General features: G+C 73.0%; 49 protein-coding genes (2 of these 49 running past the window's edge). 16 read left to right on the forward strand and 33 right to left on the reverse strand.

Translation table 11 applies throughout. The annotated features are described in order from the left end of the window. Positions 1–1,158, forward strand: partial view of a zinc-dependent metalloprotease gene (locus ACWEEU_RS17005; RefSeq protein ID WP_385743400.1) — the 3' portion only. The gene continues 285 nt to the left of window position 1, outside the view; only the last 1,158 of its 1,443 coding nucleotides appear in the window; the start codon falls outside the window, past its left edge; its stop codon occupies positions 1,156–1,158. Beyond that, entirely contained in the window at positions 1,155–1,676 is a 522-nt protein-coding gene (locus tag ACWEEU_RS17010) for an NUDIX hydrolase (protein WP_451733082.1), read from the forward strand. Before ACWEEU_RS17005 ends, ACWEEU_RS17010 begins: the two co-directional genes overlap by 4 nt. An 80-nt stretch (positions 1,677–1,756) precedes the next feature. Here the strand turns inward: ACWEEU_RS17010 and ACWEEU_RS17015 are convergent, their stop codons facing one another. The 4 genes from ACWEEU_RS17015 to ACWEEU_RS17030 all read right to left on the reverse strand — a co-directional run bounded on the left by ACWEEU_RS17015 (position 1,757) and on the right by ACWEEU_RS17030 (position 5,609). Continuing rightward, on the reverse strand, positions 1,757–2,512 hold the full coding sequence (locus tag ACWEEU_RS17015) for an AIM24 family protein (RefSeq protein ID WP_385743404.1): 756 nt from the start codon (positions 2,510–2,512) through the stop codon (positions 1,757–1,759). 17 nt (positions 2,513–2,529) lie between these two features. Next, the gene (locus ACWEEU_RS17020; RefSeq protein ID WP_385743406.1) at positions 2,530–3,210 is read right to left on the reverse strand and encodes an AIM24 family protein; all 681 of its coding nucleotides are present in this window, start codon (positions 3,208–3,210) and stop codon (positions 2,530–2,532) included. 11 nt (positions 3,211–3,221) lie between these two features. Continuing rightward, positions 3,222–4,865, reverse strand: a complete 1,644-nt coding sequence (locus ACWEEU_RS17025; RefSeq protein WP_451733086.1) for a TerD family protein — start codon at positions 4,863–4,865, stop codon at positions 3,222–3,224. A gap of 147 nt (positions 4,866–5,012) precedes the next feature. Continuing rightward, positions 5,013–5,609: a M48 metallopeptidase family protein gene (locus ACWEEU_RS17030; RefSeq protein WP_385743410.1), complete on the reverse strand. Its 597-nt coding sequence runs from the start codon at positions 5,607–5,609 to the stop codon at positions 5,013–5,015. Between the two features lie 271 nt (positions 5,610–5,880). Here ACWEEU_RS17030 and ACWEEU_RS17035 point away from each other — a divergent pair, with 271 nt between their 5' ends. Further along, on the forward strand, positions 5,881–7,128 hold the full coding sequence (locus ACWEEU_RS17035) for a ThiF family adenylyltransferase (RefSeq protein ID WP_385743412.1): 1,248 nt from the start codon (positions 5,881–5,883) through the stop codon (positions 7,126–7,128). Continuing rightward, a complete protein-coding gene (locus tag ACWEEU_RS17040) occupies positions 7,121–8,665 on the forward strand; it encodes an ABC1 kinase family protein (protein WP_451733091.1) in 1,545 nt (514 codons plus the stop codon). The genes ACWEEU_RS17035 and ACWEEU_RS17040 overlap by 8 nt, the downstream gene beginning before the upstream one ends. A 78-nt stretch (positions 8,666–8,743) precedes the next feature. Here ACWEEU_RS17040 and ACWEEU_RS17045 read toward each other — a convergent pair whose 3' ends face one another. From ACWEEU_RS17045 to ACWEEU_RS17060, 4 genes are all read right to left on the reverse strand, one after another. Further along, the gene (locus ACWEEU_RS17045) at positions 8,744–9,070 is read right to left on the reverse strand and encodes a hypothetical protein (protein WP_199585005.1); all 327 of its coding nucleotides are present in this window, start codon (positions 9,068–9,070) and stop codon (positions 8,744–8,746) included. Then, a complete protein-coding gene (locus ACWEEU_RS17050; protein ID WP_385743417.1) occupies positions 9,067–9,435 on the reverse strand; it encodes a WhiB family transcriptional regulator in 369 nt (122 codons plus the stop codon). The genes ACWEEU_RS17045 and ACWEEU_RS17050 overlap by 4 nt, the downstream gene beginning before the upstream one ends. A 173-nt stretch (positions 9,436–9,608) precedes the next feature. Continuing rightward, a complete protein-coding gene (locus tag ACWEEU_RS17055) occupies positions 9,609–9,929 on the reverse strand; it encodes a hypothetical protein (RefSeq protein ID WP_385743419.1) in 321 nt (106 codons plus the stop codon). A 169-nt stretch (positions 9,930–10,098) separates the two neighbouring features. Further along, complete coding sequence (locus ACWEEU_RS17060) at positions 10,099–12,363, reverse strand: ATP-dependent DNA helicase UvrD2 (RefSeq protein WP_451733096.1); 2,265 nt, start codon at positions 12,361–12,363, stop codon at positions 10,099–10,101. A 180-nt stretch (positions 12,364–12,543) separates the two neighbouring features. Here ACWEEU_RS17060 and ACWEEU_RS17065 point away from each other — a divergent pair, with 180 nt between their 5' ends. Further along, positions 12,544–12,801 (forward strand): mycoredoxin, encoded by a 258-nt coding sequence (locus tag ACWEEU_RS17065; RefSeq protein ID WP_385743423.1) that lies wholly within the window; start codon positions 12,544–12,546, stop codon positions 12,799–12,801. 87 nt (positions 12,802–12,888) lie between these two features. On the opposite strand, the gene nudC is transcribed toward ACWEEU_RS17065, so the two are convergent. The 5 genes from nudC to ACWEEU_RS17090 form a co-directional block, all read right to left on the reverse strand. Next, positions 12,889–13,833: an NAD(+) diphosphatase gene (nudC, locus tag ACWEEU_RS17070; RefSeq protein WP_199585009.1), complete on the reverse strand. Its 945-nt coding sequence runs from the start codon at positions 13,831–13,833 to the stop codon at positions 12,889–12,891. Between the two features lie 154 nt (positions 13,834–13,987). Continuing rightward, positions 13,988–15,388 carry a dipeptidase gene (locus ACWEEU_RS17075; protein WP_451733100.1) on the reverse strand — a complete coding sequence of 467 codons (1,401 nt, stop codon included), beginning with the start codon at positions 15,386–15,388 and terminating at the stop codon, positions 13,988–13,990. Positions 15,389–15,435: 47 nt separating this feature from the next. After that, complete coding sequence (locus tag ACWEEU_RS17080) at positions 15,436–19,002, reverse strand: UvrD-helicase domain-containing protein (RefSeq protein ID WP_385743427.1); 3,567 nt, start codon at positions 19,000–19,002, stop codon at positions 15,436–15,438. 100 nt (positions 19,003–19,102) lie between these two features. Beyond that, positions 19,103–22,522 carry an ATP-dependent helicase gene (locus ACWEEU_RS17085; RefSeq protein WP_451733103.1) on the reverse strand — a complete coding sequence of 1,140 codons (3,420 nt, stop codon included), beginning with the start codon at positions 22,520–22,522 and terminating at the stop codon, positions 19,103–19,105. Between the two features lie 234 nt (positions 22,523–22,756). Next, positions 22,757–23,182, reverse strand: a complete 426-nt coding sequence (locus ACWEEU_RS17090; RefSeq protein ID WP_385743431.1) for an MGMT family protein — start codon at positions 23,180–23,182, stop codon at positions 22,757–22,759. Positions 23,183–23,325: 143 nt separating this feature from the next. On the opposite strand from ACWEEU_RS17090, the gene ACWEEU_RS17095 reads away from it, so the two are divergent. After that, a complete protein-coding gene (locus ACWEEU_RS17095; protein WP_385743433.1) occupies positions 23,326–26,145 on the forward strand; it encodes a lysylphosphatidylglycerol synthase domain-containing protein in 2,820 nt (939 codons plus the stop codon). Positions 26,146–26,243: 98 nt separating this feature from the next. After that, a complete protein-coding gene (locus tag ACWEEU_RS17100; RefSeq protein WP_385743435.1) occupies positions 26,244–27,788 on the forward strand; it encodes an alpha/beta hydrolase in 1,545 nt (514 codons plus the stop codon). A gap of 10 nt (positions 27,789–27,798) precedes the next feature. On the opposite strand, the gene ACWEEU_RS17105 is transcribed toward ACWEEU_RS17100, so the two are convergent. The 13 genes from ACWEEU_RS17105 to ACWEEU_RS17165 form a co-directional block, all read right to left on the reverse strand. Beyond that, positions 27,799–28,308 carry a hypothetical protein gene (locus ACWEEU_RS17105; protein WP_385743437.1) on the reverse strand — a complete coding sequence of 170 codons (510 nt, stop codon included), beginning with the start codon at positions 28,306–28,308 and terminating at the stop codon, positions 27,799–27,801. Between the two features lie 279 nt (positions 28,309–28,587). Beyond that, the gene (moeZ, locus tag ACWEEU_RS17110) at positions 28,588–29,766 is read right to left on the reverse strand and encodes an adenylyltransferase/sulfurtransferase MoeZ (protein WP_385743439.1); all 1,179 of its coding nucleotides are present in this window, start codon (positions 29,764–29,766) and stop codon (positions 28,588–28,590) included. A gap of 63 nt (positions 29,767–29,829) precedes the next feature. Further along, entirely contained in the window at positions 29,830–30,555 is a 726-nt protein-coding gene (locus ACWEEU_RS17115) for a spherulation-specific family 4 protein (protein ID WP_385743490.1), read from the reverse strand. Between the two features lie 50 nt (positions 30,556–30,605). Next, positions 30,606–31,565 carry an NAD-dependent epimerase/dehydratase family protein gene (locus ACWEEU_RS17120; RefSeq protein WP_385743441.1) on the reverse strand — a complete coding sequence of 320 codons (960 nt, stop codon included), beginning with the start codon at positions 31,563–31,565 and terminating at the stop codon, positions 30,606–30,608. A 208-nt stretch (positions 31,566–31,773) separates the two neighbouring features. Continuing rightward, a complete protein-coding gene (locus ACWEEU_RS17125) occupies positions 31,774–33,045 on the reverse strand; it encodes a hypothetical protein (RefSeq protein WP_451733110.1) in 1,272 nt (423 codons plus the stop codon). Then, a complete protein-coding gene (locus ACWEEU_RS17130; protein ID WP_451733112.1) occupies positions 33,042–34,724 on the reverse strand; it encodes a DUF3492 domain-containing protein in 1,683 nt (560 codons plus the stop codon). The genes ACWEEU_RS17125 and ACWEEU_RS17130 overlap by 4 nt, the downstream gene beginning before the upstream one ends. Before the next feature lie 217 nt (positions 34,725–34,941). Beyond that, a complete protein-coding gene (locus ACWEEU_RS17135) occupies positions 34,942–36,555 on the reverse strand; it encodes a dipeptide ABC transporter ATP-binding protein (protein WP_451733115.1) in 1,614 nt (537 codons plus the stop codon). Continuing rightward, positions 36,552–37,550 (reverse strand): ABC transporter permease, encoded by a 999-nt coding sequence (locus ACWEEU_RS17140; protein ID WP_385743450.1) that lies wholly within the window; start codon positions 37,548–37,550, stop codon positions 36,552–36,554. Before ACWEEU_RS17140 ends, ACWEEU_RS17135 begins: the two co-directional genes overlap by 4 nt. Continuing rightward, positions 37,547–38,605 (reverse strand): ABC transporter permease, encoded by a 1,059-nt coding sequence (locus ACWEEU_RS17145; RefSeq protein WP_451733119.1) that lies wholly within the window; start codon positions 38,603–38,605, stop codon positions 37,547–37,549. Before ACWEEU_RS17145 ends, ACWEEU_RS17140 begins: the two co-directional genes overlap by 4 nt. 4 nt (positions 38,606–38,609) lie before the next feature. Continuing rightward, a complete protein-coding gene (locus tag ACWEEU_RS17150) occupies positions 38,610–40,322 on the reverse strand; it encodes an ABC transporter substrate-binding protein (RefSeq protein WP_385743454.1) in 1,713 nt (570 codons plus the stop codon). Between the two features lie 184 nt (positions 40,323–40,506). After that, positions 40,507–40,602, reverse strand: coding sequence for an Ms4533A family Cys-rich leader peptide (locus ACWEEU_RS17155; protein ID WP_385743456.1), 96 nt, complete (start codon positions 40,600–40,602; stop codon positions 40,507–40,509). 56 nt (positions 40,603–40,658) lie between these two features. Continuing rightward, positions 40,659–41,921, reverse strand: a complete 1,263-nt coding sequence (locus ACWEEU_RS17160) for a DUF3152 domain-containing protein (RefSeq protein WP_451733122.1) — start codon at positions 41,919–41,921, stop codon at positions 40,659–40,661. 203 nt (positions 41,922–42,124) lie between these two features. After that, positions 42,125–43,138, reverse strand: a complete 1,014-nt coding sequence (locus ACWEEU_RS17165; protein ID WP_385743460.1) for an alpha/beta fold hydrolase — start codon at positions 43,136–43,138, stop codon at positions 42,125–42,127. Positions 43,139–43,370: 232 nt separating this feature from the next. Here ACWEEU_RS17165 and ACWEEU_RS17170 point away from each other — a divergent pair, with 232 nt between their 5' ends. The 4 genes from ACWEEU_RS17170 (at position 43,371) to ACWEEU_RS17185 (ending at position 45,260) form a co-directional block, all read left to right on the forward strand. Then, the gene (locus ACWEEU_RS17170) at positions 43,371–43,610 is read left to right on the forward strand and encodes a hypothetical protein (RefSeq protein ID WP_385743462.1); all 240 of its coding nucleotides are present in this window, start codon (positions 43,371–43,373) and stop codon (positions 43,608–43,610) included. Positions 43,611–43,790: 180 nt separating this feature from the next. Beyond that, the gene (locus tag ACWEEU_RS17175; protein ID WP_161183683.1) at positions 43,791–44,432 is read left to right on the forward strand and encodes a TetR/AcrR family transcriptional regulator; all 642 of its coding nucleotides are present in this window, start codon (positions 43,791–43,793) and stop codon (positions 44,430–44,432) included. 143 nt (positions 44,433–44,575) lie between these two features. Further along, the gene (locus tag ACWEEU_RS17180) at positions 44,576–44,803 is read left to right on the forward strand and encodes a DUF3107 domain-containing protein (RefSeq protein ID WP_018544356.1); all 228 of its coding nucleotides are present in this window, start codon (positions 44,576–44,578) and stop codon (positions 44,801–44,803) included. Between the two features lie 187 nt (positions 44,804–44,990). Beyond that, on the forward strand, positions 44,991–45,260 hold the full coding sequence (locus ACWEEU_RS17185; RefSeq protein WP_385743464.1) for a hypothetical protein: 270 nt from the start codon (positions 44,991–44,993) through the stop codon (positions 45,258–45,260). Between the two features lie 64 nt (positions 45,261–45,324). Here the strand turns inward: ACWEEU_RS17185 and ACWEEU_RS17190 are convergent, their stop codons facing one another. Continuing rightward, positions 45,325–46,089, reverse strand: coding sequence for a ferritin-like fold-containing protein (locus tag ACWEEU_RS17190; RefSeq protein ID WP_385743466.1), 765 nt, complete (start codon positions 46,087–46,089; stop codon positions 45,325–45,327). Positions 46,090–46,587: 498 nt separating this feature from the next. Between ACWEEU_RS17190 and ACWEEU_RS17195 the strand changes: the two genes are divergently transcribed. After that, the gene (locus ACWEEU_RS17195; RefSeq protein ID WP_451733129.1) at positions 46,588–48,861 is read left to right on the forward strand and encodes a DEAD/DEAH box helicase; all 2,274 of its coding nucleotides are present in this window, start codon (positions 46,588–46,590) and stop codon (positions 48,859–48,861) included. 64 nt (positions 48,862–48,925) lie between these two features. On the opposite strand, the gene ACWEEU_RS17200 is transcribed toward ACWEEU_RS17195, so the two are convergent. Then, a complete protein-coding gene (locus tag ACWEEU_RS17200) occupies positions 48,926–49,819 on the reverse strand; it encodes an NYN domain-containing protein (protein WP_199585029.1) in 894 nt (297 codons plus the stop codon). Between the two features lie 232 nt (positions 49,820–50,051). Here ACWEEU_RS17200 and ACWEEU_RS17205 point away from each other — a divergent pair, with 232 nt between their 5' ends. Continuing rightward, on the forward strand, positions 50,052–50,204 hold the full coding sequence (locus ACWEEU_RS17205) for a hypothetical protein (protein WP_018544351.1): 153 nt from the start codon (positions 50,052–50,054) through the stop codon (positions 50,202–50,204). A gap of 47 nt (positions 50,205–50,251) precedes the next feature. On the opposite strand, the gene ACWEEU_RS17210 is transcribed toward ACWEEU_RS17205, so the two are convergent. From ACWEEU_RS17210 to ACWEEU_RS17225, 4 genes are all read right to left on the reverse strand, one after another. Next, positions 50,252–50,857, reverse strand: coding sequence for a MarC family protein (locus ACWEEU_RS17210; RefSeq protein ID WP_385743471.1), 606 nt, complete (start codon positions 50,855–50,857; stop codon positions 50,252–50,254). A gap of 150 nt (positions 50,858–51,007) precedes the next feature. After that, complete coding sequence (locus ACWEEU_RS17215; protein WP_451733133.1) at positions 51,008–51,865, reverse strand: PHP domain-containing protein; 858 nt, start codon at positions 51,863–51,865, stop codon at positions 51,008–51,010. A 133-nt stretch (positions 51,866–51,998) separates the two neighbouring features. Further along, the gene (locus ACWEEU_RS17220) at positions 51,999–52,640 is read right to left on the reverse strand and encodes a DUF6758 family protein (protein WP_385743475.1); all 642 of its coding nucleotides are present in this window, start codon (positions 52,638–52,640) and stop codon (positions 51,999–52,001) included. A 157-nt stretch (positions 52,641–52,797) separates the two neighbouring features. Then, complete coding sequence (locus ACWEEU_RS17225) at positions 52,798–53,382, reverse strand: suppressor of fused domain protein (protein ID WP_451733136.1); 585 nt, start codon at positions 53,380–53,382, stop codon at positions 52,798–52,800. Positions 53,383–53,841: 459 nt separating this feature from the next. Between ACWEEU_RS17225 and ACWEEU_RS17230 the strand changes: the two genes are divergently transcribed. Both ACWEEU_RS17230 and ACWEEU_RS17235 read left to right on the forward strand, forming a co-directional pair. After that, positions 53,842–54,963, forward strand: a complete 1,122-nt coding sequence (locus ACWEEU_RS17230; RefSeq protein WP_199585034.1) for a magnesium and cobalt transport protein CorA — start codon at positions 53,842–53,844, stop codon at positions 54,961–54,963. A 23-nt stretch (positions 54,964–54,986) separates the two neighbouring features. Then, positions 54,987–55,517, forward strand: coding sequence for a hypothetical protein (locus ACWEEU_RS17235; protein ID WP_451733139.1), 531 nt, complete (start codon positions 54,987–54,989; stop codon positions 55,515–55,517). A gap of 78 nt (positions 55,518–55,595) precedes the next feature. On the opposite strand, the gene ACWEEU_RS17240 is transcribed toward ACWEEU_RS17235, so the two are convergent. After that, positions 55,596–56,327 carry a hypothetical protein gene (locus ACWEEU_RS17240; protein ID WP_385743482.1) on the reverse strand — a complete coding sequence of 244 codons (732 nt, stop codon included), beginning with the start codon at positions 56,325–56,327 and terminating at the stop codon, positions 55,596–55,598. A 187-nt stretch (positions 56,328–56,514) separates the two neighbouring features. Here ACWEEU_RS17240 and ACWEEU_RS17245 point away from each other — a divergent pair, with 187 nt between their 5' ends. Then, on the forward strand, positions 56,515–56,743 hold the 5' portion of the coding sequence (locus ACWEEU_RS17245) for a magnesium transporter MgtE N-terminal domain-containing protein (RefSeq protein ID WP_385743484.1). It continues 1,067 nt past the right edge of the window; 229 of the gene's 1,296 nt are visible here — the first part of the coding sequence; it begins with the start codon at positions 56,515–56,517; the stop codon falls past the right edge of the window.

The following is a 56,743-nucleotide window of genomic DNA, read 5'->3' on the forward strand; positions in this document are numbered from 1 at the left end:
ATCGCCCGCCAGACGGTCGCCCAGGGCACTGCCGACGGCGTCAAGGACGCGAGCGTCGGTCCCGCCGAGCGTTCCGCCGTGCAGGAGGCCGTGCGCCTGGCCGACCTGTGGCTGGACGACGCGACCTCGCTGCCCTCCGGCGCGAACACGGCCGTGGCCTGGTCGCGCGCGGAGTGGGTCGAGGCCACCCTTCCGGCCTGGAAGGAACTGGTCGACCCGGTCGCCGAGCGTGTCGGCGCGGCCATGGGTGACGTCCTGCCGGAGGAGATGCAGGCCATGGCGGGCCCGCTGATCGGCATGATGCGCTCCATGGGCGGCGCGATGTTCGGCACGCAGATCGGCCAGGCCGTCGGTGTGCTCGCGGGCGAGGTCGTCGGCTCGACCGACATCGGTCTGCCGCTCGGCCCGGTGGGCCAGGCCGCGCTGCTCCCGGTCAACGTGGAGACGTTCGGCAAGGACCTCGGCGTCCCCAAGGACGAGGTGCGGCTGTACCTGGCCCTGCGCGAGGCGGCCCACCAGCGTCTGTTCGCGCACGTGCCGTGGCTGCGCTCGCACCTGTTCGGCGCGGTCGACGGGTACGCGCGCGGGATCAAGGTCGACACCGCCAAGCTGGAGGACGTGGTCGGCCAGTTCGACCCGCAGAACCCCGAGCAGCTGCAGGACGCGCTCCAGCAGGGCATGTTCCAGCCCGAGGACACGCCCGCGCAGAAGGCCGCCCTGGCCCGTCTGGAGACCGCGCTCGCGCTGGTCGAGGGCTGGGTGGACGCGGTGGTCCACACGGCCGCGAAGCCGCGCCTGACGTCCGCCGACGCACTGCGCGAGACGCTGCGCCGCCGCCGTGCGAGCGGTGGTCCGGCCGAGCAGACCTTCGCCACGCTGATCGGCCTGGAGCTGCGCCCGCGCCGGCTGCGCGACGCCTCCCGTCTGTGGGCCTCGCTCACGGACGCGCGCGGCGTGGACGGCCGGGACGCGCTGTGGCACCACCCTGACATGCTTCCGACGGCGACCGACCTGGACGACCCGGACGGCTTCGTCCACCGCGAGCAGATGGACTTCTCCGAGCTGGACAAGATGCTCGGCGAGGCGGCCGGTGGCGGCGCGGAGAAGCCCGACCTGAAGAAGGACGAGGGCGAGAGCAAGGGCGACGAGACCGAGTGAGCCTGTACGACGACGCGGTCCACGTCCTCAAGGGGTACGCGGACCAGGGCGAGTTGCGCGACGCCTATCTCGAGCATCTGGCTGCCCACCCGGACGGCATGTGGAAGTCCTGTCACGCCGGTCACCTCACGGCCAGCGCGCTGGTGATCGACCCCGGGCACGACCGGGTGCTGCTCACCCTGCACAGGAAGCTGCGGATGTGGCTCCAGATGGGCGGCCACTGCGAGCCGGGCGACGCCACCCTGGCGGAGGCGGCGCTGCGCGAGGCCGCCGAGGAGTCCGGGATCACGGGTCTGACCCTGCTGCCCGGCGGCCCGGTCCGCCTGGACCGGCACCCGATCCCGGCCCCCTGTCACTGGCACTACGACGTGCAGTACGCGGTCCTCGCCCCGCGCGGTGCCGAGCACGCGATCAGCGACGAGTCGCTGGACCTGCGCTGGTTCGGGTACGACGAGGTCGCGTCCGTGGCGGACGAGTCGGTGGTCCGGCTGCTGGAGGCGAGCCGCGCGAGGCTCTGAACGGCTGTGAACGTGTAAGGGGCTCCCGCCGTTGCGGGCGCCCCTTACGTTCGCCGCGTCACGTCCACCGTGGGGCGCCGTCAGCTCCAGACGTTGCCCTGGTTCTGTCCGCGCGCGCCCTGCTGGCCCATGCCGAACTGGGCGGCGACCCCGCCACCGATCCGCGCGTGCTGCGGCGGCATCAGCTCGCTGGGCTGCACGAGGGCGAAGCCGGAGCCCATGAAGCTCAGCTCCCAGCCCTCACCCGTGCTCGCGCGCCGCCGCCACACCCCGGAGGAGTGCGTCTGGGCCTGCATCTGCACCCGCAGCGAGGTGGACCAGGCCACGATCGCGTCCGCGTCGCAGTTGACGTACTTGTCGGGCGTCACCTGCACCAGCAGCGGCGCGCCGGAGGTCATGAGGGCGACCTTGCCGCGTCCGGTGATGTTGAGCTGGTACTTCCCCGAGCCGGAGATGCCGTAGAGGCTGTCCACGGCGATGACCTCGTGGTGCAGCGAGGAGTCCATGGCGAGGACGTAGGCGCTGTCGACCGTCAGGCCCTCCTGCTCGACGTCCAGGACGTGCACGTGCTGGGCGAGGTTGGCGAGGTAGACCGTGCCCTGACCGTGACAGCGCATCAGGTCCAGGCCCTCGCCGGTGTGCGCACGCGCGCGGCGCTGCCCCTGGCTGCGGTACTCGGCGTCGAACTCGACCAGACCCTGGTAGGCGACCATGGCGCCCTTGCGGGCGAGGAGGTCGTCGTGCCCCTCCAGGGTGACGCGGAGCATCTGCTGGTTCTGCAGGCTCCAGCGCTCCTGGGTCTGGGAGTCGTTGTATGCGAAAAGCGGGCTCTGCATGGTGTGTCTGTTCCCCCTCAGCCCCGGAACCGGAGGCGGTCGGTGCTGTCCTCGCTGGGCTGGACGACGACGATGCCCTGTCCGGAGAAGGCCAGTTGGTACGCCTCGCCGCTACCCCGGCCGATCAGCGACTGGGCCTTGAAGCTGCGCTTGCCCTTCACCTTGAGGTTCGGGGACCAGGCCACCAGCGCGTCTGGGTCGACGAAGGTCTCGTCCTCGCCGCCGCCGCAGTCGACGACGATCGGCGTGCCGCGCGAGGTCAGCGCGACCCAGCCCTGGCCGGAGATCCGGGTGTTCCACAGGCCCTGCCCGGCGAACTTGGCCATTCCCTTGACGCGTTCGACGCCCCACGTCAGATGCGCGTCGAAGGCGAGCAGATTGGTGGCGTTGACGGAGATGCCGTCGCCGTCGAGGTTGATGACGACCACGTCGGCGCCGTAGTCGGCGAGATAGAGCAGTCCGTCGCCGGAGCACTTCATCAGCGGGGCGCCCTCGCCGGTCATCCAGTCGCGGGCGATCTGGCGGACGGCGGGCGGGTTGGGCTCGTACTGGATGAATCCCTCGTAGGAGATCATCGAACCCGCGCGCGCGAGAAGGTCGTTGCCGGTCTGCATGGCGACCTTCAGCATCTGGCCGCCGTGGTTCTCCATGCGGGCGGTGACGGGTGCGGGGGCGTGGCCCGCGAGCGGCTGGTACATGTCGGGCTCCCTCAGACCTCGTACGGCTGGACGACGATGAAGTTGCCGGGTGCGCCCCGGAACTGGAGGTTGACGCTCTCTCCGGTGTCGCCCGCGTACGCGTTGCGGCGCATCCGGACCTGGCTGGAGACGATCACCTGCGCGGCCGCAGACCAGGCGACCACCGCGTGGCAGTCGGCGAAGGTCGTGGGCGTCACCGGGAGCACGACCGGAACGCCGTGCGTCTTGACGACGATCGTGCCGGTGCCCTGGAACTGCATGGTGAACAGCGCGCCGCCGGGGATTCCGTGACCCTCGATCCGGCGGACCTCGTACTGGAGGCTCTCGTCGAAGGCGAGGACGTTCTCGGCGGAGACGCAGATCGCGTCGCCCTGGAGCTCGATCGGGTGGAGATAGGTGGAGTCGTCGGCGAGGAACACCTGGCCCTGGCCGGTGCAGCGCATGAGCTGCATCTCCTGGCCGGTGGCGTTGCCGACGACGCGTCCCGCGAATCCGGCGCCCTTGTAGGCGAAGTCGACCTTGCCCTGGTAGAGCACCATGCTGCCCTGCCGGGCCAGCACCGGCTGACCGGCGACGCCCAGGTCCACGCGGACCAGTTTCTTGTTCTGCTGGGTCCAGCGCTGCCCGGTGGGCACCTCCTTGTACATCTGGAGGGCCGCGCCGACCCCGGCACCGCTCTGCGGGGCGCCCTGCGGCACGCCGTAGGGGGCGGTCTGCTGGCCGGGGACCTGTGCGTGGCCGTGCGACTGGGGTGCGCCGGGCGGGGTGCCGTAGCCCGGGGGCAGCGGGGCACCCGGGCCGCCCTGGGTGCCGTAGCCCGGGGGCGGCGGCGCGGTGGGGGCGCCGGGCTGGGCGCCGTACGGCGGCTGCGGCGCGCCGTAGGGCGCGGGGGCCGGGGCGGGCGGCGGGACCGTGCCGCCGGGCGGGGTGGTCAGGGGGGCGATGACCGTCGGGGCGCCGTGCACGTTCGGTTCGGGCGCCGGGGGCGGGGTGAAGCCCTGGGGCGCGGGGGCCGCCGGAGCGGGTGCCGGGGGCGCGGCGGGTACCGGTGCCGACGGGACGGCGAAGGCGGGCGCGGCGAAGCCCGGGGCGGCGGCCTGCGGCGCGGGCCCGGCCGGGGCCTCCTCCTCCAGCACCTCGCCGCCGAAGTTCTTCAGCAGCGCCTCCAGTCCGCCGTCGAAGCCCTGACCGACCGCGGCGAACCGCCACACGTCCTTGAGGTAGATGTCCCCGAGCATGACGGCGCGTTCGGTGGTGAACTCGGCGCCGGTGAAGGAGTACCGCGCGACCTCCTCGCCGCCCGCCACGATGCGCAGATAGCCGGGGGCCACCTGGGACATCTGGCCGTCGCCGTCGATGGTCGCCGTGAAGGACAGCTTGTGCACGCTCGGCGGGATCCGGTCGAGCGTGACGCGGAAGGACTCGGTGTCGCCCGCCTGGGCGCCGAGGAGCTGGATGGACTCCTCCGGTGACTTCGGCTGGTTGAAGAAGACGAAGTAGCGGTCGTCGGAGAGGCGCTCGTCCGCGTCCAGTCCGAAGCAGCTTATGTCGAAGGTCAGTCCGGGAGCGGAGATCTGCACACCCACGTACAGATCCGTGCCCGCCGTCAGGTCACTGATCCTGGCCTTGTGGCCGCGTTGGAATTCCCTGGTCATGCGTAACGACCGTCCCCCATCCGGAATGCGAGTGCGTCGCGCCAGGCTAACGGCAAATACCGACAATGGGCGTAGCCGGTACGGACCCGGTACACAACCGCGGCCCGGGGCTCACACGCGACCGGACCGGAAGCTCACACGCGCCGTTCACTCACCGCGCGCGCCGGGGACGTGCGGCAGCCGGGCGGCCGCGACGACTCCCTCGAGATAGCCCCGGGCGCGCTCGGTGCGCGGATAGGACTCCAGCAGCCGCCAGAAGTCGGGACCGTGACCGGGCACCAGCAGATGCGCCAGCTCGTGGCAGAGCACGTAGTCGACGACGTACTCCGGCATTCCCTTGAGCCGGTGCGAGAGCCGGATGCTGCCCTCGGCCGGGGTGCACGAACCCCAGCGGGTGTTCTGGTTGGTGACCCAGCGCACGGAGGCGGGGCGGGCCCGGCCGTCGAAGTACTGCGCCGACAGCCGCTCGGCGCGCGCGGTCAGCTCGGCGTCGCCCGGCACCCGCTTGTTCTCCTGGGCGGCGAGCTTGTCGAGCATGACGGTCACCCAGCGCCGTTCCTCCGCCTCGGACATCCGGGCGGGGATGAGGATGACGGTGACGTCCCCCTCGCGGTACGCGGAGACCGTGCGGCGGCGCCGGGCACTGCGGCGGACCTCGATCGCGCGCGCCGCGAGGCCGTCCGGCGACTGGTCGGGCGCGCCGCGCGACGGCTGTCCGGCACGGGAGGACGGTTCGGCGGGCACGCCTCGACGGTACCTGGCCGTCCCGCCGAAGTCCCCCTTCCGACGGCCGGGCAACCGCTTTCCTGCCGACCACCCACCCCTTGTGCGCCTTTTGTTCCATCAGGCTCGCGGGCAACTCGCGTACAAAATGCCTGTACGACCATCAACCCGTGCCTGTGGACAACTCCCGGCACGTTTCCGGCGATCCGGCCATGCTGGCGTTCGAAGGCGGAGCCCGGCCGGACCCGCCTGGACGGGCAGGTGCGACACGAAGGGTGACGGGGGTTCTGTGATGCATCCGATGGTGAAGCCGGCGCTGCGGCAGGGCTGGCGCGATCTGAACACCGTGCAGTTCGGTATGACCCCGGCGCACGCGATCACGCTGGGCCCGGTCGATCCCGCCACGGGCAGCTTTCTCCGGCTGCTCAACGGCGCACGCGGGCTGCCGCTGCTGCGCGAGGAGGGGCGCCGCATGGACCTGCCCGACGGGCACGTGGACGCCCTGTTGCGGCGCCTCGGCCGGGCGGGGCTGCTCGACGACCTGCGGGGCGGTCCGCCGGACGCGCAGGCACTGCGGGAGAGAGGGGACGCACTGGACCGGCTGCGGCCCGACCTCGCCTCGCTGTCGCTGTCCACCTCCGAGCCGGGCGCCGCCATCGGGGTGCTCGCCGCCCGTCGTGCGCTGCGGGTGCGGGTGCACGGAGCGGGGCGGGTCGGGGCGGTGCTGGCCGCACTGCTGTCGGGCGCCGGGGTGGGCGAGGTGGACGTCCGCGACGTGGGGCGCGTGGAGCCGTGGGACGTGGCGCCGGGCGGCCTGCCCGCCGAGTCGGTGGGCGAGCGGCGGGACGAGGCGGCACGGGCTGCCGTGCGCCGTGCGGCCCCGGACCGTCCGCCGCGCCGGGCGCGCGCCTCCCCGCACACCGATCCCGGCCCGGCGGAGGCGGGACTGTCCCTGGTGATCGTCGCGCCGCGCGACGAGGTGGCCGTGCACGCCCCCGACCCGTTCACCACCGAGCGGCTGATGACCTCCGGGACGCCGCACCTCTACGCCGGGGTGGTGGAGGGCACGGGCGTGGTCGGGCCGCTGGTGCTCCCCGGTGAGACGAGCTGTGCGGGCTGTCTGCACGAGGACCGCACGGACGGTGACCCCGCGTGGCCGCGCCTGGTCACCCAGTGGCGGTGCGGCACGGCGCGCCGGGTGGGCGCCTGTGACCTCACGCTGGCCGTCGCGGTGGCGGGACTCGCCGCCGCGCACGCCCTGACCTTCCTCGACGGCGGCTCCCCGTCCAGCGCCGGGACCCGCTGGGAGGCGTCCTTGCCCGCTCTGACCTGGCACTCTCGACCGATCGCCCCACACCCCGCATGTGTCTGCGGAGCAGTGGAGAAGGGAAAAGGGAAGGGAAAGGGAGCCGCAATGGGGGAGCACTCCTCAACCAGCGGGGTGCCGCGCGCGACAATGGCGGTGCAACGGCCGTCGGCCGGGCGACGACGCGAGTCGGGCGCGGCGGGGCCGACAGGGACTTGGAGGGCGCATGTCTGATCTTCCCCGGAAGGCGGTCACCCGGACCGCCAAGCTCGCCGCGCTCCCGCTCGGCTTCGCCGGCCGGGCCACGTGGGGGCTGGGCAAGCGGATCGTGGGCGAGTCGGCGGAGATCGTCGGACGGGAGCTCCAGCAGCGCACGGCCGAACAGCTCTTCAAGGTGCTCGGTGAGCTGAAGGGGGGCGCGATGAAGTTCGGGCAGGCCCTGTCCGTCTTCGAGTCCGCGCTGCCCGAGGAGGTCGCCGGTCCCTACCGTGCCGCGCTGACCAAGCTCCAGGAAGCCGCGCCGCCGATGCCGACCCGCACGGTGCACGCGGTGCTGGAGGAGCGGCTCGGTGCGGAGTGGCGGGAGCTGTTCCTCGAGTTCGAGGACAAACCGGCGGCCGCGGCCTCCATCGGGCAGGTCCACCGGGCGGTGTGGCACGACGGCCGCGAGGTGGCGGTCAAGGTGCAGTACCCGGGCGCGGGCGACGCACTGCTCTCCGACCTGAGCCAACTCAGCCGGTTCGCGCGGCTGCTGGGCCCGCTCATCCCTGGCATGGACATCAAGCCGCTGATCACGGAGCTGCGGGACCGCGTCTCCGAGGAGCTGGACTACGCGCTGGAGGCGCAGGCGCAGTCCGCGCACGCGGAGGAGTTCGCGGACGACCCGGACGTACTGGTCCCGGCGGTGGTGCACCAGTGCGAGCAGGTCCTGGTGACCGAGTGGATCGACGGCATCCCGCTCTCGGAGATCATCTCGGACGGCACCCCGGAGCAGCGCGACCGGGCCGGGCAACTGCTGGCCCGCTTTCTCTTCTCCGGCCCGGCGCGCACCGGTCTGCTGCACGCCGACCCGCACCCGGGGAACTTCCGGCTGCTGCCGGGCGGCCCCGGGGGCGAGGACGACTGGCGTCTGGGCGTGCTGGACTTCGGCACGGTCGACCGGCTCGCCGGAGGGCTTCCGCCGCCGATCGGGATCTCGCTGCGGCTGACGCTCGACGGTGACGCCGACAGTGTCTACCGGCTGCTGTGCGGCGAGGGCTTCATCAAGGAGTCCATCGAGCTGGACCCCGACGCGGTGCTCGACTATCTGCTGCCGATCATCGAACCGGCCCGGGTGGACGCCTTCACCTTCACCCGCTCGTGGATGCGCGGCCAGGCCGGCCGGGTCGCGGACCCCCGCTCCCCCGCCTACCAGCTCGGCAAGCGGCTCAACCTGCCGCCCGCCTATCTCCTGATACACCGCGTGACCCTCAGCACCATCGGGGTGCTCTGCCAACTGGGTGCGACGGTGCGGCTTCGGCAGGAGCTGGAGGACTGGCTGCCCGGGTTCGTGGAGGACGCGCCTGTGGACGAGACCTTGGGCGAGGGCCTGGCGGAGGACCTGGCGGAGGATCTGGACGAGAGCTTCGAAGAGGGCTTCGTCGAGGAGGAGTTGAACGGGGAGGCGGTGGACGAGCGGCTCGTCGTCAAGGAGTTCACCACCGAGGCGTCCACCGCCAAGGAGTCCGCCGACGAGGAGGACCTGCCGGAGGCGCCCGCCGCCGAGGCGTGACGGACGTGCCGCGGGGGCCGGTCCGTCCGACGGACCGGCCCCCGCGGGGAGAAGGTGTGCTGCCTCGGGTGTGCGCGCCTACTGCATGACGGCCATGGCGAGCGCCCGGCGAGCACGCAGCGAGGCGCGCTCCGCCCGGCGCTGCATCCGCCGGGCGGTGGCCAGGCGCACGGCCTGACGCTCCCGCTCGGCGTCCTGCAGGCGCTCGTGCATATGCGCACGGGCCAGGGCTTCTGGGATGAGTTGCATCTCTCGGGTCCTGTTCTTCTGGCGCGAACCGGTCACGCCGTGGGTGGTGAGGTCTGAGGTCGCGGAGCGCGTGGGCTCGCTGGTGGACGGCTTCATCGGGGCCTGCTTCATGGGGTCGTGCGTGAGGGGGCGGTCGATCGTTCCTGGGGTGTTCATGCCGTGACCGGGTTCTTGCGCGGGCGGCCACGGGGCCGCTTGCGGGCCACGACGACCCCCTGGACGAACAGCTCCCCGCCCCAGACGCCCCAGGGCTCGCGCCGCTCCTTGGCCCCGGCGAGGCAGGCCTCGACCAGCGGGCAGGTACGGCAGAGGGACTTGGCGTACTCCACGTCCGCCGGGGACTCGGCGAAGAAGACCTCCGGGTCGTAGGACCGGCAGGGTACGGGGGTGCCGAGGCTCTCGATGGCGTCGTCGAGCGCGGTGAGCGTGCTGAGGGGGAACAAGGTGGTGTCCTCCGTGGGGCCGGGCGGGGGGAGCGTTTGTGAGGGCGGTACGGACGGGGCGTGCGCTTCGAGTTGCACGGGGTGTCTTCCTCGTCTTTTCGTTCCGGCCGGTTGACCGGGTGTCGGCTGGGTACCGGGTCGTTCCTTGTCCCGAGGCCCCTTCGCTCCGTCGACCCCGTTCGGGGAAAACAGAAGGGCCGCGGTACCCGGGTGGGGTTCCGCGGCCCTGAAGGCGCCGGCCTGATCGACTGTCAGGCTGGATCGCTCCAGGGTTCTGGCCCACGGAAGGCCCACATCAGGTGGTGCTGCGTCGTCTGCTGCTGGAATCCGGCACCGGCCGCGAAGGCATAGGCGTGTGCCTGTGCCTCTACCGCTTCCAGTGCCTTGGTCGGTCGCTCATTCCGCTCGCGGACAGGGAGACCCGCGAGGGACAGGGCGGTGGCGGGGCGGACGGCGGGAACGCCGGACACACCGGTGCCCTGGGTGAAGGCGCCGAACATGCACAGGGAGACGGTCGAGCGATCGGTCATTTTGGCCGAGCTGCTGAGGATGCTGGTGTTGATGCTGATCACGGGACTCGCCTCCTTTCGGCGCCTTGGGGGACCGGAGAACCGGTCCGTCGGATAAACAAGTACAGCACGGAATCACAGCCTCCGAGAAGGCCGCCGTTTCCGTGTCTAGAACCTATGGGGATTCGCGGGGCGTGCGCAAACTATTTTTTCGACGAGTTCGTATCAGTCGTCAACACGCTTCCTCCCCCGCGTTCCCGGGGTCGTTCCGGGGGTCGATCGGGCCGTCGTTCCCCGGTGCGGCGGGCTCGGCGCCCGCGCAGATGGCCAGGACGTCGGCACCGTAGCGGCGCAGTTTGCGGTCCAGGACGCCGGGGATGCGGGACAGTTCGGCCGGGGTGTCCGGGCAGGTCTCGGCGATGGCCATCAGGGTGCGGTCGGTGAAGACGCAGAAGTCCGGCTGGCCGCTGAGCCCGGCCTCGACCGAGCGCCATTCCCTGAGCCGTTCGTACAGCCCCTCGTCCATGTCGGAGGGGCAGTCCTCACAGCGCATCAGCTTCATCTCGCCCGCGTCGGTGAGCGTGCGGCCGCAGACCCGGCAGCGGGCCGGGGTGCGCTGGGTGCGCCGGGGCACCGCCATGAGACCGCCGCCGGTGCCGCCGACCGTGCCACCGGTACCGCGCTCGATGCCGCCGAGCGCGCCGGTGCCGGTACGGCCGACGGTGGGGGTGGTGCCGGGGCGCAGCCCGTCGAGGAAGCGGCTGGGCCTGCGGTTGGGGCGGCCGCCGGGGGCGCGGGAGAGGGACCAGGAGAGGTGGAGCCGTTCCCGCGCGCGGGTGACGCCGACATAGAGGAGACGGCGCTCCTCCTCGATCTGCTCGTCCGTCTTCGCGTAGGTGATCGGCATCATGCCCTCGGCGACGCCGACCAGGAAGACGGCGTCCCACTCCAGGCCCTTGGCCGCGTGCAGGGAGGCGAGGGTGACGCCCTGCACGGTGGGGGCGTGCTGGGCGCCGGCCCGCTCGTCCAGCTCGGCGACGAAGTCGGCGAGGGTGGCGCCGGGGTGGGTGGCGGCGAAGTCGTGGGCGAGGTGGGCGAGGGCGGCCAGGGACTCCCAGCGCTCGCGGGTGGCGCCGGAGCCGGCCGGGGGCTGGGCGGTCCAGCCCTCGCCGGACAGCACGGCGCGCACCTGGGAGGGCAGGTCGACGGCCTCGTCGAGGAGGGAGTCGTTGCCGCCGAAGCGGGCGGCGGCGCGCAGCGCGACCCCGGCCCGGCGCACCTCGGGCCGGTCGAAGAAGCGCTCGGCGCCGCGCAACTGGTAGGGGACTCCGGCGTCCGCGAGGGCCTGCTCGTAGGTCTCGGACTGGGAGTTGGTGCGGAACAGGATGGCGATCTCGGCCGCCGGGACGCCCGCGTCGATCAGCTCGCGGATGCGGCGGGCGGCGCCCTCGGCCTCGGCGGGCTCGTCGGTGTACTCGACGCAGACGGGCTCGGGTCCGGCTCCGCGCTGGGAGATCAGCTCCAGGCGGTGGTCGGCGGCGCGGCCGTGGGCCTGGGCGAGCAGGCCGTTGGCCAGACGGACCACCTGGGGGGTGGAGCGGTAGTCGCGGACCAGCTTGACGACCGTGGCGCCGGGGTGGCGCTCGCGGAAGTCGAGGAGGTGGTCGGGCGTTGCTCCCGTGAACGAGTAGATGGTCTGGCTGGCGTCCCCGACGACGCACAGGTTGTCGCGGTCGCCGAGCCACAGCTCCAGGAGGCGCTGCTGAAGGGGGCTGACGTCCTGGTACTCGTCCACCACGAAGTGCTGGTACTGGGAGCGCACCTGGTCGGCGATGTCGTGCCGGTCCTGGAGCACGGCGACGGTGAGCAGCAGCACGTCCTCGAAGTCGATGACGGAGCGGGCGCTCTTGAGGTTCTCGTAGGCCGCGTAGAGGTGGGCGATCTCGGCCGGGTCGCGGGGGGTGTCACGGCCGGACTTCGCGGCCGCGTACGCGTAGTCGGCGGGGACGGTCTGGGTGACCTTGCACCACTCGATCTCGGCGGTGGCGTCCCGCAGCTCGCTGCGGTCGAGGCGGAGCCCACAGGCGACGGCCGCGTCCGCGACGAGCTGGATCTTGCGCTCCACGAGCCGGGGCAGGGAGCCGCCGACCGCCTTCGGCCAGAAGTACTGGAGCTGGCGCAGGGCGGCGGAGTGGAAGGTGCGGGCCTGCACGCCCTGGGCGCCGAGCTGGCGCAGCCGGCCGCGCATCTCGCCCGCGGCGCGGTTGGTGAAGGTGACGGCGAGCACGCTGGAGGGCTGGAGGATGCCCGCGCGCACGCCGTAGGCGATGCGGTGGGTGATGGCGCGGGTCTTGCCGGTGCCCGCTCCGGCCAGGACGCACACCGGCCCGTGCAGTGCGGTGGCGACCTCGCGCTGCTCGGGGTCGAGCCCTTCCAGCACCGCGTCGGCCGAGTCCGGTGTCCGCGGGAAGAGAGGGGAGTGCGTTGCTGCTGTCACATGGCCATGCTGCCAGGTCGCCCGGGACGACCGCGCCCGTTGTCCACAGGCGGGGCCTTGCGGTCGTACTAATGCGGCGGGTGTCACAGTGGTCGTCGCGGCGCGGGAATGACGCTCCGCTCTCGCGCGTTCCCTCACTGCACGACCCCTTCCCCGAGCTGCTGAGGAGCGCGAGAGACCATGCAGGGCACTGTGACGATGTACAGCACGACGTGGTGCGGCTACTGCCGTCGGCTGAAGAGCCAGCTCGACCGCGAGGGCATCGGTTACACCGAGATCAACATCGAGCAGGACCCGGAGTCCGCCGCGTTCGTGGAGAAGGCCAACGGCGGCAACCAGACGGTGCCGACCGTGCGCGTCCTCCCCTCCGCCGGTGGCCAGGAGGTCGTGATGACGAACCCGAGCCTCGCCCAGGTGAAGCAGGCGCTCGGCGCCTGACCCGGGGCGCGCGAGCGGTCAAGACGTACGAGAACCCCGGCAGCCCGTGAAGGGCCGGCCGGGGTTCTCGTCCGTCCGCACGCGTCCCTAGAACGCGCTCCGCGTCGGCAGCGGCTTGCCGTACCACATCTCGATCAGGCGGGCGGCGATGGAGATGCCGTAGGGCGGCAGGACCTCGCCGGACTCGAAGGCCGCGCCCAGTTCCTCGCGGGAGAACCAGCGGGCCTCCTCGATCTCCTCGCCGTCGGCGTCGATCTCGGTGGAGGTGGCGTGGGCGAAGAAGCCGAGCATCAGGCTGGACGGGAACGGCCAGGGCTGGCTGGCGACGTACTCGACGTGGCCGACGGTGATGCCCGCCTCCTCGAAGACCTCGCGGCGCACCGACTGCTCGATGGACTCCCCCGGCTCCACGAACCCGGCGAGCGTGGAGAAGCGGCCCTCGGGCCAGTGGACCTGGCGGCCGAGCAGGATGCGGTCCTGCTCGTCGGTGACGGCCATGATCACGGCCGGGTCGGTGCGCGGGTAGTGCTCGGCGCCGCAGGCCGGGCAGCGGCGGATGTGCCCGGCGGCGGCGATGACCGTGCGCTCACCGCAGCGGGAACAGAAGCGGTGGGTGCGCTGCCAGTTCTCCAGGCCGACCGCGTGCACCATGAGCCCGGCGTCGCGCGGGGAGAGCAGCAGACCCGCCTCGCGCAGCCCGGCGGGGCGGGCGGACTGGTCGATGCGGCCGGGCAGCGAGTCCTTCTGGAGGGCGAAGTAGCTGACGCCGTCCTCGTCCTCGCCGAGGAAGTAGCGGTGGGCCTCGGTGAGCGGCGCCTCGAAGGAGGGCGTCATGACGAGTTCGGTGCGCCCGTCGGGCGTCTCGTCGATGAGGACCTGGCCGCCGGAGACCACGAAGCAGCGGGTGGAGGGGTGGCTCCAGGCCGCCGCGAGCCAGGCCTCGTCGAGCCGGTGGTGGGCGGCGCGGTCGATGCCGCTCGGGGCGGTCAGCGAGATGGGTCGGTCGGCGGTGTGGTCGGTCCAGGTGGTCACGGGTGCTTCCAACTCCCCCAATGGAACGGTTCGGTTCGACGGGCGGTTCGACGGGACATAGGGCGGAGGGCACCGGCTGGGGTGCGGTGGGGCGGTCGGGGCGTTCCTTCCAGTGTGCCGGGCGCGGGCGGACGCCCGGTGCCGTGGCCGCCGGTCAGGGGGCGTCCCCGTTCTCGGCGAGGTCGCTCCACAGGTACGCGGTGGTCTCGACGCCCTTGAGAAGGAGGTCCAGCTCGACCTTCTCGTTCGGGGCGTGCCAGCCGTCGGAGGGGATCGAGATGCCGAGGAAGAGCACCGGGGCGCCGAGCACCTCCTGGAGGTCGGCGGCGGGTCCCGAACCGCCCTCACGGGTGAAGCGGACCGGACCCTGGAAGGCGCGTTCCATGGCGCGTACGACGGAGCGCAGCGCGGGGTGGTCCAGCGGGGTCAGGCACGGGCGGGTGCCGGGGGTGAAGCGGATGTCGAGCTGGATCCCGGCGGGCACCTGGTGGGCGGCCCAGGCGCGGACGGCCTTCTCGACCTCGCCGAGGTCCTGGCCGGCGACCAGCCGGAAGGACAGCTTCACCAGCGCCGAGGAGGGAATGATCGTCTTGCTGCCCGCGCCCTGGTAGCCGCCGCCGATGCCGTTGACCTCGGCGGTCGGGCGGGCCCAGATCCGCTCCAGGGTGCTGTAGCCGGCCTCGCCGTGGGTGGCGTGCGACTTGGCGGTGCGCAGCCAGCGCTCCTCGTCGAAGGGCAGCTCGGCGAACAGCTCGCGCTCGCGCTCGGTCAGCTCCACCACGCCGTCGTAGAAGCCGGGGACCGCCACCCGGCCCTCGTCGTCGTGGAGGGCGGCGACCAGGCGGGCGACGGCGGTGGCCGGGTTGGGCACCGCGCCGCCGAAGGAGCCGGAGTGGATGTCCTGGTACGGCCCCTCCAGGCGGATCTCGCACTCCGCGAGGCCCCGCATCCCGGTGCAGACGGTGGGGGTGTCCGCGGACCACATGCCGGTGTCGGAGACGATCACGACGTCGGCGGCGAGCCGGTCGGCGTGTTCCTCGACCAGGGCGCGGAAGTGCGGGGAGCCGGACTCCTCCTCGCCCTCCACGATCAGCTTCAGGTTGACGGCGGGGGCGGTGCGGCCGGTCGCGGCGAGGTGGGCGCGGACGCCGAGTGTGTGGAAGAACACCTGGCCCTTGTCGTCGGCGGCACCGCGCGCGTACAGCTTTCCGTCGCGGACGACGGGCTCGAAGGGGTCGCTGTCCCAGCCGTCCTCGCGGGCGGCGGGCTGTACGTCGTGGTGGCCGTAGACCAGGACGGTCGGGGCACCGGGGTCGTCGGAGGGCCACTCGGCGTAGACCGCCGGGGCGCCGGGGGTCGGCCAGACCTCGGCGACCGGGAAGCCGGTGTCCTTGAGCGCGGTGGCGAGCCAGTCGGCGCTGCGGCGCACGTCCTCGGCCCGCTCGGGCTGGGCCGACACCGAGGGGATGCGCAGCCACGCGGCGAGGTCGTCGAGGAAGGCGGCGCGGTGCCGCTCGATGTACGCGTGGACGGCGCTGTCCGGGGTCTGGCTCATACGGACGAGCCTATCGGCCCGCGCGGACATCCTCTCCGGGCGGTTCGTCACACTCGGCTTCCCCGACCGGCCCCTTTCTCCCCGCCGTCGGGTGTCCGCGCGGCACCGTCGGGGCTGTCGCCGCCGCCCGCGGCCGCCTCGCCGCCGCCTCCGGCGGCCATCTCCCCGCCGAGCAGCCGCTCCAGCTCCGCGCGGCCGGGCAGATCCGCCGGACGGACGACGTCGCCGGTGCGCACGTACAGGAACGCGGCCGTGACCGACTCGGGCGGGACGCCCTGCTGCTCGGCCCAGGCGAGCCGGTAGACGGCGAGCTGGAGCGGGTCGGCACTCTGGCTGCGGCCGGTCTTCCAGTCGAGGATCTCGTACGTCGCCTCCTCGCCCTCGCCGTCCTTGTAGACGGCGTCGATGCGCCCGCGCACGACCCGGCCTCCCAGCGAGAGCTGCACGGGGACCTCGGCGCGGTAGGGGGTGCGGTGGGCGTACTCGGTGCGCTCGAAGGCCGCCTTCAGCTCTTCCAGGTCCGCCTCGTCCGCGATCTCGGCGTCGGCGCCGGGCAGCTCGTCCGGCTCCAGCAGGGGCAGGGTCAGTTCCTCGAAGCGGGCCTCGACCCAGGCGTGGAACCGGGTGCCCCGGCGTGCGGCCGGGCGCGGGGGGCGCGGCATGGGGCGCGCGAGTTCCTGCGCGAGCCCGTCGGGGTCCTCCGCGAGCTGGAGCACCTGGGTGGCGGTGAGCGTGGCCGGCAGGGGTACGTCCGTGACGGCGCGCCTGCTGCGCAGCAGCTCGGCGGCGAGCGCGTCGAGGTCGCGGTCCCAGGAGGCGAGGGTGCGGGCCTCTTCGGGGGTCAGGGGGTCCTCGAAGTCCAAGGGCTCCGCCGGGGCGGCGTTTTCCTCGGGCATCGGCGTGTCCCCGGGGATCTCCACCAGGGACCCGGTGCCCTCGGGGGCGGGTGCCTGGTGCGGGATCAGGGGGCGCTCGGTGCTCAGCCGCTCCCAGTCGTCGGGGTTCTCGGGGTCCGGCCCGTAGGGGTCGTCCTCGTACGGCGGCTCGTCGTAGGGCTCGTCGTACGGCTCCTCGTCCCGCGGCGCCGTCGGCCACTCGGGGTCCTCGTACACCGGCGGCGGACCGTCCGGCGCGTCCAGGTGGGCGCGGACGACGCGGGCTGCCTCCTGGCGGCGTTCGAAGGCGGCCCGGTCCAGCGGGAGGGGCCAGACCTGGTCGTCGTCGGCCGTGTGCAGGGCGGGGTTCTCCTCGCCTTCGGCGGGCTCCTCCGCCCACGCCTCGGTCTCGCCGTACCCGGCGGCGCAGTGGTCGTGCAGCGCCTGGAGGAAGTCGGAGGGTCCGCGCGGCTTCTGCTGGCTGGGACCCCACCAGTGACCGGAACCGAGCAGGAGGGAGCGGGGGCGGGTGAAGGTGACGTAGCCCAGGCGCAGCTCCTCGGTGTGCTGGTGCGCCTTCATGGACTCGTGGAAACCCTTGATGCCCTTGGCGTCCCAGGAGTCCACGTCGGGCAGCGTGTCGGTGTCGCCGCGCAGGGCGTGCGGGAGCACCTTGGCCTGCGCGGTCCACTTGTCACGGCCCTGGGTGCTGGGGAAGGTGCCGGTGACCAGGCCGGGGACGGCGACCACGTCCCATTCCAGGCCCTTGGACTTGTGCGCGGTGAGCACCTTGACGGTGTTCTCGCCCCCGGGGAGGGCGTTGTCGAGCCCCTTCTCGTACTGCGCGGCGGTGCGCAGGAAGCCCAGGAAGGCGAGCAGGGTGGCCTCGCCGTCGCCGGCGGCGAAGGAGGCGGCCACGTCGAGGAAGTTGGCCAGGGTCTCGCGGCGGCGGGCGGCGAGCGCGTGCGGGGATGCCGACAGCTCCACCTCCAGGCCGGTGACGGCCAGGACCCGGTGCAGGACGTCCATGAGCGGGTCGGACAGGGAGCGGCGCAGGTCGCGCAGTTCGGCGGCGAGCCGGGCGAAGCGCACGCGCGCGTCCGGGGAGAAGGGCAGCCCGTCGTCGTCCTCGGCGCCGGCGTCCAGGAACGTGTCCAGGGCGTCCGCGAGCGAGGTGACCTCGGCGGGGTCGACGCCCTCCACGGCCTGGGCGAGCCTGCGGTCGGGGTCGTCGCCGCCCGTGTCCGCGTGGGCGACGAGCAGCCGGGCGCGGCGGCCCAGGAGCGCGAGGTCGCGGGGGCCGATGCGCCAGCGGGGGCCGGTCAGCAGGCGGACCAGGGAGGCGTTGGCGCCGGGGTCCTGGAGGACCTCGCAGACGGCGACCAGGTCCGCGATCTCGGGCAGGTGCAGCAGCCCGGACAGGCCGACGACCTCGACCGGCACGTCCCGGGCGACCAGCGCGCCCTGGATCTCCGCGAAGTCGCCCGCCGTGCGGCACAGGACGGCGATCTCGCCGGGCGGGGTGCCGGTGCGGACGAGATGGGCGAGGGAGTCCGCGAGCCAGGCGATCTCCTCGGCGTGGGTGGGCAGCAGGGCGCAGCGGACCATGCCGTCGCGTTCGGCGCCCGGTGCCGGGCGCAGGGCCTCCACGCCCTCGTGCATGGCGCGCAGGGGTTCGGCGAGGCCGTTGGCGAGGTCGAGCAGGCGGCCGCCGCTGCGGCGGTTCTCGCTGAGCGCCCGGCGCCCCGCGGGTGTGCCGTCGGCGTGCGCGAAGTGCGCGGGGAAGTCGTCCAGGTTGGCGACGGAGGCGCCGCGCCAGCCGTAGATGGCCTGGCAGGGGTCGCCGACGGCGGTGACGGGGTGCCCCGTGCCCGCGCCGAAGAGTCCGGCGAGCAGCACGCGCTGGGCGACGGAGGTGTCCTGGTACTCGTCCAGGAGGACCACCCGGAACTCCTCGCGCAGCACGCGGCCGACCTCGGGGATGCCGGCGAGGCGGGCCGACAGGGCGATCTGGTCGCCGAAGTCGAGCAGGTCGCGTTCGCGTTTGGCGGCCCGGTAGCGCTCGACGAGTCCGGCCAGTTCCCGGCGTGCGGCGAGTGTCTCGGGGACCTTGCGCAGGTCGGCGTTGCTGAGCTTGACGCCCTGGAGCGTCTCCAGGAGCCCGGCGTCCCAGGCGCGCAGTTCCTCTGGGTCCACGAGGTGCTCGGACAGCTCGGAGTCGAGCGCGAGCAGGTCGCTGACCAGGTCCGCGAAGGAGCGGGTGAGCGCGGGATACGGGCCCGGCGCCTCGCGCAGCACGCGCGCGGCGAGCTGGTAGCGGGTGGCGTCCGCGAGCAGCCGGGAGCTGGGCTCCAGGCCGAGGCGCAGGCCGTGGTCGGTGAGCAGCCGTCCGGCGAAGGCGTGGTAGGTCGAGATGACCGGCTCGCCGGGCGGGTTGTCCGGGTCGATGGCGTCGGGGTCGGTGATCCCGGCCTTCACCAGCGCCTTGCGGACGCGTTCGGCGAGTTCGCCCGCGGCCTTGTTGGTGAAGGTCAGACCGAGCACCTGCTCGGGGGCGACCTGTCCGGTGCCGACCAGCCAGACCACGCGCGCGGCCATCACCGTGGTCTTGCCCGAGCCGGCCCCGGCCACGATCACCTGCGGGGCGGGCGGCGCGGTGATGCAGGCCGTCTGCTCCGGGGTGAAGGGGATGCCGAGCAGCTCTTTGAGCTGTTCGGGGTCGGTGATGCGCGCGGACATTCGTCAGAGGCTAGCGGCGGCCACCGACAGCCGGGCGCGCGGGACGGCGTCCACGCAGGTCAGGGGGTGTGCGCAGTGCCGTACGTCACTCCGCGCGTCCTCACTCGATCACGTGCCGGCCCTCGGGCCGGGCGCTGCACGAGGCGCGGAAGTCGCAGTGGGTGCACTGGCGGCCGGTGGTGGGGGTGAACCGTTCGTCCAGGACCTTCCCGGCGGCGGTGGCCAGCAGGTCCCCGACCCACTCCCCCGACAGCGGCTCCTGGGTCTGCACCTTGGGCTGCGTCTCGCCGCCGTCCTTCTTGGCCGCGCCCTGGCGGAGCTGGACGAGTTCGGCGCCGCCGGGTTCGGGCCGGGTGCCGCCGAAGGCGTCGTCCACGGCGCCCTCGGCCACGGCCAACTGGTAGACGGCGAGCTGGGGGTGGCGGGCCACCTCGGCGGAGGTGGGGGCGTTCTTGCCGGTCTTGAAGTCGACGACGTAGGCGCGGCCCGCGCCGTCCGCCTCCACGCGGTCCATCTGGCCCCGGATGCGGACCTTGTACGCGCCCGCCTCCAGGGTGACGTCGAAGTCCTGCTCGCTGGCGACCGGGGTGCGCGTGGCGCGGTCCAGGACGTGCCAGTTCAGGAAGCGTTCGAGGGCCGCGCGCGCGTTGTCCTTCTCCTGCGCGGACTTCCAGGGCGCGTCGAAGGCGAGCGCGTTCCACACCGAGTCCAGACGCTCCATGAGGACGTCGAGGTCGGCGGGCGTACGCCCCGAGGCGACCTCGTCGGCCAGGACGTGCACGACGTTGCCGAAGCCCTGGGCGACGGTCGCGGGCGCGGCGGCCTTGACCTCGCGGCCGAGGAACCACTGGAGCGCGCAGGTGTTGGCGAGCTGGTCGAGGGCGCTGCCGGAGAGCACGACGGGCTGCTCGCGGTCGCGCAGCGGCACCTTGCTCTCGGTCGGCTCGTACATGCCCCACCAGCGGTCGGGGTGCGCGGCGGGCACCAGGGGGCGCCCCTCGTCGTCGCTGAGGGCGGCCAGCCGGGCCAGACGGCGCGCGGCCGCCTCCCTCAGGGCTGGCGAGGCAGCCGGGTCGACCGTGGTGGCGCGCAGCTCGGCCACGAGCGCGGACACGGACAGCGGGCGGCGCGGGCGCCCGGTGACGTCCCGGGGCTCGACGCCGAGTTCGGTGAGGAAGCGGGAGGGCTGGTCGCCATCGTCGGACGCGCCCTTCACGGCGGTGACGACGAGGCGGTCACGCGCGCGCGTGGCGGCGACGTAGAACAGCCTGCGCTCCTCCGCGAGCAGCGCGCCCGGGGTCAGCGGCTCGGCCAGTCCGTCGCGGCCGATGCGGTCGGCCTCCAGGAGGGAGCCGCGGCGGCGCAGGTCCGGCCACACGCCCTCCTGGAGCCCGGCGACGACGACCAGGCGCCACTCCAGGCCCTTGGAGCGGTGCGCGGTCATCAGACGTACGGCCTCGGGGCGTACGGCGCGGCGGGTGAGGGTGTCGGCGGCGATGTCCTCGGCCGCCAGCTCCTCCAGGAGGTTGAGGGCGCCGCGTCCGCCGACGCGCTCCTCCGCGCGCGCGGCGGTCGCGAACAGCGCGCACACGGCGTCCAGGTCACGGTCGGCGTTACGGCCCGCCGCACCGCCGCGCCGGGCGGCGCGCTCCAGACGGCTGGGCCAGGGCGTGCCGTTCCACAGGTCCCACAGCGCCTCCTCGGCCGTACCGCCCTCGGCCAGGCGCGTGCGCGCCTTGCGCAGCAGCGCGCCGAGCCGCTGCGCCCCGCGCGCGTACGCCGGGTCGTGCACGGCCAGCCGCTCCGGCTCCGCGAGCGCGCGGGCCAGCAGCTCGTCGGAGGGCGGCGGCACCGGGTTGCCCCCCGCCCGCTCCTCCTCCCGCAGCGCCCGCCCGAGCCGCCGCAGATCGGCGGCGTCCATCCCGGCGAGGGGGGAGGTGAGGAGGGTGAGGGCGGTCTCGGCGTCGAGCCAGGTCCCGCCGCGGACGTGCGTCTGCCGGTCGGCGGGGGGCGCGCCCTCGGCGGTGTCCGCCCCGGGGGCTGCCGCTGCCGGGGCGGCCGAGCCCGCGAGCGGTGCCGCGTCGGCGGCGGCCGCCACGGCCCCGCGCCCGTCGACCGGCGGTCCCGCCGCCTCCGCCGTGGCCACCGCCTCGAGTGCCGTCAGCAGCGGAGCCACCGACGGTTCGTGGCGGAGCGGGACGTCGTCGCCGTCCGTGTCCAGCGGGACGCCCGCCGCCGTGAGGGCGCGGCGCAGGACCGGGATGCTGGAGCCCGCGCGGACCAGGACGGCCATGTCGCTCCAGGCGACGCCGTCCTCCAGGTGGGCGCGGCGCAGGATGTCGGCGATGTTGTCCAGCTCGGTGCCGGGCGTCGGGTAGGTGTACGCCTCGACGCGGCCGCCCTCGCGCACCGCCGTCGGCTCACGGTGCGCGCGCACCTTGTCGGCGGGCAGGCGGCGCAGCGGCATCCGCTGGGTGATGCGACGGGTCGCGTGGAGCAGGTCCGCGCCGCTGCGGCGGGAGGTGCCGAGCACCTGGACCGGCGCCGGGCCGCCGTCCGCGCGCGGGAAGACCTCGGGGAAGTCGAGGATGCCGTTCACGTCGGCGCCCCGGAAGGTGTAGATCGACTGGTCCGGGTCGCCGAAGGCGACCAGGGTGCGCCCGCCCCCGGCCAGCGCGCGCAGCAGCCGTACCTGTGCGGGGTCGGTGTCCTGGTACTCGTCGACGTACACCGCGTCGTACCGCGCGGCGAGACCTGCCGCGTACTCGGGGCGGTGGGCGAGGAGCACCGCGCGGTGGACGAGTTCCGCGTAGTCGATGACGCCCTGGAGGTCGATGACGTCCAGGTACTCGGCGAGGAAGGCGGCGGCCGCGCGCCAGTCGGGGCGGCCGATGCCGCGCGCGAAGGTGTCCAGCGCCTCGGGGCCGAGGCCCAGCTCGCGGGTGCGCGCGAGGACGGCGCGCACCTCGTCGGCGAACCCGCGCGTGGTCAGGCAGGCGCGCAGCTCGTCGGGCCAGCTCACGTGCGCGAGGCCGAGCCGTTCCAGTTCGGGCTGGCCCGCGAGCAGTCCGCGCACGGTGACGTCCTGCTCGGGTCCCGAGAGCAGCCGGAGCGGCTGGGCGAAGCGGTCGGCGTCCTGGTGGGCGCGGACGAGGGCGTAGCAGTACGAGTGGAAGGTGGTGGCGCGGGGCGCGCGGGCGGCGCCCATGCGCCGGGCCATCCGGTCGCGCAGTTCGACGGCGGCCTTGCGGCTGAAGGTGAGCACCAGGATCCGGTCGGGGTCGCCGCCCCGGGCCACGCGCGCGGCGACGGACTCGACCAGGGTGGTGGTCTTGCCGGTACCGGGTCCGGCGAGCACGAGCAGCGGTCCCGTGCCGTGCTCAACCACGGCGCGCTGTCCGGCGTCCAGGCGAGGGGGGTCGAACCGCGCGGGCGGGGTACGCACCAGTCGGTAGGCGCCACGGATCGCCTGCCGCCCCTGGGGGTGCGGCAGGCGCCCGGTGGAGGAAGAGGAGCTCAAGTGGTTCGCCGGTCCTGGTGGTCCTGGTGGTCGTACGGATGGGCGGAGGCACGCGGCACGCGGAGCCCCCGCCCCACGAACGTACGCCATCCCTCGGACGTGCCCGGTGCCTCCCGGACGCGCCGGATACGTCCGGTAAGGGGCCGGCTGCGTCCCGTGGGGAGCGCGGTGCGCCGTTCGTGTGTCCCCCGCGGGCCGCGCGTGCCCGTCGGGGCCATGCGATGCCGGAAGCTGTCAGGTGTGACCTTCCGTGCCCGTTTCGCCGTCCCACCGCGCCCGCCGCATGTCGAGCCGGGGCATCCGGCCGCGCCCGCCGCCGCCCGGCTCCTTCAGCGGGGTGCCCTCGGCCCGGTAGTGGTCGAGGGCGCGCCGCTCGTGGCCCGGCAGCAGCGCGCCGTCGGCCCGCACCACGCGCCACCAGGGCACCGCGCCGCCGTAGAGGGCCATCACGCGGCCCACCTGGCGCGGCCCGCCCTCGGGGCGCCCGGCACCGGCCGTGCGCTCCCGGCGCTCGTCCTCCAGCCACTCGGCGACGTCGCCGTACGTCATGACCCGGCCGGACGGGATCAGCTCGGCCACCTCCAGGACGCGCTCGGCGTACTCGGGAAGGGCGTCGCCGGAGCCGTCCCGGGCGTCGGCGGCGGGGCTCTGCTCGCTCATCCGCCCCATCCTGCCGCACCGCACCGACAACGGGTACGGAGGACCACCGACCCCCTGATTCGCACCCTGATGCCCCCTTGTGCCGGTCGGACGTGCCACCATCGTCCGGGCGGTGACCGGTGATACGAGACCAAGAAGAGACCATGAAGCAGCAGGGTGTGCACCCCGAGGACGCGGAGGGCACCCCTGGCGCGGCCGCGCGTCCAGACACCTCCCCCGCGGGTTCGAACGACTCCCGCGAGGGTTCGGCCGACGACACGGGCCGGGGAGGCGACCCGGGTGTGCCCGAGGGCCGCGGGCCGGAGGGCCGCCGCTTCTGGCCCCCGCAGATCCCGGCCCGTCAGCGCCACTCCGGTGGCGCGGAGGACGCGCACCCCGGTGAGGTGGAGGGCGACGAGCCGCTGCTTCCCGCGCGCGTGCACCGCCCCTCCGACCTCATGCGGCTCGGGATCGGTCTGCTGGCCATCGCGCTGCTCCTCGCCCTTGCCGCGTTCGCGCACGGCACCACCTCGGGCCTCGAACAGGACATCCACAAGGGCACGGGCCAGGCGCCCGACCTGCTGATCAAGATCGCGGGGCTGGCGTCCAGCATCGCGATCCTGCTCGTCCCCGTCGCCTTCGCCATCGAGCGGCTGATCAAACGCGACGGCCTGCGCATCGCCGACGGCGTGCTCGCGGCCGTCCTCGCCCACGGGGTGACGCTCGCGACCGACCTGTGGGTCGCGCGGGCCGCGCCCGCGTCCATCCAGGAGGCGCTGACCCAGCCGGCGCCCGGCGACATCCACGCGCTGACCGACCCGGTGCACGGCTATCTCGCGCCGGTCATCGCGTACATGACGGCCGTCGGCATGTCCCGCAGACCGCGCTGGCGCGCGGTGCTGTGGATCGTGCTGCTGCTCGACGCGTTCTCGATGCTGGTCACCGGCTACACCACCCCGTTCGCGATCATCCTGACCGTGCTGATCGGCTGGACCATCGCCTACGGCACCCTCTACGCGGTCGGCTCGCCCAACGTACGGCCCACCGGGCGCACCCTGATGGCGGGCCTCAGGACGGTCGGCTTCCACCCGGTCAGCGCGGTCCGCGAGGAGGTCCCGGAGTCCGAGAACGGCGACCGGGGGCGGCGCTACTTCGTCACCCTGGAGGACGGCCCCCCGCTGGACGTCACGGTCGTCGACCGCGAACAGCAGGCCCAGGGCTTCTTCTACCGCGCCTGGCGCAACCTCACCCTGCGCGGCTTCGCCACCCGCTCCAGCCTCCAGTCGCTCAGACAGGCCCTGGAACAGGAGGCGCTGCTCGCCTACGCGACCGCCGCCGCCGGGGCCAACGCGCCCAAGCTGATCGCCACCTCCGAGCTGGGTCCCGACGCCGTGATGCTGGTCTACGAGCACACCGGCGGCCGCAGCCTGGACGCCCTGCCCGACGACGAGATCACCGACGAGCTGCTCCACACGGTCTGGCACCAGGTGCGGGCGCTGCAGTCCCGGCGCATCGCGCACCGCAGGCTCGCGGGCGACGCCGTACTGGTGGATCGTTCCGGCAAGGTGATCCTCACCGAGCTGCGCGCGGGCGAGATCGCGGCGGGCGATCTGCTGCTGCGCATGGACGTGGCCCAGATGCTCACCACGCTCGGCCTGCGCGTCGGCGCCGAGCGGGCCGTCGCCTCGGCGGTCAAGGTGCTCGGCCCGGACGCGGTGGCCGGCTGTCTGCCGATGCTCCAGCCCATCGCGCTCACCCGCTCCACCCGCGCGACCCTGCGCAAGCTGGCCCGTGAGCGGGCCCAGCGCGAGCGCGAGGCGGTCCTCGAGTCCTCCCGTCTGGCCAAGCAGGCCCGGATCGAGGCGGCGTCGAAGGAGGGCACGGCCCTTCCCGAGAAGCCCGACAAGAAGACGGTCCGCGCCGAGCAGCGGGCCGAGAAGCGGGCCATCGACGAGGCGATCGACGAGGCACGCGAGGAGGATCTGCTCACCCAGATCCGGCACCAGGTGCTGCGGATCAGGCCGCAGGCCCCGGTGGAGCCCGCCCGTCTGGAGCGGGTGCGGCCGCGCACCCTGATCAGCTTCATCGCGGGCGCGATCGGCGGGTACTTCCTGCTGACGCAGCTCACCCACATCGAGTTCGGCACGCTGTTCTCGCAGGCCCAGTGGGGCTGGGTGGCGGCGGCGGTGGGCTTCTCCGCGCTCAGCTACGTGGCCGCCGCGATGGCGCTGCTCGGGTTCGTGCCCGAGCGGGTGCCGTTCGTGCGGACGGTGGCGGCGCAGGTGGCCGGGTCCTTCGTGAAGATCGTCGCCCCGGCGGCGGTCGGCGGTGTCGCGCTGAACACGCGCTTCCTCCAGCGGCAGGGCGTACGGCCCGGGCTCGCGGTCGCGAGCGTCGGCGCCTCGCAGTTGTTCGGGCTCGGCTGCCACATCCTGATGCTGCTGTCCTTCGGATATCTGACCGGCACCGAGAAGACGCCCTCGCTGTCCCCGTCCCGCACGGTCATCGCGGGTCTGCTGACGGTGGCGGTGCTGGTGCTGGTGGTGACCTCGGTGCCGCTGCTGCGGAAGTTCGTGGTCACGCGGGTGCGGTCGCTGTTCGCGGGGGTCGTGCCGCGGATGCTGGACGTGCTCCAGCGGCCGCAGAAGCTCGTCACCGGCATCGGCGGGATGCTCCTGCTGACCGGCTGCTTCGTGATGTGCCTGGACGCCTCGATCCGGGCGTTCGGCGACGAGTCGGCGCACATCAGCATCGCCAGCGTCGCGGTCGTCTTCCTCGCGGGCAACGCACTGGGCTCCGCCGCGCCGACGCCGGGTGGCGTGGGCGCGGTCGAGGCGACGCTCACGGTGGGTCTGATCGCTGTGGGTCTGCCGAAGGAGGTCGCGGCTCCGGCGGTGCTGCTGTTCCGTCTGCTGACGCTGTGGCTGCCGGTGCTGCCGGGGTGGCTGTCGTTCAACCAGCTCACCCGCAAGGGGGCGCTGTAGGGCCGCTGCAGGGGCCGCCGCCGCGGGTCGGGGCGGGGTCGTACCTCGTACGGCCCGTGCCCCGCGCGCGGTGGCGTGGCCGCCGTGAGGATGGAGGCATGGCGATCCCCTCCCGGCCGCGCGCCGCGGCTCTGACCACCGCCGTCCTCCTCGTCGGGGCGCTGCTGGCCGGCTGCGACAGTTCGCCGTCGACCGGGGATCTGACGAAGCAGAAGCTGGACTGGAAGGACTGTCCGGCCCCCTCCGAGGCGGAGGGCGGCGGCCCGGCGCCCTCCCCGCTGCCCGGCGGCGCCGAGTGGCAGTGCGCGACCATGCGGGCGCCGCTGGACTGGGCCAGGCCCAAGGGCGACACGATCGGCATCGCCCTGATCCGCGCGAGGGCCGACGGACCGGCGAACGAGCGCATCGGCTCCCTGATATTCAACTTCGGCGGTCCCGGGGGCAGCGGTGTCACCACGCTGCCCGCGTTCGGCGAGGACTACGCGGCCCTGCGCACCCGCTACGACCTGGTGAGCTTCGACCCGCGCGGGGTGGGCCGCAGCGATCCGGTCATCTGCGAGAGCAACGCGCAGCTCGATGCGTACTTCCAGCAGGACGCGACGCCGGACACGACGAACGAGGAGAAGCAACTCGTCAGCCGTACGAGGAAGTTCAACGACGGCTGCGAGCGGAACTCCGGGAAGGTCCTGCCGCACGTCCGCACCACCGACGCGGCCCGCGACATGGACCTCATGCGCCAGGTCCTCGGGGACTCCAAGCTGCACTATTTCGGCATCTCCTACGGCACCGAACTCGGCGGCGTCTACGCCCACTTGTTCCCCAAACGGGTCGGCCGCGCCGTCTTCGACGCGGTCGTGGACCCCACGCAGACACCGGAGGAGGGGGCGCTCGGCCAGGCCCGCGGCTTCCAGCTCGCGCTGGACAACTTCGCGGACGACTGCACGTCGCGGATCGAGGACTGCCCGGTGGGCGACACTCCCCAGGACGTGAAGGACCGCATCGCCGGACTCCTCAAGTCCCTGGAGAAGCAGCCCATTCCGGGCCTTCCCCCGCGCAAGCTGACCCAGACCGCCGCGACCAACGGCATCGCGCAGTCCCTGTACTCCAAGGACTTCTGGGAGTACCTGACCGAGGGCCTGGAGGACGCCTACGAGGGCGACGGCAGAATCCTCATGCTGCTGTCCGACTCCATGAACGGCCGCGGCGAGAACGGCGAGTACAGCAACATCGCCTCCGCCAACGTCGCCATCAACTGCGCCGACGAGAAGCCGCGTTACGACACCGCCTACGTCCGCCGCAAGCTCCCCGCCTTCCGCTCCGCCTCCCCCCTCTTCGGCGACTACCTCGCCTGGGGCATGGTCGGCTGCACCGACTGGCCCGTCCCCGGCGCCGCCGACCACCCCGACGTCCACGCCCCTGGCGCCGCCCCCATCCTGGTCGTCGGCAACACCGGCGACCCCGCGACCCCCTACGAGGGCGCCCGCGCCATGGCCGACGCGCTCGGCGAGGGAGTCGGCGTCGAACTCACCTACAGGGGCCAGGGACACGGCGCGTACGACAGCAAGAACCGGTGCGTACAGGGGGCGGTGAACGGCTACCTGCTCGACGGCACGGTGCCGAGCGCGAACACGGTGTGCTCCTGAGGCCGTTGCCTCACGACGAGCTCGCACGGCTCTGCGGAAGCCCGGGCACGGGAGCGGCGAACCGGTCGATGTCGACCCCTCGCGAACGGAGGTACGCCTCCGCATGGTCGGCCAGACGCCGATAGTGCGGCCAGGTGGGGATGCCCGACCAGAACGAGTCCCGGTGCCGGAGGAACAACTCCCCGGCGTACTTCATCTTGACCAGCGAGGGCGCCCACAGTTCGAGAACGTCCTTCTCCCGCACGTACCTCTTGTGGCAGTACAGCCCTGCGACATCGAAGGACGACAGCGCCCGGTTGGCACGCGCGTAGTCCTCCTCGTTCAGATCCTCCACTCGCCCTGCCCGCGCATGGAGATCGAACAGCACACGTCGGCCGCTCTGCAGATCCGAGCTGATCAAGGACTCGTGCAGTCTGAGGAACGCCTCTCTCCTGTCCTTGCGCCGCCCCGCGTACAGCGACACCAGGCTGATGACCACGGCGACTGCCGAGAACGCGACCGACGCGACCTGCTCCCCCACCCTCATTCCTCTCCCCCGACTGCCACCATGCTGCCCAGGGCGCCGTGCGGGTAAGCGGCGGGTGCGGCCGAGGAACCGTCGCTCCGGGTGGACTTGTGGGCCACGGCGCCCCGGGGGGGCACGGCGATTCCGTGATCCCTTGGCAGAGGGACCGGAGCGCGGCCCCGATGGCCATCGACGGCGTCGCCGTGGCCCGCGCCGGTGGCGTGCGCCGGACACGGCGGAGGCCCACCGCGCCCGCGCGATGCGGCGCCGTGGGCCTCCGTGAAGCGGGCAGGCTCAGTACACCGGCTTCTCCGGCTCCACCTGGTTGACCCAGCCGATCACGCCGCCGCCCACGTGGACCGCGTCGGCGAAGCCCGCCGACTTCAGGACGGCGAGGACCTCCGCGCTGCGGACGCCCGTCTTGCAGTGGAGGACGATGCGCTTGTCGTGGGGAAGGGATTCCAGGGCGGAGCCCATGAGGAACTCGTTCTTGGGGATCAGCTTGGCGCCGGGGATGGAGACGATCTCGTACTCGTTGGGCTCGCGGACGTCGATGATCTCGATGTTCTCGCCGTCGTCGATCCACTCCTTGAGCTGCTTGGGAGTGATCGTGGAGCCGGTGGCGGCCTCCTGGGCCTCCTGGGAGACGACGCCGCAGAACGCCTCGTAGTCGATGAGCTCCGTGACGGTCGGGTTCTCGCCGCACACCGCGCAGTTGGGGTCCTTGCGGACCTTGACCTGGCGGTACTGCATCTCCAGGGCGTCGTAGATCATGAGGCGGCCGACCAGCGGGTCGCCGATACCCGCGAGGAGCTTGATCGCCTCGTTGACCTGGATCGAGCCGATCGACGCGCACAGCACGCCGAGCACGCCGCCCTCGGCGCAGGAGGGGACCATGCCGGGCGGCGGGGGCTCCGGGTAGAGGCAGCGGTAGCAGGGGCCGTGCTCGGACCAGAAGACGGACGCCTGGCCGTCGAAGCGGTAGATCGAGCCCCACACGTACGGCTTGTTCAGCAGCACGCACGCGTCGTTGACCAGGTAGCGCGTCGCGAAGTTGTCCGTGCCGTCCACGATCAGGTCGTACTGACCGAAGATCTCCAGCACGTTCTCGGCTTCGAGCCGCTCCTCGTGCAGGACCACGTTCACGTACGGGTTGATGCCCTTGACCGTGTCCCGCGCGGACTCGGCCTTGGAGCGGCCGATGTCGGCCTGGCTGTGGATGATCTGGCGCTGGAGGTTCGACTCGTCGACCTCGTCGAACTCCACGATGCCGAGCGTGCCGACACCCGCCGCCGCCAGGTACATCAGCGCGGGCGAGCCCAGGCCGCCGGCGCCCACGCAGAGCACCTTGGCGTTCTTCAGCCGCTTCTGCCCGTCCATCCCGACGTCCGGGATGATCAGGTGGCGGGAGTACCGGCGGACCTCGTCTACGGTGAGCTCGGCAGCGGGCTCGACCAGGGGTGGCAGCGACACGGGGACTCCGTTGGTCGGTCGTTCACTACGGTTGTTCTTCCCGTAACACTGCCACGCGTTTCTTCATTCCGAGACACCCGTTCCGACCCGCGAGACGATTTCGTCCCAGTAGCCGGGCATGGTCTCCCAGGGGTTCTCCTGGCCGCCCCGGTCGGTGCGGTCGGTGAGGTAGACCGTGCCCGCGCCCTGCCAGCGGGCGACGCGCAGCGCCTCCTCCAGATGACCGCGCGGCACGCCGTGGACGACGTGGCAGAAGCGGTCGGCCGGGTAGTCCGCCGTCCACTCCGCGACCTGGGACCAGCGGTACTCGGTCCAGGGTCCCCGGAAGGTCAGCAGCTGGTCGGCGTTCTCCGCGTACCCCGGGTGCGGATGGCAGCCGTGGCCGAGCACGATGTGGGCGCCCTCGCGCAGCGCCCGCAGGGTGGTGACCAGGCGGCGGACCTCCGCGAGCGCGGCGCGGTCGGCCGGGCAGCGCTCCAAAAGGAAGCCGTCGACCTGGTACCAGTCGAGGTGGCGGTGGGCGTCGCCGAGCAGGTGGGCGTGGGAGCGCGTGCCGTGGGCCAGGTCGAGATGGCCGAGGACGCGGACCCCGCCGTTGCGCAGCCGCCCCGACGCCTCCAGGCACTGCGAGTCGGGGCGGACGCCCGGGCCCGCCGCCACGTTGAGCACGACCCAGTCCAGGGGCGTGCCCGGCCGGGTGAGTTCCGCCCACTGGGACGGGGCGACCAGAGGGTGGGCGAAGTCGTAGATCCCGAGGCCGGTGCGGACCACGGTGGCTCCGGCCTGCATCAGATCCGGCCCGCCGCCGCCCGCCAGGTCCGGCCCATCGCCGCCCCCCGTCAGATTCGGCACGCCGCCTCCATCCAGATGTCGGCCAGCGACTCCTCCAGGTTGATCCGGGGCCGCCAGCCGAGCCGGTCGCGCGCGGTGCGCACGTCCGCCTGCTGCCAGCTTCCGCAGCCGTCCGGGTAGGGGAAGGCGACCGGCGCCGCGTGGTCGACATCGCCGCGCGGATGACCGAGCGGGCCGCGCAACGGGCCGGGCGGGGCGTCGAGTTCGTGCAGGGCGCCGCCGTATCCGGCGACCCGGGCCAGGACGGCGGCGGCGTCGCGCAGCCGGACCGCGCGGCCCGAGCCGATGTTGATGACGCCCTGCGCGGCGGAGAGCGAGGCGGCGTGCACCGCGCGGGCGACATCGCGGACGTCCACGAAGTCGCGCTGGACCCCGAGGCCGCCGAGCTTCAGCTCGCCGTCGCCGGACTGCATGGCGCGCCGCATGGCCTCCGCGAGCCGGCCGAGCGGGGAGCCCGCCGGGGTGCCGGGTCCGGCGGGCGAGAACACCCGCAGGACGACGGCGTCGAGCCCCGAGCCGAGGACCAGTTCGGTCGCGGCGAGCTTGCTGACGCCGTACGGCCCGCCGGGGCGGGGTACGGCGTCCTCGGCCGTGGAGGAACCGGGCTGGCTGGGGCCGTACTCGGAGCCGCAGCCGATCTGCACCAGGCGGGCCCCGCAGCCGCTGCGGCGCAGCGCCTCGCAGACGGTGGCCACGGCGACCGTGTTGTGCCGGGTCAGCTCGCGGGCGCCGCCCCTGGTGGCACCCGCGCAGTTGACGACGACTCCGGGGTGGACCGCGTCCAGGAACCGGGTGAGCGCGCCGGGGCTGCCGGTGGCGAGGTCGAAGCGGACGTCGGCGTCGTCGCCCCGGCCCAGCGCGGTGAGCTGGACGGCCGGGTCGGCGAGCAGCCGGTCGGCGACGAAGCGGCCGATGTATCCGTTGGCTCCGATCAGCAGGACCCTCATCGGGCGGCTCCCGGGGTGCGCGGTGTGGCAGCTCCCAAGGACCCGGACGCTCCGGGCGTTCCGTGTCGGGAGGTGGTCATCAGGTGTTCTCCTTCGCGGGGTCTGAGGGGCGGGGTCGGCCCCTGCGCGGGGCCTGGCGCCGTCCGCCGGGTGCCGGCGCGCCCCGTACGGGCTGCGGCGGGACCGGTCGGGGAGGGCGGTGGGGGGTTCACTCGGCCGCTCCGGTGGGAGCGTGGGCCGAGGCGCGGGTGAGGGTGCGCAGCGCGTGGACCAGCAGGGCCACCGCGGCGGCGCCGCAGACGAGGACGGGTACGGCGGCCGGTCCCCAGGCGTCCACGAGTCGCTGGACGGGTACGGCGACGAAGCCGCAGCCCGGCAGCCGTCCCGTCAGCACCAGGGCCGGAGCCGCGAGTTCGGCGGCCGCCGCCGAGCCGAGCACCACGGCGGGCGCGTGCCGGTGGTGGTACGCGGTGAGCAGCCGGGCGAGCAGCAGCAGCGCGCCGAGGGCGAGGGTCTGCGCGAGGGCCGGGGGCTCGCGCAGTACGGCGCCGGTGACGGCGAGCAGGGCGGCGAGGGCGGCCAGGTACAGCGCGAGGGTGCCGAGGAGCAGGGGCCGGGCGGCTGCGGTGAAGTCCTCCAGGCCCCGGCTGCCCGCGAGCCTGCGGTGGGCGGCGGCCGCGAGGAGGTGGGCGCACCAGGCGGCCGGGGCGCAGGACAGCAGCAGGGCCAGGATGGGCGCGAGGGCCACCGGCCAGGGGCCGTCCGGGGCGAGCGTCGGCGCGTCGTCGGGGCCGCCGCTGATCACGGCGCCGAGGAAGCCGTCGCCGAGGAGGGCGTGGGCGAGCAGGCAGAGGACCGCCGCACGCGTGCCGAGCGCGGGCTGTCGTAAGGCGGTACCGGGCCGGGTGGCGAGCGGTCCCCGGCGCAGGGCGGCGGCGACGGCACCGCCGACGAGGAGCAGGGCGCCGAGCCCGACGAGCAGCCGGGCCTGGCCGTGGGTGAGGAGCAGTCCTGCGGCGGCCGGGGCGGCGAGCGCGCCGGGTAGCAGGGTGCGCAGGACCCAGTCGGCGCGGATCCGGGGTCCGGGGCCGGGGTCGGCGGGGGGCTGCGGGTCGTCGTCGCGGGGGACGCGGGCGTACAGCTCCTCGGCGAGCGAGAAGACGTCCCGGTGCCGGAAGCGGGCGGCGGTGCGGTCGGTGACGCCGTGCGCCTCCAGGCCGGCCGCGATCTCCAGCGCGTCGACGGCCCGCTCGCACAGGTCCCGGTGCTGGTGCAGCAGGGTCTTCACGGGGTCGGCGGTGCCGCGCCGGGGGGTGGCCTTCGCGGGACGCGCCGACGTCCGGGGTGTCTCGGGGGCTTCCGGCTCGGCCGGTCCCGGGGCGTCGGGACCGGCCGGTGTGTCCCCGGCCGCTCCGTCCACGCGCGCGCTCATCGTCGTACCGCCCCGCTCTCCCGTCGTTCTGCCCGCGCCGCCGCTCATCGCGTCCCCTTTCCTGCCGTCGCCGCCACCGGGCGGGACGGGTCGGGGTCGGCCCAGGCAGGGGCCGGACGGGCTGTGGGGGCGGTGAGGCGGCCGGGGGCGTGGATCTCGGCCGGGGTGGCGAAGGGCAGCGGCTCGCCGGTGTCGTCGCGGCTGACCGGGCAGTGCGAGACGATCTCCAGGTAAATGCCGTGAAATGCCGTGATGTTCTGTTCGACGCCGAGCAGTTCGACCGCCCGGGCCCGCGCGGCGGCGCCAAGGCGGGCCCGCCGCTCCGGGTCGCGCAGCAGCGTCACGCACGCCTCCGCGAGCGCGCGGGGGTTGCGCGGCGGTACGACGAGCCCGGTGCCGCCGATGACCTCCACCACCGCGCCCACGTCGGTGGAGACGGTGGCCCGGCCGCAGAACATGGCCTCGGCCAGGCTGACCGGGAAGCCCTCGACCACGCTGGAGAGGACCACGACGGCACCGGAGGCGTACGCCTCGGCGAGGCTCGGCACCTCGGGGCCGCCGATCTCCTCGAAGGAGACGGGGTTGTCCCCGATCTCGTGCACGCCCTCCGCCTCGTCGGGGAAGAGCTGGGCGGCGAGCGCCCGGCAGTGGCCGAGGTACGCCTCACCCTCGGCGTCCACCGGCACGCCCACGATCCGCAGCCGCGCCGCGGGTTCCTCCCGGCGGATCTCGGCGAAGGCGTGCAGCAGCGAGATCAGGTCCTTGGCGGGTTCGATGCGCCCGACCCACACCAGCGTGCCGGGGTCGGAGCGGTCGGGTCCCTCTCCCACCTCGGTGAAGCGGGCGGCGTCCATCCCCGGGTGGACGGTCCTGATCCGGGTCCGGTCGGCGCCGCAGCGCTCCTGCCAGCGGCGGGCGTGGGCGTTGCCCGGGGTGAGGATCTCCGCCCGGCGGTAGACCTCGGCGGCGAGCCTGCCGTGGAAGGCGGCGAGCAGCGCGCGCACGGCGGGGGCGGCGGCGTCGGGGCCGAGGGCGAGGTAGCGCGAGCGCAACTGGACGCCGTACTCGGTGACGAGCAGGGGCACGCCGGAGAAGTGCCGGGCGAGCAGTCCGGGGAGGGCGGCGGTGCCGCCGGAGGTGGCGTGGCAGAGGTCGGCGGCGGCCAGGGCGTCGTCGCAGTACCAGCCGAGAGAGAGCGGGCGCAGGGCGCGCTCCAGGTGGTCGGTGACCGTGAGCAGGTCGGGCACCCGGGCCTCGCGGGCGGTGCGGGGCGCGCCGGGTGCGCGACAGGCACGCTCCAGGGCGCGTACGGCGGTCTCGGAGCGGAGCGCGCCGGTCAGCGGGCCTTCCTCGCGGGCGAGTTCGGCCAGCCGGTACAGCGCGTTGCCGAAACGGTCCGCCAGCTCTTCGCCGGCGACCGCGGGACCGGCGCCGGGCTCGGCCCAGACCGCCGCGAGGAGTTCGCCGTAGGACTCGGCCAGGCGCCTGCGGGCGCGGCGGCCGAGGGCGGGTCCTTCGTCCTCGGTGGTCCACAGCGGGGCGGTGCGCACCCGGTGGACCTGCGGCGGCAGCGTGACCCAGCCCGCGCGCTCCTGGTCGTGGTCCCGGCTGAGCGCGTAGACGTCGAACTCGTGCTGCCCGAGCCCGCGCACGAGCCGGTCGCACCAGATCCCGGCGTCACCGCTCACATACGGATAGCCACCCTCCGTAAGCAGTCCGATGCGCACGCGTGCACCCCCGATCTCCCGTGTGTGGGAGCCGCCGTCCTCCCGGCGGCTCGCAGCGGGACGAACGTATGCGGACAAGGCGGTGGCGCGACGGACGGTTGTCCATCGCGCCACCAAAAGGGGTGAACGGTCGTAACTTTCGCGTGCGGGGCGCGTTCCGACACGCTAAGACAGGGGCGAAGCGTCGGCGCTCCGCCCGTGCCCCGGCACGTCCGCGTCAGGCTGCGGGGGCGGGCTCCCGCCGGGCCGCGCGCCGCTCGGCGGCCACCTCCGGGTCCAGCGCCGGTACGGCGGCCAGGAGTTCGCGGGTGTACGGATCGCCCGGGTTGTCGTACACCTCGTCGGCCGGTCCGGCTTCGACGATCCGGCCGCGGCGCATGACGGCGACCCGGTCGCTGACCTGGCGGACCACGGCGAGGTCGTGCGCGATGAACACCAGCGCGAGGCCGAGCTCGCGACGCAACTCGTCGAGCAGCGCCACCACTTGGGCCTGGGTGGTCACGTCGAGCGCGGAGACCGGCTCGTCGCACACGAGGACGCCGGGGTCGGCCGCGAGTGCGCGGGCGATGCCGACGCGCTGGCGCTGGCCGCCACTGAACTCGTGCGGGTAGCGGTCGCGTTGGGACGCTTCCAGACCCACGCGCTCCAGGAGTCCGGTCACGCGTTCGCGGATGCGCGCCTCGTCCTTCTCCCCCTTCGCGCGCAGCGGGTCGGCGATCGACTCGCCCACCGTGCGGCGGGGGTTGAGGGAGGAGGCGGGGTCCTGGAAGACCATCTGCACGGACGGGTCGACCCCGGTGTGCGGGCGCCCCCGGTACGTGATCGTCCCGGCGCTCGGCTCCAGGAGCCCGACCAGCATCCGGCCGAGCGTCGTCTTGCCGCTGCCGCTCTCCCCCACGATGCCGAGGGTCTCACCCCGGCGCAGGGTCAGCGACACGTCGTCCACCGCTGTGAACGCCCGCTTGCCACGCCCGAATTGGCGTCGCAGGGCGTTCGCCTCCAGGACGACGTCGCCGGGCTCCTCCGCGGACGCCTCGCGACGCGCGTCCAACCTCGGCACCGCGGACAGCAGTTCGCGGGTGTACGGCTCGGACGGGGCGCGCAACACCTCGGCGACCAGGCCGCGTTCGACGGCCCTGCCGTGCCGCATCACCAGCACGTCGTCCACGCTCTCGGCGGCCACGCCCACGTCGTGCGTGACGAGGAGCAGACCCATGCCGGTCTCTTCGCGCAGGGCGTGCAGCAGGTCCAGGATCTGGGCCTGCACGGTGACGTCGAGGGCGGTGGTGGGCTCGTCCGCGATCAGCAGCTCGGGCTCGCAGGCGAGCGCCATGGCGATCAGGGCGCGCTGGCGCATACCGCCGCTGAACTCGTGCGGACGCGACCGGGAGCGCCGTACCGCGTCCGGGATGCCGACCCGGTCGAGGACCTCGACGGCCCGCGCGCGGGCGGCCCGCCGGGAGGCGCGGGTGTGCACCCGGTAGACCTCCGCGATCTGGTCGCCGACCGCGTAGTACGGGTCGAGCGAGGAGAGCGGGTCCTGGAAGACCATGGCGGCCTTGGCGCCGCGCAGCCGCCGCAACTCCTCGTCGGTGGCCGCCTGTACGTCCGTCCCGGCGACCCGGACCGCGCCGGTGACCTCGGCGCCCGTACTCCGGTGCAGCCCCAGCAGGGCGCCCGCGACGGTGGACTTGCCGGAGCCGGACTCGCCCACGAGGGCCAGCGCGCCCCCGGGTTCCAGGCTGAAGGAGAGGCCGTCCACGGCCCTCAGACCGCCGAAGTCGACGGCGAGGTCGGTGACGTCGACCAGGCTCGTGCGCTGACCACTCATGCGATGACCACCCGTCGGTCGGCCACGGCGTACAGGACGTCCGCGACGGCATTGGCGACGATCACGAAGAAGGCGACGACCAGGACCATGCCCACGACCACCGGCAGGTCCACCACCTTGACCGCCCGCACCAGTTCCTGGCCGATGCCGGGCAGCCCGAACAGCGTCTCGGTGAGGACCGCGCCGCCGATGCCCGAGCCGAGGTTGTTCGCGTTGAGCGCGATGACCGGGGCGAGCGCACCGCGCAGGGCGTGCCGTCCGACGATGGCCCGCTCGCTGACGCCGTAGGCGCGGAAGGTGCGGATGTGGTCCTCGGCGAGGGTCTCCAGCATCGCCGAGCGGGTGAGCCGGGCGAAGGGTGCCGACTCGATCAGGGCGAAGGACAGCCAGGGCAGCAGCAGCCCCCACGCCCACTGCTCGGGGTCGTCGGTGAACTTCACGTACTGCGGGAAGGGCAGCAGTTGGAGTTCGCCGCAGACGACGATCACCAGGACCAGGCCGAGCACGAAGACCGGGGTGGCCCAGCCCGCGAGGGTGAGCGCGGTCAGCACCCGCTCGGAGAACCGGCCGCGCCGCCAGGCGGAGAGCACACCGGTGCCGACACCGATGATCAGCCACAGCACCATGGCCCCGGCGACCAGCGAGAAGCTGACCGGAAGGCGGGTCAGGATGATGTCCAGCACCTGCTGGTCGGTCTGGTACGACAGGCCGAGGCAGGGCGCGGAGCAGTGCTCGACCGAGGTGCCGGTGGAGTAGTCCTGGCCGACCAGGATGCCCTGGAGGAAGTGCCAGTAGCGCAGATAGAGCGGGTCGCCGAGGTGGAGCTGGGTGGCGACCTGGTGCACCTGCTCCGGGGAGCAGCGCGGGCCGCAGGTGATCTGGGCGACGTTGCCGGGGGTGGCGTAGAAGACCACGTAGACGAGGACCGAGACGGCGAGCAGGGTGACGACCATGCCCGTCGCGCGGCGCAGCAGGAATCCGCCGAAGCCGTTCACCGGGAGCCCTCCTTCGCGGTGTCGCGCGCGTCCGCCTTCGGCGCGGCCGTCTTCTTCGCACCCGAGCGGGCCGAGCGGCCCGAACGCCCCGTGCCGATCCGCAGCCGGGACGCGGCGCGCGGGTCGAGGGCCGTGCGCACGCCGTCGCCGAGGACGGTGAGGGCGAGGACGGTGACGAAGAGGGCGCCGGCCGGGAAGAGCAGGTACTGGGGCGCGGACTGGTACCAGATGTCGGCCGAGGTGATCATCTGTCCCCAGGAGGGCGTCGGCGGCTTCACGCCGACGCCGAGGAAGGACAGGGCGGCCTCGGTGGCGATGTTGGTGGGTACGAGCAGCGCGGCGTAGGTGATGACGGGCGCGGCGAGGCCGGGCAGCAGCTCGCGGCGGGCGACGCTGACGGCGCCCCAGCCGCTGAGCCGGGCGGCGGCGACGTAGTCGAGCCCCTTGAGGCCGAGCGCCTGCGCGCGCACGATCTTGGCGAGGTTGCCCCACGCGATCAGGCCGATGACGAAGGCGACCAGGATCGGGCGCGGGAAGCTCGTGGGCACGATGGCCAGCAGCGCGAGCGCCATGATCATCAGCGGCAGGGAGACGATGATGTCCGTGACGCGGCTGAGGAGCTGGTCCACCCAGCGGTTGCCCAGGGCGGCGGCGACACCGATGGTGACGCCGATGGTGACCTGGACGACGGTGGCCGCGAGGGCGACGCCGAGCGAGACGCGGGCGCCGTAGACCATGCGCGCGAACAGGTCGCGGCCGGTCTGCGGTTCGACGCCGAACCAGTGCTCGGCGCCGATCCCGCCGAGCGGTCCGACGGGCACGCCCCCGCGCGCGGAGTCGACGAGCGCGGGGTGGTAGGTGGTCGGGTCCTGGCCCTCGATGGCGGTGAGCAGCGGCGCGGCGAGCGCGATCAGGACGAGCAGGGCGACGACGGCCGCGGCGGCCAGGGCGGCCCGCCGGGTGCGCAGCCGCCGCCAGAACAGACGGGCCCCCGAGGCCGCCGGGACGGAAAGGTCCGTCCCGGCGGCCTCGACGGCGACAAGAGCGTCACTCACGGGGTCACTTCACCGCGACCTGGGAGATGTCGAGCACGCCGGTCCAGTCGCTGATCACGATGTTCTTGACGTCCGAGCCGTACAGGCGCTTGTAGACGGGGTGGAACAGCGGGACGGTCAGGGCCTGCTCGCCGATCTTCTTGTCGAGCGCGCCCCACCGCGCGGCGGCGGCCTTGAGGTCGGTCAGCTTGTTGATGGCGTCGATCTCGTCGTTGACCGACTTGTCGTTCAGCAGACCGCTGTTGAAGTTGGCGCCGTCCTTGACGATCTGGCGGCCGTCGAAGATCGGGGCGAGGAAGGGACCGCCGGAGGGCCAGTCGGCACCCCAGTGCGCGAGGAAGAAGCCGGGCTCGGTCTTCACGCCGTGGATCTTGTCCCGGTAGTCGTTGTCCTCCAGGCCCTGGAGCTTGACGGTGATGCCCGCCTTCTTCAGCGCGTCCTGGAGCGCGGTGGCGATCTCCGGGCTGGTCTCGAAGTCCTTGCTGTTGGAGTGGGTCAGGGTCACGGTGAGACCCTTCTTGTAACCCGCCTGCTTCAGCAGCTCCCTGGCCTTGGCCGGGTCACCGGACTTGCCGGCCGGGAACGGGTCGTACGGCGTGTAGCCGAAGGACTTCTGGTCCGGCAGGAAGGTGGTGGCGGGCTCGGCGAGCGCGGAGCCGCCGGCCGCGTTGATCACCGAGGAGCGGTCCACGGCGTACGCGATGGCCTGGCGCACCTTCGGGTCGTTGAACGGCTTCACCTTCGGGTTGAAGGCGATGTAGTTCGTGTAGCCGAAGTGGCCGGTGCCGACGCGGTCGGCCAGCTTCTTGTCGCCGCTGACACGGGCGAGTTCGGCCGGGCCGAGGTTGGTGTCGGTGGTGACGGCGGCGGCGTCCGCGCCCTGCGAGGAGGCGAGCCGCTGGTTGATGACGGAGGAGTCGAGCCCGGAGCGCACGTCGATGGTGTCCGGGTACGCCTTGCGCTCGTCGTCGCCGCTCCAGTGCGGGTTGCGCTTGAGCAGGATGCGCTCGCCGTCGTTGTCGTTGCGCACGACGCGGTACGGGCCGGAGGAGACGGGGTGCTCCTCGTACTTGGTGCCCTTGTCCTTGGCCTTGGGCACCGGCGCGAACTGCGTCTGGGTGGCCAGGTAGGGGAACTCGCCCTCGGGCTTGTTGAGATGGAAGACGATGGTCCGCGCGTCGGGCGTCTCGATCGCGGCGAGGCCCTTCTTGTCCTTGTACGGGCCCTGGTACTTGGCGGCGCCGCTCAGCCAGTCGCGCAAGTAGGGTGCGCCGCCCGAGAGTTCGGGGGCGAAGGAGCGCTCGATGCCGTACTTGATGTCCGCCGAGGTGATCGGCGTGCCGTCCTCGTACTTCAGGCCCTTCTTCAGGGTGTACGTCCACACGGTCGCGTCCTTGTTGGGACGCCCGGTGTCGGTGGCGAGGTCGGGGACCACCTTGGCGCCCGCGGCGCCGTTCTCGCGGTTGCGCGTGGTCAGGGTGCGGAAGACCAGCGAGGGGACGTTGCCGCCGCCGGAGGTGTAGAGGCGGGCCGGGTCGAAGTCCGACTGGGGCTGGGCGTTCAGCACGGTGAGGGTGCCGCCCTTGTGCGGCGTGGAGTCGCCGCCCGCGCCCTTGGCATCGTTGTCCTTCGGACCGCAGGCGGCGGCGCCCGCTGCCACGACCAGGCCGACGGATGCCGCTGCCACGCGGCGCGCTATGAGGGACGGTTGACGCATCGGATTAGACGACCTCTCGGGGGAACCCCCGGGAATTTCCCGAAGGGTGAGACACAGGGACGAGGAATGAGACATCCGTGGACAGATGTCGGCCCGGCGTCGATCGTCGAGAGGCCCGCGATCCCAAAGGGTCGCAAACGGGGAGGAAATGGGATATCCCGACGCGAACGCCGAAGCGGCGGCGTCAGCGACAGTGGATGTCGGCCACGCAGAGCGCGGTCACGCCGATGAGCGCCAGCTCGATGGCGGCGCTACGGGATACGACGGGACGGGACCACATGCGCAGAAATATGAACGAACATGCGACTCATGTCAATGTGACATAAGCGGCGCCGGTCAACTCCTGGGATACGGCCAGGCGTTGGGCAGACAGTGGATTCCGTCGTGATCGAGGAACTTGGTCTGCTGCTGCATGACCGGCGCGAGGTCGCCGTCCTTCTGGCAGGTGACATGGCCGTGGCCGAGGCGGTGGCCGACCTCGTGGTTGATCAGCATCTGCCGGTAGGCGTGGATCTTCGCGTCGCCGTAGGTCACGCTGCCCTGCGCCCAGCGGTAGGCGTTGATCATCACGCGCTCGGTGGCCGCCGAGTCGCAGGAGACGTTGTCCTCCGTGGTGTCCAGGCCCGACTTGGCGCACCAGAAGGCGGTGGTGCCGGGGCTGGCCAGCGTGATCACGAAGTCCGGCTCGCCCTTCGAGACGCGCTCGAAGGTGCGGGCGCCGTCGTGGGACCAGCTGCGGTCGTCGTTGAGCGTCTTCTGCACGGCGTCGGCGAAGAGGGCGCCGTCGAGACCGAGCCCCTGCTCGACGTCGACGCGGTAGGTCAGCTTCTGCCCGGTGCCGGGGGCCTTGGCGAAGCCGGGCACGGCGTCGAACTTCCCCGAGCCCTTCAGCTTGGCGCCCAGCGGATACAGACGGCTCATCTTCTGCTCGTACGTCAGCGGGACGGCGCTCGGCGCGGCCGAGGGGGCGGCCTGCGCCGCCGTCCTGGCCTCGCCGGTGCCCTCGGCGGCGGTCCTCGCCTGCCCGTCCGCCCGGCCGTCGGCCACCTGCCCGGCGACGACGACCGCGAGCACGGTGGTCACGGCCGCGGCCGCGACTCCGGTGAAGGTGCGCCCCTTGGTGCCGCGCCGCTGTGCGGGCAGCTCGAACGGCTCGGCGCCCACGCCGACCGGCTCGACGGGCGCGGCGACACGCGGCGCGTCCGCGCCGGACTCGGCCTCGAAGGCGTCCAGATAGTCCTGCCGGGGCCCGCGCCCGGACCCTCCGGCCGGCGGCGCGGCCGGAACCGGCTCCGTCCGCCGCTGCCGGGGGAACGGCCGCCGCGCGCCCGGCGCCGCACCGGCCCCGTCGCGCCCGGGCGGCGTGAACACGCCCCAGCCACCGCCCTCTTCCCGCACCTCGGGGTGACCGCCCCGGGCCTGCCCGTCCCCGAACGGCGGGCCGCTCCGCGCGGCCGGACCGTCGGACCCGCGCCCGGCGCCCCTGCGTGCCGCGGCCCTGCCCAGGGGCCCGGCACCGAAGGGCGGCGCGCCGTCCGGAGCGGGGACCGGGGTGTGCGCGGCACCCATGGGGTCGCCCCCCATGTGTCCGGCACCCATGTGTCCCGCACTCTGGGGCGAGGGATCGCCTGTGGCCGGAGAGCCCGGCGCCTGCGGCGCCACGAAATCGTTTCGTCCGTTCCGCGCGCCCGGAATCCGTCCGCCGGGGCCGGCTCCCGTGTCCTCGGCCCGCTGCGTCCGCGCAGGGGCCGTCGTGTCCTTCGGGGTCGGTCCCCGGCGGCTGTGACGTCCCACGCCTGACCTCAGCTCTCCGTATCCGAACCGGCTCCACATGCGCCGGAGTTCACTTCAGCCGCGCCCAATCCGCCCTGCTGGTCCAGGAGTTCACGGAAAGCGGTCGCGACGACCTCCGGGTATTCCATCATCGCCACGTGCCCGGCGTCCGGCAGGGACAGCAAACGGGAGTCGCGGAAGGCGCGGGCGGCCTTGGCGGCCATACGGAAGCCTACGAGCTGATCGCGCCCGCCGTAGACCAGCAGGGTGGGCGCGAGGACGCGTTCGGCCTGGCGCCACAGCCCCTGCTGGCCGCCGAGCGTGTACGCGTTGACGATGCCGCGCGCGGAGCGGGTCATCGCGTCCCAGAAGTACGGCAGCCGCAGCCGCCGTTCCAGCTCCTCGACCGCGTACTGGAACGCCTCGGGCGACACGCGCGTGGGGTCGCCGTAGCAGAGCGCCATGACCCCGCGCACCCGCTGCTCGGCCGTCCACTCGCGGGTGAGCCGGTTGAAGAGCGTGGCCACGCCCGGCACGCCGAGCAGACCGGTGGGCGCCGCGCTGCGCTGGATGCGCAGTTCGGGCAGGGCCGGGGAGACCAGGGTGAGGGTGCGCACCAGATCGGGGCGCACGGCGGCGACGCGCGTGGAGACCGCGCCGCCGAGGGAGTTGCCGAAGAGGTGGACCGGACCGCGTCCGGCGGCGTCGAGATAGCGGATGACGGCACGCGCGTGCCCGGTGACCGAGTAGTCGCCGTCGTCCGGCGGCGGGGAGTCGCCGAAGCCGGGCAGGTCGACCGCCTCGCCGTCCACGAGACCGTCCAGCTCCGCCATGAGCTGCGACCAGTTCTGCGAGGAACCGCCGAGGCCGTGGACGTACAGAGCGGGCGGCAGCCCCTCGCCGGTCCCGGGGCGGGAGCGGACCGAGAGCGTGACGCCCGGCAGCCCGACCGACCGCATCCGCTCACCCTCGCCGACCCGTACGGGCGCGACCCTCGGCAGGACGCTGGCGGCCGGAAGCGACGGCGACTCGGTCGAAGACATGCGGCAATGTTACGAGACGATCACACCACGCTTCATGTGTTCGCCGTCACAGCACTCGACCCGGCGTTCACAGGTGAGGTCCGCCGTGCGACGGGCAGATGGCATGGCGTCCCGTCGAGGTGTCTCCTAGGCTCGTACAGCGGGAAGCCGCGTGCGGCACCACCCCGCCGCCCTCGGTGCCGCCTCGACCGACGCTCTGAGCAAGCCGACGTCCTCAGGAAGGGAGCCCGCCATGGCTTACGACCCCACCGAGCCGGACGCCATCGAGGAGATCGAGGAGCTGGAGGCCGGGGGCGAGACGGTCGAGGAGATCGGCGTCGAGGAGCCCGAGGACGACGCGGCCGAGCAGCAGATCGACCTCGCGGAGGACCGCGACGAGCCCCTGACCGACGTGGACCCGGCCAAGGGCAACGAGGCCGATCTCATCGAACAGGCGCGCGTGGTCACCCTCGACGAGGACGACTACCGCTGACCTCACCTGATCCTTACCGGACCGCCTCCACGCCCCCACCGGCGCGCACGGCCGTGCTCCGCGCCTTCCGCCCGCCGTCCGGTACGTGAAATTCTGCGCTCGCACCGCGCACACCACGATTACCGAAAAGTACGATGGCCGCGCGGCCCGTACCGCATGAGGACGACCTTGGGAGGCGGCGTGACAGCCATCGAGCAAACAGAGGCGGCACGCCCGCGCGGCACCCGTCTGCCGCGCCGCGCCCGGCGGAACCAGCTCCTGGGCGCCGCCCAGGAGGTGTTCGTCGCGCAGGGCTATCACGCGGCGGCGATGGACGACATCGCCGAGCGCGCCGGAGTCAGCAAGCCGGTGCTGTACCAGCACTTCCCCGGCAAGCTCGACCTGTACCTCGCGCTGCTCGACCAGCACTGCGAGGCCCTGATCCACGCCGTGCGCACGGCGCTGGCCTCGACCACGGACAACAAGCAGCGCGTCCGCGCGACCATGGACGCCTACTTCGCCTACATCGAGGACGACGGCGGCGCCTTCCGCCTGGTCTTCGAGTCGGACCTGACGAACGAGCCCGCCGTGCGCGAGCGCGTCGACAAGGTCACCACCGAGTGCGCCGAGGCCATCTGCGAGGTCATCGCGGAGGACACCGGCCTCTCGCGCGCGGAGTCCATGCTGCTCGCCTCCGGGCTCGGCGGACTCGCCCAGGTCGTCGCGCGCTCCTGGCTGCACAGCGACCGCAGCGTGCCGCGCGACCAGGCGGTGCAGTTGCTGGCGTCGCTGGCGTGGCGCGGCATCGCGGGCTTCCCGCTGCACGGCACCGACCACCACTGAGACGCTCCGGCGGGACGCGGCGGCGCGCCCTGTTCGCTGATGGCGTGCGGGCGCGCGGCGTACTCGTCCCCTCACCGGGCTAATGTGTGCAGCGTACGGCGCGGCAGATCGCGCACATCACTGACCGTCGGAGGGACATAGCCGTGGAGGTCAAGATCGGCGTGCAGCACGCGCCCCGCGAGATCGTTCTGGAGAGCGGTCAGAGCGTGGACGAGGTCGAGCGCCTGGTGGCCGAGGCGCTGGCCGGCAAGTCGCCGCTGCTGAGCCTCGTGGACGAGCGCGGCCGCAAGGTCCTGGTCCCGGCGGACCGCCTCGCGTACGTGGAGATCGGCGAGCCGACCGTCCGCAAGGTGGGCTTCGGCACGCTGTAGGACGCGTGGGACGAGGTTCTGCGAGAAGGGCCCGGTGGCACTCGGCCACCGGGCCCTTCGTCGTGGAGGTCGCCCCGCGCTCACCCGGGAGTGACACGAGGTGCTCCGAGAGTGATTGGAACACGCAGGTCACGGGTAGGACGAGCTACGACCTCAAGAGCACGCCCGACCGTGGAGGTACCTCGCGATGATCCTGGAAGTGCTCGCATCGGCCGTGCTCGGGTCGGCCCTGGCCTGGGCGGCGGCGCGCCGTCTGCCGCACCGCCTGCCCTCCCGCGCCCTGGTCCTCGCGACGGGACTCGCGGGAGCGCTCTTCGGCGACTTCGTCACCCACAGCGCGCTCGGCGCGGCCCCCGTTCCGGTGACGCTGCTCGGCTCCGCGGTCGTCTCGGCCGCCTCGCTGTCGCTGCTGTTGCGCCCGGCCGGGCGACTGCGCCGACGCTCCGCGCCGGCGTAGCCGCCCGTAGGACGTGTCCGCGGGACGAGCAGGCAGTCGCCGTGGGACGAGTCGGGACGAGACGTCAGGCGGCGAGGCCGAGCGCGGCCATCCGCTTGGTGTGCGCCTCGGTGATCCGGGTGAACATCCGGCCCACCTCCGCGAGGTCGAATCCGTCGGCCACGCCGCCGACCAGCATGGTCGAGAGCGCGTCGCGGTCCGCGACCACCCGCTGCGACTGGGACAGCGCCTCGCCCATCAGCCGCCGCGCCCACAGCGCGAGCCGTCCGCCCACGCGCGGGTCGGCGTCGATGGCGGCGCGCACCTTCTCCACGGCGAAGCCCGCGTGCCCGGTGTCGTCGAGGACGGCGAGGACCAGTTCGCGGGTGTCGGAGTCGAGGCGGGCCGCGACCTCGCGGTAGAAGTCGCTCGCGATCGAGTCCCCGACGTACGCCTTGACCAGGCCCTCCAGCCAGTCCGAGGGCGCGGTCTGCCGGTGGAAGCCGTCAAGGGCGGCGACGAAGGGCTCCATCGCGGCCGTCGGCTCCTGGCCGATCTCGGTCAGCCGGTTCCGCAGCCGCTCGAAGTGGTGGAACTCGGCCGAGGCCATCTTCGCCAGCTCCGCCTTGTCCGCGAGGGTCGGCGCCAGCTTGGCGTCCTCCGCGAGACGCTCGAACGCCGCCAGCTCGCCGTAGGCCAGCGCGCCGAGCAGGTCCACGACCGCCGCGCGGTACTGCGGGTCCGCCGCGGCCGACGCCCAGTCCTTGGCCGCGACACCGGTGGGACCAGCGGTTTCGGCGGGTTCGACGGAGGCCGGGGCCGCGTTCTCAGGCTTGTCAGAGCTAGTCATGACGCGCACAATAGCCCGCTTGTCCTGCCTCTCCACCCCCCGGCAGAGCGGTGTGACGACGGCTACGTGACCAAATCGGCCATCGCGAGTGCGGCAATCCGGGGTATGGTGGTAATGCGCCTGCTGGAGCGCGCTGACGTATTCGGCGTGTCCTGCCAGGCCGCACGCATGAGGATGCCCGGTCGGTGGCCCGATCGGCTCCGACCCGACAGCCCTCCGTGGCCGTACGACCGTGTACGTCGACCGGAGGGAACCCTCAGCGGTACGAGCGCTAGAGCGTCGGCAGAGGTCCCCGTGCCATACGGCTCGCCCCAGTGGCGGGCGTGTACGGCGGCCGACGTCCCCGGCACGGTCGACTTGACCCCCGCGCTCGCCTCGCGCCGCGCACACAGAAGAGGCATAACCCTGACTACGACGTTCCGAGATCTCGGAATTCTTCCCGAGACCGCCGAAGCCCTTGAGGCCGTCGGCATCATCAACCCCTTTCCCATCCAGGAGATGACCCTTCCCGTCGCCCTCTCGGGCACGGATGTCATCGGCCAGGCCAAGACCGGTACGGGCAAGACCCTCGGTTTCGGCCTCCCGCTCCTCGAGCGCGTGATCGTCCCCGCCGACGTCGAGGCCGGCCGCGCCGCCCCCGAGGCACTGACCAGCGCGCCGCAGGCGCTCATCGTCGTGCCCACGCGCGAGCTGTGCACCCAGGTCACCAACGACCTGCTGACCGCCGGCAAGGTGCGCAACGTACGCGTCCTCGCCATCTACGGCGGCCGTGCCTACGAGCCGCAGGTCGAGGCCCTGAACAAGGGCGTCGACGTGGTCGTCGGCACCCCCGGCCGGCTGCTGGACCTCGCGGGCCAGAAGAAGCTGGACCTCTCGCACGTGAAGTGCCTGGTCCTCGACGAGGCCGACGAGATGCTCGACCTGGGCTTCCTGCCCGACGTCGAGAAGATCATCAACCTGCTGCCGGCCACGCGCCAGACCATGCTGTTCTCGGCCACCATGCCGGGCGCGGTCATCGGTCTCGCCCGCCGCTACATGTCCCGACCCACGCACATCCGCGCCACCGCGCCGGACGACGAGGGCGTCACGGTCGCGAACATCAAGCAGTTCGTCTACCGCGGTCACTCCATGGACAAGCCGGAGATGGTCGCGCGCATACTGCAGGCCGAGGGCCGCGGTCTTGCGATGATCTTCTGCCGTACCAAGCGCACCGCCGCCGACATCGCCGAGCAGCTCCAGCGCCGCGGCTTCGCCTCGGGCGCGGTCCACGGCGACCTCGGCCAGGGCGCCCGCGAGCAGGCGCTGCGCGCCTTCCGCAACGGCAAGGTGGACGTGCTGGTCTGCACCGACGTGGCCGCGCGCGGCATCGACGTCGAGGGCGTCACGCACGTCATCAACTACCAGTCCCCCGAGGACGAGAAGACGTACCTGCACCGCGTCGGCCGCACCGGCCGCGCGGGCGCCAAGGGCACGGCGATCACGTTCGTCGACTGGGACGACATCCCGCGCTGGCAGCTCATCAACAAGGCGCTCCAGCTCGACTTCAACGACCCGGTGGAGACGTACTCCACGTCCCCGCACCTGTTCTCCGACCTCGGCATCCCCGAGGGCACGAAGGGCACCCTGCCGCGCTCGGAGCGCACCCGCGCCGGGCTCGACGCGGAGGTCCTGGAGGACCTGGGCGAGCCCGGTGGGCGCGCGCCGCGTGGCCGGGGCGGTCGGGGCGACCGCGACGACCGCGGTGGCCGTGGCCGCGGCCGTGACGAGCGCGGTGGTCGCGGTGAGGCCGCCGCCACCGAGCAGGAGCGTCCGGCGCGCACCCCGCGCCGCCGCCGTCGTACGCGCAACGGTGCTCCGCTGGAGTCCGGCGCCGCCGCTCCGGCCGTCGAGACCGCCTCCACCGAGGAGGCGACGGCGACCCGTACGCCGCGCCGCCGTCGCCGCACGCGCAACGGCGCGTCGGGCGGGGCCGAGCAGCCGGTGACGACCGCCGCCGAGACCGCCGTGGAGACGGCAGAGGGTCCGGCTGTCGTGGACACCGTCGTGGAGACCCCGGAGCAGCCGCGCCGCCGCCGTACGCGCAAGCAGGCCGAGGCCGTCGAGGCGCCGGAAGCGGTGAGCGAGGCTCCCGCCGTGGAGGCCGCCGTGGCCGAACCGGTCGCGGAGACCAAGCCGCGCCGCCGCACCCGCAAGGCCGCCGAGGCGGTCGTGGACGCGGTGGAGACGCCGGTCGCGGAGCCGGTCACCGAAGCCCCGAAGCGCCGGACCCGCAAGGCCGCCGCCGCCCCGGAGGCCACCGAGACCGCCGCTCCCAAGCGCCGCACCCGCAAGGCCGCCGAGGCGGTCGTGGACGCGGTGGAGACGCCGGTCGCGGAGCCGGTCACCGAAGCCCCGAAGCGCCGCACGCGCAAGACGGCCGCCGCCGTGGAGACCACCGAGGCACCCGAGGCCGAGGCCCCCAGGCGCCGGACCCGCAAGACCGCCGCCACGGCTCCCGCCGAGACCGCCGAGGCGGTCGCGGAGGCCAAGCCGCGCCGGACCCGCAAGACCGCCGCCACCGCCCCCGAGGCGGGTGACGTCGCCGAGGTCAAGCCGCGTCGTACCCGCAAGGCGACCGCCACGGCGGTCGACGGGGACGAGGCGCCCGCGCCCAAGGTGCGCCGCACCCGGAAGGCCGTGGCCGAGGCCGCGGAGATCCCGGCGCAGGCCACCGAGGAGCCGGAGGCCAAGCCGCGCCGCCGCACCCGCAAGGCGACGACGGCCGAGGCCTGATCCTCGCCGGTCACGTGAAACGGCCCGGTCCCCTTCGGGGGGCCGGGCCGTCGGCGTACGCGGGTCAGTACTGCGTCTGGAGGTGCTCCCAGAAGCCGTCCCGCAGCGCCCGCCGTAGATCGGCCTGGCCGCGCAGGGAGTACTGGAGCAGGTTCTCGGCCTCGACCAGCAGGTCCTGGTCGACGGAGCCGGGCAGATAGGGGTGGCCGGGAAGCAGTTCCCCGAGAGCGTCGCGCCCCCGGGAGGCCAGCCACTTGGCAGCGATCTGGGCGCCGACGAAGCGCACGTCCTCCCGGGTGGGCCGGTTCCCGGTCGCCTCGTACGCGGCGGCGGTGCGGCGCGAGACGTACGGCTTGCAGAACTCCAGGTCGAAGGTGCGCTGGCTGTCCACCTCCCACAGCAGCGGCTCGGCCTGGTTGCGGCCCTCGGGCGCCTCGATGCCCCACAGGTGGACGCGGGCGCCGTACCCCTGCGCGGCCTCGACCGCCGAGACCAGGTCCTCGTCGCCGCCGAGCAGGGCCGCGTCGCTGATGGCGCGGTGCCGGGCGAGGGACTCCAGATCGGTGCGGATGAGGGAGTCGACGCCCTTCTGCTGGTTGTGCGCGTTGAGGTTGCCGAGCCTGACCTTGACGTCGGGCAGCTCCGCGATGGTCTGCTGCTCGGCGGTGTGGATACGGCGGCGGGCGCCGTCGTACCAGTAGACGCGCAGCAGCCGGCTGTCGGCGAAGATCGAGCGGGCCTTGTCGATGAGCGCGTCGATCAGGCCCTCGGCGTCGAGGTCGAAGGCGCGCCGGTCCTCCGTACCGGCCACGAGCCGGCCCGCGGCGGCGTAGAGGTAGCCCGCGTCCACGAAGATCGCGTGGGTGGAGGGGGTCTTCGCCACCTCGGCGAGCATCCGCTGGAGCAGCTCGTTGGTGTGGTCGATGCGGGCGCCCAGGTCCGCCAGGTCGTCGTTCATCACGTCCATTGTCCCGGCCGTCACGCTGCGAACACAACCGGTCCCGGTCAGTCCGCGAAAGGGCTTCGCCGGGCGCGTTCCCTACCGGCGGGTAGTTAGCCGTTCGAAAAATTTCTTTAGCGTAGGGAATGTTTGTAACACGCAGTCCGTTGTCTAGGTATGCAACACCGCGACACGACACGTCGCACCCAGTAGTTCTCCGCAGGAGGATGACCAGACGAAGGGAGAAGCCATGCGCTTCGAGATCATGCGACTCGACGAGGTGGACGGCACGACCGTGGACACCACCGTCGTGGACGCCGCCTCCGTCAATCGGATCGTGCAGCAGGCCGCCGCCATCGGGCAGCGTCTGTGGATCCGCCCGGCCGACACCACGGCCTCGTAGGGCGTACGCACGACACTCAAGCCTTCCGGGGGAGCCGAGGCTCCGTCTCAGCTCCCCCGGATCACCTGAGTGACACCGTTGATGATCTGCTGCACGGCGATCGCGGCCAGCATCATGCCCGCGAGCCGCGTCACGAGGACCACGCCCCCGTCCTTGATGACCTTGATGATGTGCAGCGAATAACGCATCACCAGCCACAGCACGACATGGATGGCGAGGATCGCCGACCACACCGAGACCTGCGTGGCGACGCTGTCGGCCTTCTGCACGGCCAGGATCACGGACACGATGGCTCCGGGCCCGGCGAGCAGCGGCATCCCGAGGGGCACCAGGGCGACGTTGACGTCCTTGGTCTGCTGGGGCTCGTCGGTCTTGCCGGTGAGCAGGTCGAGCGCGATCAGCAGGAGCAGCAGACCGCCCGCGATCATCAGGGCCGGGACCGAGACATGCAGGTAGTCGAGGATCTGGTGACCCAGCAGGCCGAAGACCGCGATGACCCCGCCCGCCACACAGACGGCCTGGAAGGCCATCCGCCGCTGCACCTTGGCCGGGCGTCCGGCGGTCAGGGCGAGGAAGATCGGGGTGATCCCCGGGGGGTCCATGATCACAAAGAGGGTCAGGAACAGGGAGCCGAAGACGGCGAGGTCGAACATCGTGTGCCTTGCATGACGAGCCACCACCGCGCGCGAGCGTCCGTGACCTGGCCGTAGAGGGCCCGGGCCACGGCGGTACGCGCGGCGGACGTGCGGAATTGCCGGGGGAAAGAGGGGGAAGGGCGGGGAAGAGCGCGGGAGCCCGGAGGGTCAGATCCCGCCGGTCCCCGGGACAGGGAACGCGCCGGTGGCGCGGCGGATGATCTCCCCGTAGACCTCGGGGTCCGTGGTGTTCGCGCCGAGCGCGACGGTCTTGCGGCTGCCGTGGTAGTCCGAGGAGCCCGTGACCAGCAGCCCCAGGTCTCCCGCGAGGTCCCGCAGCCGGGTCCGGGTGGCGGGGTCGTGGTCCATGTGATCGACCTCGATGCCGTCGAGACCCGCCTCGGCCAGCTTGGCGATCGTGGCCTCCGGGACCGTACGGCCGCGCTTCACGGCGGCCGGGTGCGCGAAGACGGTGACCCCGCCCGCGTCCTTGACCAGCCGGATCGCCTCGAACGGGTCGGTCTCGTGCTTGGGCACGTACGCCCGGCCGCCGTCGGCCAGCCACTCGGGCGTGAACGCGTCGCTCACGGTGGGGACGACGCCCAGCTCGACCAGCGCGGACGCGATGTGCGGGCGGCCCACCGAGCCTCCGGCCGCGATCCGCTCGACCTGCTCCCAGGTGACCGGCACACCCAGCCCGGCCAGCCTGGCGACCATGGCCTGGGCGCGCGGCACCCGGTCGTCGCGGACCAGCTCGCGCTCGGCCAGCAGCGCGGGCTCCTCGGGATCGAAGAGGTACGCGAGGAGATGCATCGAGACGCCGTCGGTCCGGCAGGACAGCTCGGCACCCGGGACAAGGGTGAGCCCCTCGGGCAGCGCGGCGGTCGCCTCGGCGTGACCGCGAGTGGTGTCGTGGTCGGTCAGCGCGACCACGTCGAGCCCCGCGCGGGCGGCGTTGCGCACCAGCTCGGCCGGGGTGTCCGTGCCGTCGGAGGCCGTGGAGTGGCAGTGCAGGTCGATGCGCACGGCGACTCCAGACGATGACGGGGCGGAGGGAACACCTAAGGATAGCCGCGCGCACCCGATGCCCTGTCACACCCGCACCGGCCGGGCACCCCCTACACACGCCCCGCACGCATCCTGCGCGGCGGCCCCTCCCTCAGGGCCGCATCAGCCGGGGCGAGAGCGCCCCGCACGGCACCAGGTCGATCTCCGCGCCCGCGTCCCTGAGGTCGGTCAGCACCAGCTCCTCGTACATCAGCAGGCTCGACTGCTCGGGCCACATCACCGCCCACAGCCACATCCCGAGCGCCTCGCCCGCGAAGACGGCGCGGTCGGTGGGGGTGCCGGAGACATGCCAGAGCGGGGTCGGGCGGCCGGCCGCGAGGACCTTGGTCTGCGGCGGCTTCTCCACGTTCAGGTACGAGCCGGGGTCGGGTCCCTCCAGGCCCGCGTACCGCGAACCGAGTCCGACGCCGGGCTCCTCCGCGACGAGGATCAGCTCGCCGGGGCCGCCGAGCGGTCCCGGACCGGAGCAGGCCACGGCGCTGGCACGCCCGCCGCTGCGGTCGTCACCGGCGTGCGCGATGCCGGTGAACAGCCAGCCGACCGGCAGCGGCCACGGCATCCACACCGGGACGTGCGTGCGCTGGACGACGGCGGTGAGCGCCTCGACACTGGGCGGGATCACGGGCTGGAGCGGCTGCACCGACCCGTGCGCGGCACACTGCCACGAGTCGGCGAAGAGACCGGGAGCCCTGACCCGGCCACCGCACCTCGGGCAACTGGGTTCGCCCCTCATAGAGCCCCACGGTCCTACCCGCACCGGCCCACGTCAAGGACGATCACCCGTCCGGCCGCCCGGCACCGGACACCGCCCGCCTGGGGGCAGTACGACCCCCGCCGGGGTCAACTCCCTTGCCCCGCAAGCACGTCAGTGAGCTTGCTCACCCGGCGGCTCAGTCCAGCGGGACGCCCGCGCGCAGCGGGTCGCGCAGATCCGTGCCGTGGGTCAGCCACCGCTCCTGGAGGGCCTGCGCGCCGTGCACCCGCTTCCAGGCCGCCTCGTTCGGGGTCATCGGGAGCAGCGGCAGGAATCGTACGGGGTCCAGCGGGTCGTCGAGGTCCAGGTCCTCCACCAGGCCGCCCGGCTCGCCGACCAGGACCGAGGTGAAGGGGGCGCCGGGCCACAGCGGCTCGCCGACGTCCAGGGAGGCACCGGGGGCGATCACCACGCCCTCGACCTGCGGGGACGCCGCGAGCACGGCGAGCGGCCTGAGCACCTGGTCGGTGCCGGCGCGGCCCGTGCGGACGGTCAGGACCAGCTCCGCGCGCGGTCCCCGGACGGGGTCGGCCACCATCGCCGTGGGGTCGGTCATGGGGTGCGCGGACATGCCGAGGCTGGCGTAGCGGACGAGGTCTCCCTCCAGGAAGCGGAGCACCTCGACCCGGTCGGCGCCGAGGAAGGTGACCGAGGCGCGCGCGTCCGGTTCGCCCAGCGCGGTGGTCAACCGGGCCTCGACCAGAGGAAGAACATCAACCATGCGGTGAGCATAGAACTCGTCAGTGGCAGGCAAAGCTGCGCCTTGACACCATGGGCGGCTGCTACGCTGAGCCGGTGGTTCGGGGCCGCGTGCAGAAGCACGCTGTCGAGTCCCGACGCCGATGAGACTCCCTTACGAGGGACCGGCCGGAGGAGGTGGGGCTGTCATGGATCGAAGTCGACCGTGCAGTACCACTCGCTCTTCCCGCCGTTGATGTCGTTCCTGGCCGGCTGCCACCTTCACGTTCGCGTTGCCGTTCGGAAGAGCACTTCGTTTCGCTTTGCCTGATCTGCCTGATTTCCATCAGTTCTGCATCAGTAGCGAAGTCGCCACCGCGACGGTGCGGTGCTCCCCGCTTTGTGGACGTGCCAAACCTACGGAGTCAGGACGTCCCCATTCCGGGTAGTTCCAGCCGTCGCGGGCCGCGCCCCCGCTGCCTGCCCGCGAAGGAGCCTGCCCATGTCGATGATCCGCGACCTGCGAGCCGTGGTCCGACCGTCCTCCCGCCCGACCCCGCGCGAGACGACGCCCGCGTACGACACCACGCGTGACCCGGCCACCCCGTCGGCCATCGTCGACTGCGCGGTCTACCGGGACGGCACCCGCGTCGAGAGCGACAAGCCGCTCGGCCCGCAGGAGGCGATGCGTCAGGTGCGGCGCGACGGCGGTTTCGTGTGGATCGGTCTGCACGAGCCGACCGAGGCCGAGTTCGCCGGGATCGCGAACGTCTTCGGGCTCCACCCCCTCGCCGTGGAGGACGCGGTGCAGGCGCACCAGCGCCCGAAGCTGGAGCGCTACGACGACTCCCTGTTCACGGTGTTCAAGACCATCCACTACGTCGAGCACGACCGGCTCACCGCCAACAGCGAGGTCGTCGAGACGGGTGAGGTCATGTGCTTCACCGGCCGGGACTTCTTCATCACCGTCCGGCACGGCGGCCAGGGCTCGCTGCGCGCGCTGCGCCACCGCCTCCAGGACGACCCGGAGCTGCTCGCCAAGGGCCCCTCGGCCGTGCTGCACGCCATCGCCGACCATGTGGTGGACGGCTACCTCGCGGTCGCGGACGCGGTGCAGGACGACATCGACGAGGTGGAGACCGAGGTCTTCTCCCCCGGCCGCAACGGCGGTGTCTCGCGCGGTGTGGACTCGGCGCGGATCTACCAGCTCAAGCGCGAGGTACTGGAGTTCAAGCGGGCGGTCGCCCCGCTGCTGCGGCCGATGCAGCTCCTGAGCGAGCGGCCCATGCGGCTGATCGACCCGGACATCCAGAAGTACTTCCGTGACGTCGCGGACCACGTGGCCCGGGTGCACGAGCAGGTGGTCGGCTTCGACGAACTGCTGAACTCCATCCTCCAGGCCAACCTGGCGCAGGCGTCCGTCGCGCAGAACGAGGACATGCGCAAGATCACCGCCTGGGCCGCGATCATCGCCGTCCCCACCATGGTGTGCGGCGTCTACGGCATGAACTTCAAGCACATGCCCGAGCTGCACTGGAAGTACGGCTACCCGGTGATCATGGGCATCACGGTCGCGCTCTGCCTCGGCATCCACCGCACGCTGAAGCGCAACGGCTGGCTGTGAGCGCGCCTGGTTAGTCTGGGCGCATGACTAGCGAGCTGCCCGGCCAGGACCTCTTCGACCAGGCCCTCATCGAGGAGGCCACCAAGAAGTCCGGTCTGATCTGGGTCCGGGGCACCGAGGTCGCCGCCGCGCGTCCGCTGTGGCACGTGTGGCACGAGGGCGCCGCCTGTCTGATCGGTGACGGTCCCGGGGAGCAGCCGCTGCCCGGTCTCACGGACGGCGGCGGGGCCGAGGTGACGGTGCGCGGCAAGGACAAGGGCGGCCGGCTGGTGAGCTGGCCCGCCACCGTGCACGCGCTGCCGCCCGGTTCGCCCGAGTGGGAGGCGACGGTGGTCGAGCTGAAGGGCAAGCGGCTCAACGCCCCCGACAGCGAGACGATGACCGAGCGCTGGGCCCGCGAGTGCCGCGTGGTGCGCCTGGTGCCCACCGGCGCCGTGGAGCCGCGGCCCACCGGCAGCCTGGCCGCCCCGCCGCTGCCCACCCCGGCGACGACCCGGCAGCCGATCCCGGCCGCGCTGCCGAGGCTGCTGACGCGGCGTCGCAAGAAGGGCTAGGGCCTGTCTGACAAGTGGCGTCGTCTGCACGCAGGGCAGGGCGGGGCTTTGCGGACACGGCCCAGGGGGCGTCTGTGCTCAGGACGCGGGCAGGCTGCTGCCGTAGTCCACGGTCTCCGAGGCGGGAGGCTCGGCGAGGGGGAAGTCCTTGCCCCAGTCGGAGAAGGTGAGGGTGCCCGCCTGCCCGGCGCGCACCAGGCGCAGCGGATACGGCTTGCCCTCCAGGGAGACGTCGAGGGTGCCGCCGAGACCGCCGTCGCCGGTGACCCGGATCGTGCGGGTGCCGCCCTGCTCGTGGTGTCCGGCGGTGGCGAGCTTGCCGTGCAGGGTCAGCAGACCCGGCATCAGCACGTCCTTCTCGGTGAAGCCGATGAACTTCTTGTACGCCGCGTCCGCCTGCGGGACCTTCACGTACTTGCCCTGGAGCTTGGAGCCCGCCGAGGTGTCCCCGGCACGCTTCCAGAAGTCGGCGTCGGCCTTGAGATACAGCTTCTCGCCGACGCGCAGCAGCCGGAACGCCGAGCCCTTGGCGGTGACCGAGCCGCTGGCGCCGCCCTCCTTGAGCCGCATGTCGATCCGGTAGGTGTCCTTGCCGGTGACCACCGTTCCGGCCAGGTGGACGTCCTCGGCGGCGGCCGCCGCCGACCGTGTGCGCGACTGGATCCGGTCCGGGGGCAGCTTGCCGACACCGTTCGTGCCCGCGTCCGGGTCGTCGCCGCCGCAGCCCGCCAGCACCGTGGCCGCGAGGGCCAGCACGCACGCGCCGAGCGCGCTGCGACGGCGGGCGGGGGTCCGGGGAATCGCAGTCACAGGTGGGGCTGCCTCTCTGTGGTTCCGAACGGCGTACGGCAGCGTACCGGGGGCTCCGGGCGGCCATGGAGCGAGTCCGTCCGGACCGTCCACCAGGGCGTGTCCGATCGGTACGGGCTAGCCTGAAGCGCACGCGAGTCGGCAAAACCGAGCGATCCCGAGCGATCGAGACAAAGGAAGCGAAGCCATGGCAGCCGGTGCTCCCCGGATCTTCGTCTCGCACCTGGCCGGGGCTCCCGTGTTCGACCCGACCGGCGACCAGGTGGGCCGCGTCCGCGACCTCGTCGTCATGCTGCGCGTCGGGCGGCGCCCCCCGCGCGTCCTCGGGCTGGTCGTCGAGCTGTCCAACCGGCGCCGGATCTTCCTGCCGATGACCCGGGTGACCGGACTCGACTCCGGCCAGGTCATCTCCACCG

This window comes from Streptomyces sp. NPDC005004 (assembly GCF_053600675.1).

Excerpts from the sequence above, each read along its gene's own strand:
- ACWEEU_RS17015 (WP_385743404.1), bottom strand. The coding sequence starts at position 2,512 with ATGCAGAGCCCGCTTTTCGCATACAACGACTCCCAGACCCAGGAGCGC.
- ACWEEU_RS17020 (WP_385743406.1), bottom strand. The coding sequence starts at position 3,210 with ATGTACCAGCCGCTCGCGGGCCACGCCCCCGCACCCGTCACCGCCCGC.
- ACWEEU_RS17025 (WP_451733086.1), bottom strand. The coding sequence starts at position 4,865 with ATGACCAGGGAATTCCAACGCGGCCACAAGGCCAGGATCAGTGACCTG.
- ACWEEU_RS17035 (WP_385743412.1), top strand. The coding sequence starts at position 5,881 with ATGCATCCGATGGTGAAGCCGGCGCTGCGGCAGGGCTGGCGCGATCTG.
- ACWEEU_RS17040 (WP_451733091.1), top strand. The coding sequence starts at position 7,121 with ATGTCTGATCTTCCCCGGAAGGCGGTCACCCGGACCGCCAAGCTCGCC.
- ACWEEU_RS17045 (WP_199585005.1), bottom strand. The coding sequence starts at position 9,070 with ATGAACACCCCAGGAACGATCGACCGCCCCCTCACGCACGACCCCATG.
- ACWEEU_RS17065 (WP_385743423.1), top strand. The coding sequence starts at position 12,544 with ATGCAGGGCACTGTGACGATGTACAGCACGACGTGGTGCGGCTACTGC.
- ACWEEU_RS17075 (WP_451733100.1), bottom strand. The coding sequence starts at position 15,388 with ATGAGCCAGACCCCGGACAGCGCCGTCCACGCGTACATCGAGCGGCAC.
- ACWEEU_RS17080 (WP_385743427.1), bottom strand. The coding sequence starts at position 19,002 with ATGTCCGCGCGCATCACCGACCCCGAACAGCTCAAAGAGCTGCTCGGC.
- ACWEEU_RS17090 (WP_385743431.1), bottom strand. The coding sequence starts at position 23,182 with ATGAGCGAGCAGAGCCCCGCCGCCGACGCCCGGGACGGCTCCGGCGAC.
- ACWEEU_RS17095 (WP_385743433.1), top strand. The coding sequence starts at position 23,326 with ATGAAGCAGCAGGGTGTGCACCCCGAGGACGCGGAGGGCACCCCTGGC.
- ACWEEU_RS17100 (WP_385743435.1), top strand. The coding sequence starts at position 26,244 with ATGGCGATCCCCTCCCGGCCGCGCGCCGCGGCTCTGACCACCGCCGTC.
- ACWEEU_RS17115 (WP_385743490.1), bottom strand. The coding sequence starts at position 30,555 with ATGCAGGCCGGAGCCACCGTGGTCCGCACCGGCCTCGGGATCTACGAC.
- ACWEEU_RS17120 (WP_385743441.1), bottom strand. The coding sequence starts at position 31,565 with ATGAGGGTCCTGCTGATCGGAGCCAACGGATACATCGGCCGCTTCGTC.
- ACWEEU_RS17125 (WP_451733110.1), bottom strand. The coding sequence starts at position 33,045 with ATGAGCGGCGGCGCGGGCAGAACGACGGGAGAGCGGGGCGGTACGACG.
- ACWEEU_RS17135 (WP_451733115.1), bottom strand. The coding sequence starts at position 36,555 with ATGAGTGGTCAGCGCACGAGCCTGGTCGACGTCACCGACCTCGCCGTC.
- ACWEEU_RS17150 (WP_385743454.1), bottom strand. The coding sequence starts at position 40,322 with ATGCGTCAACCGTCCCTCATAGCGCGCCGCGTGGCAGCGGCATCCGTC.
- ACWEEU_RS17155 (WP_385743456.1), bottom strand. The coding sequence starts at position 40,602 with ATGTGGTCCCGTCCCGTCGTATCCCGTAGCGCCGCCATCGAGCTGGCG.
- ACWEEU_RS17160 (WP_451733122.1), bottom strand. The coding sequence starts at position 41,921 with ATGGGTGCCGGACACATGGGGGGCGACCCCATGGGTGCCGCGCACACC.
- ACWEEU_RS17165 (WP_385743460.1), bottom strand. The coding sequence starts at position 43,138 with ATGTCTTCGACCGAGTCGCCGTCGCTTCCGGCCGCCAGCGTCCTGCCG.
- ACWEEU_RS17170 (WP_385743462.1), top strand. The coding sequence starts at position 43,371 with ATGGCTTACGACCCCACCGAGCCGGACGCCATCGAGGAGATCGAGGAG.
- ACWEEU_RS17185 (WP_385743464.1), top strand. The coding sequence starts at position 44,991 with ATGATCCTGGAAGTGCTCGCATCGGCCGTGCTCGGGTCGGCCCTGGCC.
- ACWEEU_RS17190 (WP_385743466.1), bottom strand. The coding sequence starts at position 46,089 with ATGACTAGCTCTGACAAGCCTGAGAACGCGGCCCCGGCCTCCGTCGAA.
- ACWEEU_RS17195 (WP_451733129.1), top strand. The coding sequence starts at position 46,588 with ATGACCCTTCCCGTCGCCCTCTCGGGCACGGATGTCATCGGCCAGGCC.
- ACWEEU_RS17200 (WP_199585029.1), bottom strand. The coding sequence starts at position 49,819 with ATGAACGACGACCTGGCGGACCTGGGCGCCCGCATCGACCACACCAAC.
- ACWEEU_RS17205 (WP_018544351.1), top strand. The coding sequence starts at position 50,052 with ATGCGCTTCGAGATCATGCGACTCGACGAGGTGGACGGCACGACCGTG.
- ACWEEU_RS17210 (WP_385743471.1), bottom strand. The coding sequence starts at position 50,857 with ATGTTCGACCTCGCCGTCTTCGGCTCCCTGTTCCTGACCCTCTTTGTG.
- ACWEEU_RS17220 (WP_385743475.1), bottom strand. The coding sequence starts at position 52,640 with ATGAGGGGCGAACCCAGTTGCCCGAGGTGCGGTGGCCGGGTCAGGGCT.
- ACWEEU_RS17225 (WP_451733136.1), bottom strand. The coding sequence starts at position 53,382 with ATGGTTGATGTTCTTCCTCTGGTCGAGGCCCGGTTGACCACCGCGCTG.
- ACWEEU_RS17230 (WP_199585034.1), top strand. The coding sequence starts at position 53,842 with ATGTCGATGATCCGCGACCTGCGAGCCGTGGTCCGACCGTCCTCCCGC.
- ACWEEU_RS17235 (WP_451733139.1), top strand. The coding sequence starts at position 54,987 with ATGACTAGCGAGCTGCCCGGCCAGGACCTCTTCGACCAGGCCCTCATC.